56 protein-coding genes (2 of these 56 cut by a window edge) are annotated in these 57,671 nt (G+C 40.4%); 18 read left to right on the forward strand and 38 right to left on the reverse strand.

Going from position 1 to position 57,671, the window contains the following annotated elements; translation table 11 throughout:
- Window positions 1-594 carry the 5' portion of an N-acetyltransferase gene (locus tag N693_RS0107540; RefSeq protein ID WP_025784187.1) on the reverse strand. The gene continues 129 nt to the left of window position 1, outside the view, so 594 of the gene's 723 nt are visible here — the first part of the coding sequence; its start codon is at window positions 592-594; its stop codon lies off the left edge, out of view.
- 37 nt (window positions 595-631) lie between these two features.
- Window positions 632-1,249, reverse strand: coding sequence for an NUDIX hydrolase (locus N693_RS0107545; protein WP_025784188.1), 618 nt, complete (start codon window positions 1,247-1,249; stop codon window positions 632-634).
- A 393-nt stretch (window positions 1,250-1,642) separates the two neighbouring features.
- On the opposite strand from N693_RS0107545, the gene N693_RS0107550 reads away from it, so the two are divergent.
- Window positions 1,643-2,038, forward strand: coding sequence for a hypothetical protein (locus N693_RS0107550; protein ID WP_025784189.1), 396 nt, complete (start codon window positions 1,643-1,645; stop codon window positions 2,036-2,038).
- A 104-nt stretch (window positions 2,039-2,142) separates the two neighbouring features.
- Here N693_RS0107550 and N693_RS20450 read toward each other — a convergent pair whose 3' ends face one another.
- From N693_RS20450 to N693_RS0107595, 9 genes are all read right to left on the reverse strand, one after another.
- The gene (locus N693_RS20450; protein WP_025784190.1) at window positions 2,143-2,370 is read right to left on the reverse strand and encodes a hypothetical protein; all 228 of its coding nucleotides are present in this window, start codon (window positions 2,368-2,370) and stop codon (window positions 2,143-2,145) included.
- Between the two features lie 29 nt (window positions 2,371-2,399).
- Entirely contained in the window at window positions 2,400-2,909 is a 510-nt protein-coding gene (locus N693_RS0107560) for a hypothetical protein (protein WP_025784191.1), read from the reverse strand.
- A 117-nt stretch (window positions 2,910-3,026) separates the two neighbouring features.
- The gene (locus N693_RS0107565; RefSeq protein WP_025784192.1) at window positions 3,027-4,661 is read right to left on the reverse strand and encodes a hypothetical protein; all 1,635 of its coding nucleotides are present in this window, start codon (window positions 4,659-4,661) and stop codon (window positions 3,027-3,029) included.
- The gene (locus N693_RS0107570; protein ID WP_025784193.1) at window positions 4,654-5,448 is read right to left on the reverse strand and encodes an ABC transporter ATP-binding protein; all 795 of its coding nucleotides are present in this window, start codon (window positions 5,446-5,448) and stop codon (window positions 4,654-4,656) included. Before N693_RS0107570 ends, N693_RS0107565 begins: the two co-directional genes overlap by 8 nt.
- 395 nt (window positions 5,449-5,843) lie before the next feature.
- A complete protein-coding gene (locus N693_RS0107575; RefSeq protein ID WP_156028883.1) occupies window positions 5,844-6,353 on the reverse strand; it encodes a hypothetical protein in 510 nt (169 codons plus the stop codon).
- Between the two features lie 123 nt (window positions 6,354-6,476).
- Window positions 6,477-6,986 carry a methylated-DNA--[protein]-cysteine S-methyltransferase gene (locus N693_RS0107580; RefSeq protein WP_051508703.1) on the reverse strand — a complete coding sequence of 170 codons (510 nt, stop codon included), beginning with the start codon at window positions 6,984-6,986 and terminating at the stop codon, window positions 6,477-6,479.
- On the reverse strand, window positions 6,949-7,854 hold the full coding sequence (locus N693_RS0107585) for a DNA-3-methyladenine glycosylase (protein WP_025784196.1): 906 nt from the start codon (window positions 7,852-7,854) through the stop codon (window positions 6,949-6,951). Before N693_RS0107585 ends, N693_RS0107580 begins: the two co-directional genes overlap by 38 nt.
- A 12-nt stretch (window positions 7,855-7,866) precedes the next feature.
- A complete protein-coding gene (locus N693_RS0107590; protein WP_037592955.1) occupies window positions 7,867-8,394 on the reverse strand; it encodes a bifunctional transcriptional activator/DNA repair enzyme AdaA in 528 nt (175 codons plus the stop codon).
- A 53-nt stretch (window positions 8,395-8,447) separates the two neighbouring features.
- Window positions 8,448-9,218, reverse strand: coding sequence for an isocitrate lyase/phosphoenolpyruvate mutase family protein (locus N693_RS0107595; protein ID WP_025784198.1), 771 nt, complete (start codon window positions 9,216-9,218; stop codon window positions 8,448-8,450).
- A gap of 222 nt (window positions 9,219-9,440) precedes the next feature.
- Between N693_RS0107595 and N693_RS0107605 the strand changes: the two genes are divergently transcribed.
- The gene (locus tag N693_RS0107605) at window positions 9,441-9,770 is read left to right on the forward strand and encodes a DUF3889 domain-containing protein (RefSeq protein WP_025784199.1); all 330 of its coding nucleotides are present in this window, start codon (window positions 9,441-9,443) and stop codon (window positions 9,768-9,770) included.
- 50 nt (window positions 9,771-9,820) lie between these two features.
- Here N693_RS0107605 and N693_RS0107610 read toward each other — a convergent pair whose 3' ends face one another.
- The 3 genes from N693_RS0107610 to N693_RS0107620 all read right to left on the reverse strand — a co-directional run bounded on the left by N693_RS0107610 (window position 9,821) and on the right by N693_RS0107620 (window position 12,557).
- A complete protein-coding gene (locus N693_RS0107610; RefSeq protein WP_025784200.1) occupies window positions 9,821-10,459 on the reverse strand; it encodes an O-methyltransferase in 639 nt (212 codons plus the stop codon).
- The gene (locus N693_RS0107615) at window positions 10,446-10,772 is read right to left on the reverse strand and encodes a hypothetical protein (RefSeq protein WP_025784201.1); all 327 of its coding nucleotides are present in this window, start codon (window positions 10,770-10,772) and stop codon (window positions 10,446-10,448) included. Before N693_RS0107615 ends, N693_RS0107610 begins: the two co-directional genes overlap by 14 nt.
- Window positions 10,773-11,018: 246 nt before the next feature.
- A complete protein-coding gene (locus tag N693_RS0107620; protein WP_025784202.1) occupies window positions 11,019-12,557 on the reverse strand; it encodes a malate:quinone oxidoreductase in 1,539 nt (512 codons plus the stop codon).
- Window positions 12,558-13,095: 538 nt separating this feature from the next.
- Here N693_RS0107620 and N693_RS0107625 point away from each other — a divergent pair.
- The gene (locus tag N693_RS0107625) at window positions 13,096-16,095 is read left to right on the forward strand and encodes an efflux RND transporter permease subunit (protein WP_025784203.1); all 3,000 of its coding nucleotides are present in this window, start codon (window positions 13,096-13,098) and stop codon (window positions 16,093-16,095) included.
- A 95-nt stretch (window positions 16,096-16,190) separates the two neighbouring features.
- Here the strand turns inward: N693_RS0107625 and N693_RS0107630 are convergent, their stop codons facing one another.
- Window positions 16,191-17,930: an ABC transporter ATP-binding protein gene (locus N693_RS0107630; RefSeq protein WP_025784204.1), complete on the reverse strand. Its 1,740-nt coding sequence runs from the start codon at window positions 17,928-17,930 to the stop codon at window positions 16,191-16,193.
- Between the two features lie 124 nt (window positions 17,931-18,054).
- Here N693_RS0107630 and N693_RS0107635 point away from each other — a divergent pair, with 124 nt between their 5' ends.
- Genes N693_RS0107635 through N693_RS0107645 form a run of 3 tightly spaced genes read left to right on the forward strand, consistent with a single transcriptional unit; the run spans window position 18,055 to window position 22,825 of the window.
- Complete coding sequence (locus N693_RS0107635) at window positions 18,055-19,476, forward strand: ABC transporter permease subunit (RefSeq protein ID WP_025784205.1); 1,422 nt, start codon at window positions 18,055-18,057, stop codon at window positions 19,474-19,476.
- A gap of 13 nt (window positions 19,477-19,489) precedes the next feature.
- On the forward strand, window positions 19,490-20,986 hold the full coding sequence (locus N693_RS0107640) for an ABC transporter permease (protein ID WP_025784206.1): 1,497 nt from the start codon (window positions 19,490-19,492) through the stop codon (window positions 20,984-20,986).
- A 27-nt stretch (window positions 20,987-21,013) separates the two neighbouring features.
- Window positions 21,014-22,825 (forward strand): ABC transporter substrate-binding protein, encoded by a 1,812-nt coding sequence (locus tag N693_RS0107645; protein WP_025784207.1) that lies wholly within the window; start codon window positions 21,014-21,016, stop codon window positions 22,823-22,825.
- A gap of 111 nt (window positions 22,826-22,936) precedes the next feature.
- On the opposite strand, the gene N693_RS0107650 is transcribed toward N693_RS0107645, so the two are convergent.
- The 7 genes from N693_RS0107650 to N693_RS0107680 all read right to left on the reverse strand — a co-directional run bounded on the left by N693_RS0107650 (window position 22,937) and on the right by N693_RS0107680 (window position 30,653).
- A complete protein-coding gene (locus tag N693_RS0107650; RefSeq protein WP_025784208.1) occupies window positions 22,937-23,704 on the reverse strand; it encodes a 3-hydroxybutyrate dehydrogenase in 768 nt (255 codons plus the stop codon).
- A 17-nt stretch (window positions 23,705-23,721) separates the two neighbouring features.
- The gene (locus tag N693_RS0107655) at window positions 23,722-24,486 is read right to left on the reverse strand and encodes an SDR family NAD(P)-dependent oxidoreductase (protein ID WP_025784209.1); all 765 of its coding nucleotides are present in this window, start codon (window positions 24,484-24,486) and stop codon (window positions 23,722-23,724) included.
- The gene (locus N693_RS0107660) at window positions 24,483-25,433 is read right to left on the reverse strand and encodes a 3-hydroxyacyl-CoA dehydrogenase family protein (protein ID WP_025784210.1); all 951 of its coding nucleotides are present in this window, start codon (window positions 25,431-25,433) and stop codon (window positions 24,483-24,485) included. The genes N693_RS0107655 and N693_RS0107660 overlap by 4 nt, the downstream gene beginning before the upstream one ends.
- Before the next feature lie 78 nt (window positions 25,434-25,511).
- The gene (locus N693_RS0107665) at window positions 25,512-26,828 is read right to left on the reverse strand and encodes a GntP family permease (protein WP_025784211.1); all 1,317 of its coding nucleotides are present in this window, start codon (window positions 26,826-26,828) and stop codon (window positions 25,512-25,514) included.
- Between the two features lie 32 nt (window positions 26,829-26,860).
- Entirely contained in the window at window positions 26,861-28,138 is a 1,278-nt protein-coding gene (hisD, locus tag N693_RS0107670) for a histidinol dehydrogenase (RefSeq protein WP_025784212.1), read from the reverse strand.
- Between the two features lie 157 nt (window positions 28,139-28,295).
- Window positions 28,296-29,282 (reverse strand): LacI family DNA-binding transcriptional regulator, encoded by a 987-nt coding sequence (locus N693_RS0107675; protein WP_025784213.1) that lies wholly within the window; start codon window positions 29,280-29,282, stop codon window positions 28,296-28,298.
- A 177-nt stretch (window positions 29,283-29,459) separates the two neighbouring features.
- Entirely contained in the window at window positions 29,460-30,653 is a 1,194-nt protein-coding gene (locus N693_RS0107680; protein WP_025784214.1) for a DUF4317 domain-containing protein, read from the reverse strand.
- Window positions 30,654-30,916: 263 nt separating this feature from the next.
- Here N693_RS0107680 and N693_RS0107685 point away from each other — a divergent pair, with 263 nt between their 5' ends.
- Complete coding sequence (locus N693_RS0107685; protein ID WP_025784215.1) at window positions 30,917-31,339, forward strand: organic hydroperoxide resistance protein; 423 nt, start codon at window positions 30,917-30,919, stop codon at window positions 31,337-31,339.
- Window positions 31,340-31,425: 86 nt separating this feature from the next.
- Here the strand turns inward: N693_RS0107685 and N693_RS0107690 are convergent, their stop codons facing one another.
- Genes N693_RS0107690 through N693_RS0107700 form a run of 3 tightly spaced genes read right to left on the reverse strand, consistent with a single transcriptional unit; the run spans window position 31,426 to window position 33,183 of the window.
- Window positions 31,426-31,767 carry a hypothetical protein gene (locus N693_RS0107690; protein WP_025784216.1) on the reverse strand — a complete coding sequence of 114 codons (342 nt, stop codon included), beginning with the start codon at window positions 31,765-31,767 and terminating at the stop codon, window positions 31,426-31,428.
- 14 nt (window positions 31,768-31,781) lie between these two features.
- Window positions 31,782-32,684 carry an anti sigma factor C-terminal domain-containing protein gene (locus N693_RS0107695; RefSeq protein WP_025784217.1) on the reverse strand — a complete coding sequence of 301 codons (903 nt, stop codon included), beginning with the start codon at window positions 32,682-32,684 and terminating at the stop codon, window positions 31,782-31,784.
- On the reverse strand, window positions 32,671-33,183 hold the full coding sequence (locus tag N693_RS0107700) for an RNA polymerase sigma factor (protein WP_025784218.1): 513 nt from the start codon (window positions 33,181-33,183) through the stop codon (window positions 32,671-32,673). Before N693_RS0107700 ends, N693_RS0107695 begins: the two co-directional genes overlap by 14 nt.
- 200 nt (window positions 33,184-33,383) lie before the next feature.
- On the opposite strand from N693_RS0107700, the gene N693_RS0107705 reads away from it, so the two are divergent.
- Complete coding sequence (locus tag N693_RS0107705; RefSeq protein ID WP_025784219.1) at window positions 33,384-33,875, forward strand: hypothetical protein; 492 nt, start codon at window positions 33,384-33,386, stop codon at window positions 33,873-33,875.
- A gap of 72 nt (window positions 33,876-33,947) precedes the next feature.
- Here N693_RS0107705 and N693_RS0107710 read toward each other — a convergent pair whose 3' ends face one another.
- The 5 genes from N693_RS0107710 to N693_RS0107730 form a co-directional block, all read right to left on the reverse strand.
- Window positions 33,948-34,697, reverse strand: coding sequence for an alpha/beta family hydrolase (locus N693_RS0107710; RefSeq protein WP_025784220.1), 750 nt, complete (start codon window positions 34,695-34,697; stop codon window positions 33,948-33,950).
- Between the two features lie 30 nt (window positions 34,698-34,727).
- A complete protein-coding gene (locus tag N693_RS0107715; RefSeq protein WP_025784221.1) occupies window positions 34,728-35,345 on the reverse strand; it encodes a CoA pyrophosphatase in 618 nt (205 codons plus the stop codon).
- Window positions 35,346-35,539: 194 nt separating this feature from the next.
- Entirely contained in the window at window positions 35,540-37,234 is a 1,695-nt protein-coding gene (locus N693_RS0107720) for a methyl-accepting chemotaxis protein (RefSeq protein WP_025784222.1), read from the reverse strand.
- A 310-nt stretch (window positions 37,235-37,544) separates the two neighbouring features.
- Entirely contained in the window at window positions 37,545-38,321 is a 777-nt protein-coding gene (locus N693_RS0107725) for a TatD family hydrolase (RefSeq protein WP_025784223.1), read from the reverse strand.
- 52 nt (window positions 38,322-38,373) lie between these two features.
- Window positions 38,374-38,949: a TetR/AcrR family transcriptional regulator gene (locus N693_RS0107730; protein ID WP_025784224.1), complete on the reverse strand. Its 576-nt coding sequence runs from the start codon at window positions 38,947-38,949 to the stop codon at window positions 38,374-38,376.
- 145 nt (window positions 38,950-39,094) lie between these two features.
- Here N693_RS0107730 and N693_RS0107735 point away from each other — a divergent pair, with 145 nt between their 5' ends.
- Complete coding sequence (locus tag N693_RS0107735; protein WP_025784225.1) at window positions 39,095-39,853, forward strand: SDR family oxidoreductase; 759 nt, start codon at window positions 39,095-39,097, stop codon at window positions 39,851-39,853.
- Between the two features lie 260 nt (window positions 39,854-40,113).
- On the opposite strand, the gene N693_RS0107740 is transcribed toward N693_RS0107735, so the two are convergent.
- Window positions 40,114-41,190 (reverse strand): helix-turn-helix transcriptional regulator, encoded by a 1,077-nt coding sequence (locus tag N693_RS0107740; protein ID WP_025784226.1) that lies wholly within the window; start codon window positions 41,188-41,190, stop codon window positions 40,114-40,116.
- Between the two features lie 288 nt (window positions 41,191-41,478).
- Here N693_RS0107740 and N693_RS0107745 point away from each other — a divergent pair, with 288 nt between their 5' ends.
- Entirely contained in the window at window positions 41,479-42,663 is a 1,185-nt protein-coding gene (locus N693_RS0107745) for a YhgE/Pip domain-containing protein (RefSeq protein WP_025784227.1), read from the forward strand.
- Window positions 42,664-42,709: 46 nt separating this feature from the next.
- Window positions 42,710-43,249: a PadR family transcriptional regulator gene (locus N693_RS0107750; RefSeq protein WP_025784228.1), complete on the forward strand. Its 540-nt coding sequence runs from the start codon at window positions 42,710-42,712 to the stop codon at window positions 43,247-43,249.
- A gap of 145 nt (window positions 43,250-43,394) precedes the next feature.
- On the opposite strand, the gene N693_RS0107755 is transcribed toward N693_RS0107750, so the two are convergent.
- From N693_RS0107755 to N693_RS0107780, 6 genes are all read right to left on the reverse strand, one after another.
- Complete coding sequence (locus N693_RS0107755) at window positions 43,395-44,228, reverse strand: MetQ/NlpA family ABC transporter substrate-binding protein (protein ID WP_025784229.1); 834 nt, start codon at window positions 44,226-44,228, stop codon at window positions 43,395-43,397.
- Window positions 44,229-44,244: 16 nt separating this feature from the next.
- Entirely contained in the window at window positions 44,245-44,907 is a 663-nt protein-coding gene (locus tag N693_RS0107760) for a methionine ABC transporter permease (protein WP_025784230.1), read from the reverse strand.
- A complete protein-coding gene (locus tag N693_RS0107765; RefSeq protein ID WP_025784231.1) occupies window positions 44,900-45,646 on the reverse strand; it encodes a methionine ABC transporter ATP-binding protein in 747 nt (248 codons plus the stop codon). Before N693_RS0107765 ends, N693_RS0107760 begins: the two co-directional genes overlap by 8 nt.
- Window positions 45,647-45,790: 144 nt before the next feature.
- Entirely contained in the window at window positions 45,791-46,297 is a 507-nt protein-coding gene (locus tag N693_RS0107770; RefSeq protein ID WP_037592961.1) for a DUF1456 family protein, read from the reverse strand.
- Window positions 46,298-46,585: 288 nt separating this feature from the next.
- Window positions 46,586-47,338: an SDR family NAD(P)-dependent oxidoreductase gene (locus N693_RS0107775; protein WP_025784233.1), complete on the reverse strand. Its 753-nt coding sequence runs from the start codon at window positions 47,336-47,338 to the stop codon at window positions 46,586-46,588.
- A 48-nt stretch (window positions 47,339-47,386) separates the two neighbouring features.
- Window positions 47,387-48,664, reverse strand: coding sequence for an MFS transporter (locus N693_RS0107780; protein WP_025784234.1), 1,278 nt, complete (start codon window positions 48,662-48,664; stop codon window positions 47,387-47,389).
- A gap of 428 nt (window positions 48,665-49,092) precedes the next feature.
- On the opposite strand from N693_RS0107780, the gene N693_RS19640 reads away from it, so the two are divergent.
- Window positions 49,093-50,562: a LuxR C-terminal-related transcriptional regulator gene (locus N693_RS19640; protein ID WP_025784235.1), complete on the forward strand. Its 1,470-nt coding sequence runs from the start codon at window positions 49,093-49,095 to the stop codon at window positions 50,560-50,562.
- Window positions 50,563-50,916: 354 nt separating this feature from the next.
- On the opposite strand, the gene N693_RS0107790 is transcribed toward N693_RS19640, so the two are convergent.
- Window positions 50,917-52,059, reverse strand: coding sequence for an amidohydrolase (locus N693_RS0107790; protein WP_025784236.1), 1,143 nt, complete (start codon window positions 52,057-52,059; stop codon window positions 50,917-50,919).
- A 170-nt stretch (window positions 52,060-52,229) separates the two neighbouring features.
- Between N693_RS0107790 and N693_RS0107795 the strand changes: the two genes are divergently transcribed.
- The 6 genes in view from N693_RS0107795 to N693_RS0107820 are tightly spaced (at most 60 nt apart) and all read left to right on the forward strand, a layout consistent with a single transcriptional unit that may run on beyond the window.
- Window positions 52,230-53,801: an ABC transporter substrate-binding protein gene (locus N693_RS0107795; protein WP_025784237.1), complete on the forward strand. Its 1,572-nt coding sequence runs from the start codon at window positions 52,230-52,232 to the stop codon at window positions 53,799-53,801.
- A 60-nt stretch (window positions 53,802-53,861) separates the two neighbouring features.
- Window positions 53,862-54,806 carry an ABC transporter permease gene (locus tag N693_RS0107800; RefSeq protein ID WP_025784238.1) on the forward strand — a complete coding sequence of 315 codons (945 nt, stop codon included), beginning with the start codon at window positions 53,862-53,864 and terminating at the stop codon, window positions 54,804-54,806.
- A 20-nt stretch (window positions 54,807-54,826) separates the two neighbouring features.
- Window positions 54,827-55,663 carry an ABC transporter permease gene (locus N693_RS0107805; protein WP_025784239.1) on the forward strand — a complete coding sequence of 279 codons (837 nt, stop codon included), beginning with the start codon at window positions 54,827-54,829 and terminating at the stop codon, window positions 55,661-55,663.
- A 20-nt stretch (window positions 55,664-55,683) separates the two neighbouring features.
- The gene (locus tag N693_RS0107810; protein WP_025784240.1) at window positions 55,684-56,673 is read left to right on the forward strand and encodes an ABC transporter ATP-binding protein; all 990 of its coding nucleotides are present in this window, start codon (window positions 55,684-55,686) and stop codon (window positions 56,671-56,673) included.
- On the forward strand, window positions 56,660-57,640 hold the full coding sequence (locus N693_RS0107815; protein ID WP_025784241.1) for an ABC transporter ATP-binding protein: 981 nt from the start codon (window positions 56,660-56,662) through the stop codon (window positions 57,638-57,640). The genes N693_RS0107810 and N693_RS0107815 overlap by 14 nt, the downstream gene beginning before the upstream one ends.
- Window positions 57,637-57,671: the 5' portion of a DUF1028 domain-containing protein gene (locus N693_RS0107820; protein ID WP_025784242.1), read on the forward strand. 625 nt of this gene lie beyond the right edge of the window; the window shows 35 of its 660 coding nt (coding positions 1-35); its start codon is at window positions 57,637-57,639; the stop codon falls past the right edge of the window. The genes N693_RS0107815 and N693_RS0107820 overlap by 4 nt, the downstream gene beginning before the upstream one ends.

Consider the following 57,671-nt stretch of genomic DNA (forward strand, 5'->3'; position numbering starts at 1 on the left):
GAATTCTTTTAAAGCGTCAAGAGTATGTTGGTGACAGACTGTTCCCATCCCCTTGCCTCGCCATTCAGGTAAAATACCAAAGTAAAAGAGCCTACCTTCCTCTTTCGTTCCCTGTTCAATATGTGGGATGCTTATGCCAACTGGCTCGCCTTCTTTTTGGAAAATCATGCAATGAGATCTCCAATTCGGACCCAGTTCTAGTTCAAAAGACTCCATGATTTGTTCGATTGTAAACAGCTTGTTTTTATTGGCAGAGCCACTACGACATTGCTCATATAAGTTTGCAAACGTCTCATCACTTATTTCACTAGTGGCTAATACAATTGAAGAAATATCTGACCCTAGAATATCGATTGTGTTTAAATCAAGTGTATATTCAACGATTACGGATACCTTATGAAAGCCTTGTTTCAGCAACCATGTCTCATACGTCTCATCCATCAACAACGATAGGTAGTCCACTTCTTGGTAATTCCAGTCTTTCAAAAGCTCTTGGAAAGCTTCTTTATAGTCGTGTTCACTTACCTGAGCTTGTTTCACCTGGTCTACCAGCCAATACTCTTTTTCTTTCTTAATGGTGCTGAACAGTTTCATCTCTACCCCTTCTTTCTGCTAAACCTGTTTTCATGTCCTAGTCAATCCATGTTTCTTTATAAGGATTGCGATTGAAGTCAAAAAGGATATGTATCTGTTCTTCTGTATTGCGTTTCACAGAGAGTTCTGGGAGACTGTTTTCAGTGAAGAACCCGATTTCTGCTGTCTCAATTCCCGTGATTGGTTGTCCTCCAACAATCTCGCATTGGATGAAAACTTTATAATAATGAAACGCCTGGGGTATCGATGAGTAGCGGTTCATATCCATCAACGCCACTAATTTTTTCGGTTGAACTACGTACCCTGACTCTTCTTGTATTTCTTTCACCACATTTTCTGCAGCAGATAATCCGATTTCACAAAAACCACCTGGCAATGCCCATTTGTTGTCGTGTGTTTCTTTCACAAGTAAGATTTGATCGTCCTGAAACACTACGCCCCTAACGTCTATCTTCGGAGTCGGATATCCCTTTTCCTCCATAAAAAGCTCTTGAATTTTTTGCATTTCCGATTCTGAATGAGACGCCATAATTTCTGCACTAATTGCCCGCAATTCCTCATAGCGTTCCCGGTCGAATGCATCGCTTGAAAAAGTCAGTCCTGCCTGTGAAATCGATTGTATTCGTTGTGCCCATTCCAACCATTTGTAGCTCATCTCATTACCTCCTATTAGAGCTGTCTGTCTTAATACTTATCTTGGAATCAATGATAGATTACTCCGCCATTTCTTACCACTAATCGAATGTAAAGAGAGTAGACTGAAGCATTTCGTTGCTACTAGAGGGACCCCCTTCTATAATCTGACCCTTTTTATTTGTTCAAGAGTTAACCTTTCCATTAAATCAGTCCTTTGCTAAAGTTTAGCAATGCTGCAACAAACACAGAAATGATGGGGGGTCATGAATTATGAAAGCTGCGGTGTTCAAGTAAAGCATTACAAGCCAAGTTTCGATCTAATCGGAGTTTGGTTTTTAAATTGGAAACGATGGGAACCTTATGACCTCACTAACGTATAAGTAGAAACAATTTGTGAAAGAAGGTTTTCTATTTGAAGAAAATGCGCAGATGGGACCTCATGTATGTTGTACTAATTTTATTAACTGGACTTGGTATATATAGCGCAATGCATCACCCCATGGAGTATGAGCTCGTAGATTCTTCTAAACTACCCGATCACGTGCAGCGCGGTTTAAAGGAGTCTACAAAACATGACGCATTTAGTACATACCGACACGGGGACCATACGTACATCGTGTATCATTTGAATGATCCTAACGCTTACAGTACACTCGATCTCAAAGCACATAAACGGTTCAGTCAACCGATTATTACAGCCACCATCACCCATGCCGTTGATGATCCTCTCGTAGAGAATGTAAAAGTCATCAAATTAAAAGAGCTCAGTGAAAAGGAATTTGAATTTCAAGTAGTAGATAAACGCTGATTGCATAAAAAATGAATACTAAGCTGAGTCACACCTCACCATACATCATTCATCAACTAGCTCTTTTAAAACTTTTTTCTATGATTTAAGAAGTATTTCGTCACTTAATAATGATGAGTCCGTTTATAGTCAATGGAGTGGATTGCCCCTTCATCGAAACTTAGAACGGAAGCTCCTGGATAATCCGCAATCCCTTCAAGCAACGTTGACTTTCCGTATCTATTTTCTCCAACAAAGTATGTGATTGGATTCGTTAACTCAAGGTCTGCATAACCGGTATGGAGAAAGAATATCCGTTTTTCATGTAGAAGCGTAATCTTGTTTAAAAACACACAAGCACTCCCTCCCTTTGGTGATAGCCTTATAAAATACCTGGAACAAAAAACAAGGTTATGAGCAGGACTAGCACCGTGCAATTCGCAGAATAGACGATTAAATCTTCTGAAGGCCTCACCTTACCGTAGCGCCGAACAACCGATAGGACAAACAGATACAGTAGAGTTAAAAAGTATAGCAGGACTACGTCAATTTTCCATTGCTGATCTAGAGTAATGGATGCAAATACCGTGACTCCCAAAACTACAAATCCAATTAATGAAAGTACAAATACGCCTCCTAAGATAGCAGGAAGAACCCTCCAGATCTTATGCGTGAAAAACTGCGTATTCTTACGCTCTTGCCAATACAATACTGCCGCTGTACTCCATACCGTAACAATGATGCAGATAAATGTAGTCGCAATGGAAGGGTTCATCCAGCTGGGTAGACCTTCAAGCCACTCATGAATTGAAATTATGTAAAAATGCTTGCTTACCAATCCTGCAATCACCACACACAATAGTGCTACTTGATAACCTGTCCACTTTGACAAATGACTCACTCCTTTTCTCCTATTACGAAAGGAAAACGGAAAAGTTTCGGTACACGTAAGATTCTTCTTGGAATCCAGAATAGACCTACCCAGCTTAATTAGCCAGGTAGGTCTATTTTACATATGCGCTGTCTTTCGCTTAACCGGAAGCAGCGCATTCCAACCGACTAGACATCCAACTACAATCACGACTAAATAAATCGGAGTTCCATATGGAATCTTTGACATCAGGATATGGACCCCTACAAAAACTCCTATGAGCAGCATAAGGATAATCTGCTTGGCTGTTCCCGATTGAACGGACTCACCCATTGGAAGTGAAAACGGGAATGTACCCTTAGCCCCTATTGCATAACAGATGACTGCGTAAAGGATAGCTGAAAACAGTACGACAACGAGATCAGGAACAATACGCCAACCGAACAACACCGTGAATATAACTGCCTGCAGGAGATACACCGGTAAGAACAACTGAGCTAAACTGGCTTTTAAAGCCGCTCGATTAACACGGGATACGCTTGTTATCGGAGCGACCGCATAGATCCACGCTCCTTTGAACCTACTTGAATAACTCAGCATCACTGCAAGCGGACCGATGATGAGAAATCCAAAGTAAATCATGAAATACGTATTGGAGGTTATCATGTCTTCCCACGTTCCATCTGATAAAAAGATATATAAAAATAGGAACGGTGCGACAAAGCCAATACCTAACGATGGATACACTTTCAGTTTAAAATCGCGTTCACGCTTCATCAATTGCCACGAAAACCTGAAGCTAGCACGCTCTTCACTATTTTTGCAGAGCACCCACTCCCAGAATTTCATCATCACAGGGTGTTGTTGTTTACCGCCTCTTGCTTCTGACATTAGCTTCTGAAGGTCACGTTCAAACAGTGGCATTTTACGGATGTACATCCAAATCGCAATAATGGGAATGATTAAGGCAACTATTGAGAGCACAATAAGCGGTTTGCTTGTATTGCCCCCTAGCAACCATTCAAAAGGTGCTGCAAACCATAGTGGCGGAATCAGGAAATGCCACCAGCTAAACTCATACGAAATGGTTAGACCTACGAACTCAAACGAGCGAACCAAAACTTGATACCCTACAAAAACACCGACTGACAATAGGATCTGTACGTAATTGATCATATCTTTCAGTCGTTCACCATCGAAAACGCGTAGCATCACCATGTATGTGATCGCAGTAAGTGCAATGATGAGAAGCATTAGAAAAATCATCATCACAAGGAACAATAAGAAGAAAGAAATGCCTTTGGATATAAGGATTACGATTGAAGGAATACCGAGCAATGATATCGCGATCAGTGTCATGTAAATACTGATGTGGACAAGCTTAGCCGCATTCAGCGTTCGATCATCTACTGGTACAGCAGCGAGCAGAATACGATCCCTTACATCCAGTAGCACACTAGAAAAGTCCGCAATAAGAGACGTCATAATCATGAACATCGCAATTCCGAATACAATTCCCATCTGGAGCATCACACTGTCACCAAAGTACAGGAAAGGTATTGTTGCTAGCCCGTATAGCACATACAATCCAAGTGATTTTAGAAACTGGTTGCCTTCTTTCAGTTTCGTTTGTGAAAACACAACAGGAATGCGCCGTTCATCCATTGTCAGTTTCAGCCCGACTATTGTCCGCATTGAAGGGTAGTCAATCCCAAACGTTTGGAAGAGACCTTTAAACACGTCCATTACACGCAACGAACGGAAGTTATCCATCCACTTCACCACCCGTTACGAGTTCTACAAAACGCCTCGCCGTTTGCTGATGTTCATTAAAACCTGTCAGCTGATTAAATAACATTTCCAGAGATCCTGCTTCACCTTGACCTTTTAATTCATCAAATGATCCATCGGCTGCAATTTTTCCGTTGTATAAGAGCACAATTCGATTACTGATTTTCTCTACGACATCCATTATGTGTGAGGAGTAAAAAATCGTTTTTCCACTTGCCGCAAGCATCGCCAAAATATCTTTAACGACCATAACGCTATTGGCGTCGAGTCCACTCAAGGGTTCATCTAAAAATAAAATATCAGGATCATGGAGTAAACTTGAGATGATCAGCACTTTCTGCTTCATGCCTTTTGAGAAGGATGAAATCCGAGTGTGTAGGACATCTTCCAATCCCAGTTCAGTCATGAGCTGCCTGGCTTTGTGTTCCACAACTGTTCTCTGCATCCCATAGAGTTCTCCCACGAACGTCAAATATTCCATGGGTGTCAGCGTATCGTAGATCTCCGCATTCTCCGGCACGTAGCCTATCCTACGTTTAACGTCCTGGTCTTCGTTTCGTAAATCGTTTCCAAAAATCTCGACTGTCCCTTTGTAATCTTGAAGCAGGCCAAGCAAGATTTTCAGTGTCGTACTTTTCCCAGCACCGTTCGGCCCGATGTAACCGATGATTTGCCCTCTAAAGACATCCAGTGATATTCCGTCCAATACACGTTTCCCTGGGAATTCCATTGTAAGGTCTCGCAGTGAAATAATTGGTTCTGTTTGCATTTGGCATTTCCCCCAGCTCTCTTTGTTTGTTTAAGCGTAACAAGGTTCCAGGGAAATTCCAATTGTTTTTTGAATAATAGGGAATATAGAGATAATTTTAAGGGGAGTTTAGCGGGAATGGGTGGGTTGCTCGTGGAAACGGTCGAGTTCGCCCCCGAAATGAGCGGGTTGCTCACGGGAACGGGCGAGTTGCCCCCGAAACGAGCGGGTTGCTCACGGGAACGGGCGAGTTGCCCCCGAAACGAGCGGGTTGCTCGCGGGAACGGGCGAGTTGTCCCCCTAAACGAGCGGGTTGCTCGCCGAAACGGGCGGGTTCGCCCCCGAAACGAGCGCGTTGCTGGCCGAAACGGGCGGGTTCTCACGAATCGAGCGAGTCAGGCATTATATTCAATAAATCAGTTACAGTTACTATATGTGTTAGTTAGAACACTAGGACCAAGCTTATCTGTTTTGGTATTTGAGAGACGTACTTGTACTACCGCATTTTTCATGTCCGCGGTGATTAAGTCAAATCGGCCTGCCCAACTTGGACCATATTCCTCAGGGGTGGGATAAAGCTTGAACCGCCAGCTGATTTCTTCCGGTATATACGCAAATCCTTCATAGCTATCGTAATCGCCATAAGAGGAAGGTTCAGGAAGATGTACAGCAAGGATACTGATATTCGTTCGTGCAAAACTGGGTGGATTTAATTGCACTTTGTATACTAATGCTGCACCTTTTCCGTTCTTAAGTTTTTTATCAACTGGCTCCAAAACCAGACTGCATGGCTCTTTAATTCCATTCGATGACTTGTCTTTTTCTCCAATCAACGCTTGTACCTCTGATGTTTTTTCAAAAGTTACAACAAAAATAGCCATTAAACTGAACATCAGCATCAAAAACACCAAGTGGCCAGCTTTCATCTAATTACACCTACCTATTTTTTAGAGGTAGTATTTGCTTTTAACTGAATGATATGCGCGTGAAATCAAACCTGGCTACCACATGAATCTCATCAAACAGACACATCCCACAGCATGCTAAAATCATTGCTTATATTTTTGTTCATGGGCAAGCAGCCATTCTTTCCGCCACAAGCCACCTGCGTATCCAGTCAGCGTTCCGTTCGATCCGATAATTCGATGACAAGGAATGATAATGCTCAATTTGTTTTTTCCATTAGCCGTACCGACTGCACGCACTGCTTTCTCGTTGCCGATCGAACAGGCGATATCTCGATAAGACGCGGTTTGTGCGTAAGGAATCTCTGTTAGTGCTTGCCAGACGTTTCGTCTAAATTCGGTTCCCTCATTCGTATAAGGAACCGTAAATTCTTTACGCATTCCATTAAAATATTCATCCAGCTCGTTGTAGCAGTCTTTGACTACTTGAAAGGTTGAATCTGTTAGCATTGTCCTGACTACGTCGGAATCCGTAAATAAAATCGAAACAATCGCTTCCTCAGTTCCCACTATTTCAATCACACCAATTGGTGATTGATACTCCACTTTATTCGTGTCAGTCAGACAATGATTGCCATAGATAGAATGTTGCATATGCTTCATAACCTCCCCAATTCTTCGAAACTTCCTTGATTTCCTCTACAGTTGGCTTACGTTCAAGTTTCAGCTCGCGTTTTAGTGCATTTTGAAGACCGACATCAGCAATAGGAAACGCAGAGGCGTGATGTAAACATTTCATCATTACATAGTTTGCACTCCAAGCTCCTATCCCTCGCAGACTCAGTAACGTCTCTGTCATTTGCTGAACGTCTTTCTGTAGCAACATCTGTTTTGTTAATTGACCATTCGCTATAGTCTTTGCGATGTCAATAATATATTCAGCCTTTCTTCTTGTAAATTGAAGGTCAATTAGGTGCTGTACTTGTAAGTTTGAGATAACGTCTGGCGATGGGAATAGCCAGTATGTGGTACCCTCAAAAGTCAAACTTTCCCCAAAGCGTTCTACAAAACGCTTCTTCAACATATATGCAAATGTTAAATTGATTTGCTGACCGATAACAGCCCAGGTAAGTGCTTCAAACAAGTCTGGAATCCCTATGATTCTCAACCCGAAATAAGCCGGCACAACCTCATGTAATACTTTATCTTCTAACGACAACAAATAAAAATTACGTAAGTCACGATCCAGATCAAACCATTCCCTGATATAGGCTGCAACTGCTTCGTGAACATTCTTGTTGTGTACATTGCGTAGCAAATGTACTAATAGGACATGGGATTGGTAGCTGATTTTACACAACACAAGTTCCTGATCGATGTTGATCAGTTTATATAAAAAGCCATCTCTAACTTGGTGCATCACCTCTTGCTCAGACCTCGTTAAAAACACTAAACATTGTTCGAAATTGAATTCGTTGGGCAGTGAAATTTTTATAATTGACTGTTGTATAGTCTGATCCATAGTAATCGCTCCTTACAGTTCTTGCCGACGGTACTCACTTGGGGAACAATTAGTAACCTTGCGAAATGACTTATAGAAACTCGACGGACTCTGAAAACCGACATCATAACAAATGTCTAGAGTTTTTAGATTTGAATGAATCAGCAGATGAGCTGCTTTATCCACTCTAATTTTTTCCAAATAGGTGCGTGGTGTCTCGGAGGTTTCTTGTTGGAATAATCGTTCGAGATGAAAAGGGCTGATTCCTACATGATTTGCAATATGTTGTAAAGTCAGCTTTTGTTTATAATGATTGACTAAAAAAGCAGTTACGTTTTTAACAATCTCTGTGTGAGGAGAATGCTCAACTTCCGGTTTGCATCTTTTACATGCTCGGAATCCGGCTGCTTCAACTTCCTTGATGTCGTGGTAGAACGCTACATTTATTTTTTTTGGCTTTCTTGATTTACAGAAGGGCCTGCAGTAAATTTTAGTTGTCTTTACAGCTGTATAAAATAGCCCGTCGTATGTTTGATCACACGCTATTATTTTTTCCCACATTTCTTCAAAAGAAAGATTACTCTGTGTCACTTTTGAATCCCCCACTTCTTGCGTTAGTGCTTATATAACAATTCTGTATCCATATCTGTTAATAACTGCGTTGCATTGTTTTCGATATATGCAATGACTTGGTCTGAGAACGCATTCCCGAAACTGAACCGCTTCACACCTACTTCTTTTAGTTTCTCACAATTCGTTAACCCGGGTACAGATAATACATTCAAAGGTGCTTTTACGGTACTTGAGACTTCTTTGATTTCATCTTTATTTACTAAACCAGGTACAAATATTCCACTAGCTCCACTTTCTACGTACGCGGTTGCCCGTTCAATCGTCTCTGATAAGGCAAAATCCCTTTGTAAATAAGTATCCGTTCGCGCATTAATAAAAAAGTTTTTGAAACCGTTTTGATCGAGTACAGTCCTCATTTTAGTTAGGAGTCGACAGTGATCTTTAATTTCTCTTAAGCCGTTTTTTGTTTTCAATGAATCCTCTATATTAATGCCTGCTACCCCTACATTTGCAGTCTGTAATACATGCTGAATAATGGTATCCTCCGCTTCGCTATATCCTGCTTCAATATCTGCAGAAACGGGGACATTAATATTTTCTGTAATCGCTTGGATAATCGCTAAATGTTTTTCAAAGGGAATGCGTTCTCCATCTGGAAATCCCAACGTATTTGCAATCCCCCAACTTGTAGTCCCAATTGCTTTAAATCCTGACTTCTCTAGAAGTAATGCCGATAGAAGATCCCAAGCGTTTCCTAAGAACAAGAGATCGGACGATGTATGAAGTTCGTTGAATTCTTGAATTTTGTTCATGTGTTTTCCCCCTAGTTGTGATGAAACTTATATTACTAGGTGTATTCAATCAATTCGTCTTCATTCTTGCTCTTATGGTCTACAGACATAAAAAGGAGGTGGTGTTCGCAACTTGTGGCTAACAACTATTCAACCTGGTTTGTTTGTGGGGGATCTTCATTATTCCAAAAGTATAAAACAAACAAAAAAACGCACCCTACCAAAAAGGAGTGATGCGTTTTGATGATTAAAATTGCGATTGCTATCGGACTTTTCATCGTCTCTTATTCACCTCATGCACCAATTGCTAAGGTGGTACAAGAAGATGCTCCAGCCTACGCGAAGTGGTCGAGACTAGCCATTAAGCAAACCCAATCAGAGTATCCGAAAGCCAGTATCATTGACTACTTGTATATGGGAAGCGCCGCGAATAATGGCTTCACTGTCGCCACGTTCCGTCTCTGGCTACGCGAAGGACAACGGGAATACGGCGTCGTCGTTCGAGTTACGTATGTAACAGAAACTGAAAAACTGGAAAGTGTAAAGTTTCACGAGATCGTACCACCTGGATGAAGTAAAAAGTAATAAATTTCTCTTTTCAGTTTCCGTAATTTGAAGCAGGCTTACCCATTGACTCTCGCAACAGTCATCCCGTCACCTATTGGAATTAGGAGCGATTCCAGCTGAGGGTGATTAGCTACTGTTTCATTGAAATGCTTCATGAATTCCGTATAGCGTTTTGGTTTTTCGTCTGGATCCACGATACGACCTCCTGCAAGTACGTTATCCATTACAACCAGCGCACCTGGTTCGGCTAATTGAAGGCAGCTGTTCAAGTAGTTTTCGTAGTTTTCTTTGTCCGCGTCTATGAAGAAGAAGTCAAAGCGTTTTTGTTCGTTAATAAGTTCTTCTATCGTGTGTAGGGCTGGACCCGTCCGGTAAGAAACTTGATGACCAAAACCTGCTTTGGATAAATTCTCATTTGCGAGGTTTGCGTACCTTTCTTCTAATTCAAGTGACATTAAAGAACCCTCATCACCGAATCCCCTAGCAAGGCAGATGCCACTATAGCCGCCTAATGCCCCTATTTCCAGAACTTTTTTTGCTCCAGAAATAGACACAAGCATTGTCAAAAGCTTACCGGACGAAGGGGAAACTGAAATAGACGGCATTCCGTTTTCTTGTATAGAAGTAATTACATTTTCAAGCAACGGATCCTCCTTAGTAAATACGGAGTCAATGTAGTGATTAATCAACTTCACTTAAATTCCTCCCTCTTGTATCTTCTTTAGCATCGGCCATTGTTTCGTCCTCTTGAATTTCAAACAGTTGAGTGAATTCGTCCGTCATCATGTCAATCGCCTTCAGTTCTCCGATAAGTATTTGCTGGATTGATTGGAACTCTGGCTGATCCAATTGCTGCTTAATCGTCGCTCGTTTCCTTTTCAGCATTTCAGCAAACGCAATTGCTTTTCCGCGACGAAATGTCTTAGCACCGCCATGATGTCCTCCTCTATGACGTCCCCCTCGTTGTCTTCCCTCTTTATGAAAATCAGCAGATGATTCTTCTTTCACAACACTCACTCCTTCCCATTCGATAAATAAATTATATCACCAATTGTATACAAACGTATACAAAAACACGAATAACCCTGAGATAGATCCATTTCAATTCTTCTTTCTGTACATCTTACTTCCCCCCGTCTACAGTCTGTCAGCAATTGAATACACTGGATGCAGTATCTCTAAAAATGAAAAAAACTCTTGCAGGGAGGCTTCTAGAAGAAACCCTGCAAGAGTTTTTTATTGGATCACTTATGATTATTCATCAATAATAGTTTGTTCTTCTGTCTCTACAATTTCTACAACTGGAAGTTCATTATTTAGCTTCAATGACTTCGCAGTTGATGCTTTCACATCACGAAGCATTTCTGGATGTTCTACCAAGGCCGTACCGTATGAAGGAATCATCTCTTTGAATTTCGCTTCCCATTCATTTTTACGCTCTGGGAAACACGTGTTTAGGAGATTGATCATGACGTGAACAGCTGTTGATGCTCCTGGTGACGCCCCTAGCAATGCAGCGATCGAGCCATCGGCTGCGTTGACCAATTCAGTTCCGAATTGTAGTGTTCCTTTTCCGCCCGCCTCTGTCTCTTTGATGACTTGTACGCGCTGACCCGCTACAACAACATCCCACTCATCGACCTTAGCATTCGGGATGAATGCACGTAACTCTTCAACTTGCTGTTCCTTCGAAAGCATAAGCTGTTGAACAAGATACTTCGTCAGCGACATCTCTTTCATACCTGCAGATAACATATTGACGACGTTGTTCGGCTTGACAGACGAAAGTAAGTCCATCATAGAACCTGTTTTCAAAAACTTCGGTGAGAAGCCCGCAAACGGTCCGAACAGCAAAGATTTTTGGTTGTCAATATAACGCGTGTCCAAGTGAGGGACAGACATCGGCGGTGCACCGACTGAAGCTTTCCCATATACTTTCGCGTAATGCTTTTCTGCAACTTCAGGGTTGTTACATACTAAAAACAGACCGCTAACCGGGAAGCCGCCGATTCCTTTCCCTTCAGGAATACCTGACTTCTGCAGCAAGTGAAGGCTTCCACCGCCACCACCGATGAAAACAAACTTCGCCGTGTGACGTTCGATTTCCCCGCTTACCAAATTGCGAACTTTCAGCTCCCAACGTCCATCGCTCTTCTGCTTCAATCCCTCTACACTACGTTGGTATTGAAGAACGACATTTTCACGTTGTAGATGATCGAATAACATGTTTGTAAGCGCACCGAAATTGACATCAGTTCCAGCATCGATTTTCGAAACCGCTATTGGCTCCGTAGATGTCCGGTCTTCCATCATAAGAGGTACCCATTCTTTTAACGTTTCCCGATCTTCTGTATATTCCATATCTTGAAACAGTGGGTTTTGCTTCATCGTTTCATAGCGTTTCTTTAAAAACGTTACATTGTCCTTACCTTGCACATAACTCATGTGTGGGAGTGGACGGATGAAGTCTTCGGGATTTTGAATTCTTCCGTTCTCTACTAAAAATGACCAGAACTGCTTAGATACTTGAAACTGTTCGTTGATTTTAATCGCTTTGCTAATATCAATGGAACCGTCTGCCTTTTCCGTCGTATAGTTCAGTTCACATAATGCTGCGTGACCTGTACCGGCATTATTCCATTCATTCGAACTCTCTTCCCCTGCACGGTTAAGCTTTTCAAACACGGTGATATTCCACTCTGGAGCTACCTCTTTCAGCATCGCTCCGAGCGTGGCACTCATAATGCCGGCGCCTATTAAAATAACGTCTGTATTCGTATCTCTGTTGCTCATTTGACCCATCCTTACACACTGAATTTGCAAAAAAAATGAAGGCTTTCATACCGGCACCTTTTTTGTCTAGTTGTTCCCTGATTAAATCTATACGATTGGATTGATTAATAAACGTGATATACCCTACCAATTATAGACTAATTCAAAGAGATACAAAAGAGAGATGTTTGGAATATCCACTGAATTCCCTATACGCAGAAATTCAAATACAAAATCCGCATTATATATAGAAGAAGACATTAAGTACTCGTCATCTACTTACTCGGAGTGTAATAGAGGACTGATTGTAGTTTATTTATTATGAATAAAAACTGTACGCCCTTTATTTTCTAAGGTGACGTGCAGTTTTTTGAGTTTGCTCAAACCAGCTTATACATGAAGTGTCATGATTGAAGACACTAAAGAATAGTCTTGTGAATGAGATGAGTCAACCTTCGTCTACATCTAAAGGCTGAGACAGATTCAGACTTATAGACGTCTGAACTTTCCGAATTCAATGCTATGGTGTATATAGTAAAAATCTAAAGGAGGTTTGGCGTTGCATATTTTAGAATATATCGTTAGAAAGAAAGTATTGGTAGGTCTGTTATCTGTTTTGGTTATCGCTCTTGGAGGACTCGCTGTTTTTCAATTGGATAAGGAAATAATGCCCTCTATCGGAATGGATGGTGCTTATGTCAACGTCGACGCTGGTGAACTATCCGCGGTTGACGTTGAGCGGACGATTACCACTCCACTTGAACAAAAGATCCAGGCAATTGAAGGCGTACAAGAAATTCAATCCAAAACCCAACGAGGCGATAGCACTTTACAGATCACATTTGAACGCGGACAGGGAGAAGAATTATCCAAAGAAGTCCATCAAGTCGTGACCGAACTAAAAGCGGCTCATCCGGAGATTAAAGAAATCTCTTCAAGTCAGTATGGTGTGAACCAAGGCTATGAGTTCTATATGGACGTGACCGGTGGAGATGTGGACGTAATGTCTCATTTCGCAAAAGAGGTCTTAAAGCCGCGACTTGATGGCTTGAGTGAAGTCGCTGATGTGAATTTGTCAGGAATGCCCGAGTCTGAAGTAGCCATTCAGTTTAAGCGCGATGAACTAGTAAAACACAAGTTGGATATTTCTCAAGTAACTAGCATGATCTCTCAAGCGAATTCTGATGCGACACTCGGAGAATTGACAGATGGGAAAGATCCAGTAACTGTTAGATGGAATACAAAGTTGGATAGCCTGGCGTCCATTGAACAACTCGAAATTCCGACATCCACCGGAACAATCCTTTTGGATGACATTGCAACGGTTTCCTTAGTACCTCTTGAAAATTCATCATTCGTTTGGAAAAATGGCACGCGAGATTTAGTGTTCGTGCAAATTAGTCGCGCTGCTAATGTAAACCAAATCGACATGGCAAAAGCAGTTCGTGCGGAAGTAGAAAAGATCCGAGAAGAGGGTCTTATTGAAGGCTTCACCTTGAACGAAATGGTTGCTCAGGCAGACTTTGTTCAGGAGTCGATTACAGGTGTTTCGGTCAATATTTTAATAGGAAGTATTGTTGCAATTGCTATTCTACTGGTTTTTCTGCGCAACATTCGTGCAACACTCATTATCGGGGTATCCATCCCCACTTCGGTTCTTCTCACTTTTTTAACCGTCCACCTATTAGGTTATAGTCTTAATATGTTGACCCTTATTGGGTTAGGATTAGGAATTGGAATGATGGTGGATTCATCTATTGTGATCCTGGAATCGATTTACCGGCAGAGAGAGCTCGGACTCGGAAATATGGAATCTGTTCTTACTGGAACGAAAGAAGTCGCTGGCGCGGTTTTTGCTTCCATGTTGACGACAATCGTGGTGTTCTTGCCTATCGGATTCATTGGTGGAGATCTTGGTCGGCTCATGATTATTTTATCAATCGTCGTTGCCGTTACCTTAATCAGTTCCGTCATTGTCGCTTTTACAGTTATACCTACCTTATCCGAAAAGTTCTTACGGTTCAAAAAGAGGGATACGGCCTCTAAGGAAGGTTTCACTACGAAAAGGTACAATGCAACCATTTCATGGATCGTTCGAAAAAAGAAACACAGTATTCTCGTCATTGCTTTGTTTTTTGCACTCTTCGTCGGCTCTCTCTTCTTAGTACCTAAAATTCCGATGACCGTGATGCCAGACATTTTCAACAGATATACAGAAATCGTGATCGGACTGGAATCGGGTATTGATGCGCAAGAAAAAGAAGAAGTGATTGCTGCTGTGAATGAACGCCTGGAAGGCATTCAGGATATTGAATCTAGTTATCTCTTGGACACAGATGGCTTACTCGTTGGAATCATTAATATGACGAAAGGCGATAACATTCACAAAGGACAAAAAGAAGTTAATGAAGAAATTTTGAAAAGCATACGTGAATTGGTGCCTTCCACACCAATTAATAGTGTTCAAAGTGCTATGGATGGTTTGGCGGGTTCCCCCGTTCAAGTGATTATTAAAGGAGAAGACTTTGACACCTTACAAACCCTATCCAATGAGTTTAAACAAAAGCTTGATGCTGTTGAAGGAATTGTAGGAATTACGGATCCCCTACAGCATGCTTCACCTGAGCAAATCATTGTATTGAAGGAAAAAGAAATCCGGGATGCAGGGTTGTCCACGCTTCAAGTGAAACAATTCCTTGAAGAGACCTTTGTTAATAGGCCAATCGGACAAATCACTATTGAGGAGCAAACAGTTCCATTAATCGCAAGTTGGGACTCAAAAACTACTACTTCAGATGCTTTGCTCCATTTAACGATTCCGACGACAAAAGGCGAAAAGAAATTGTCCACCTTCATAGATTTAAAAACGGTCCAGACACCAAACGAAATTATGCATAAAGATGGTGAGCGTTATATTACGGTATCTGCAGATATTGAAGGACGGGATTTAGGAGCCATCAATCGTGATATTCAAAAGGCTTTGAAGGATTTCAAAGTGCCTAATGGATATGCAGTTGGAATCGCAGGCGATATCGAGCAGCAACAAGATCTGATGATGGAAATGATAGTTGTATTGGCTATTGCGTTATTTCTGGTGTACTTTGTCATGGCCGTGCAATTCAATCACTTAGGGCATCCCTTCATCGTCATGTCTATCATCCCAATGGCAATTATCGGAGTCATTTTCGGGTTGGTTGTCACACAAAGAGAACTGAATCTCTTGTCGGGTATGGGTGTCATCATGCTCATTGGTATCGTTTTAAACAATGCGATTTTACTCATTGACCGGACCAACCAGCTACGTGCAGAGGGTCAATCCGTTGAAGAAGCACTCGTTGCAGCTGGGAAACAACGGATCCGTCCTATCCTTATGACCACGTTAACAACAGTTGGTGGAATGTTGCCTCTTGCACTCGCATCTGGTGTATCAGGGAACTACCAAGCACCTCTTGCAACAGTACTCATTTCGGGATTACTATTTGCGACCGTTATTACATTGTTGCTGATTCCTTCGGTGTATCGAGTGTTTACTGTTAGCAAAACGAAAACAGAAATTTAATGAAATTAAAAGCCTCATTCAGCCTAATACTTAGGCTGAATGAGGCTTTGTCATGTAATGCATCACTTAACTGGTCTTTCAATTGTTTTTAGGTGTCACTCTATTCCTTGAGCAACCCAATGCCCCTCCATTACTTCTACCAATTTTGTATTTTCCACATTGAACTTCCTATCTGCTTCATCCTTTTTGTTGAGTTGTCGGTGTTTGTTTGCTCCCACTTTAGGGTCTGGAATCGGAATAGCGGCTAACAAGGACTTTGTATATGGATGCAACGGGTTATTATATAACTCTTCGCTATCTGCCAACTCGACAATTTTCCCTGCATACATAACCGCTACCCGATCACTGATGTGCTTCACCATTGACAAGTCATGAGCTATGAATAAATAAGTGAGTCCAAGCTTATGTTGCAAATCCTCCAGAAGTTTAACAATCTGTGTTTGGATGGATACATCAAGTGCAGATAATGGTTCATCACAGACGATGAAATCCGGCTCCACAGCTAAAGCTCGTGCAATTCCAATTCGTTGACGCTGACCACCAGAGAATTCATGGGGATAACGCATCGCATGCTCAGGTTCCAAACCAACCATCATTAGCAACTCTTCAACTCTTTTCTTGCGCTCAGCTTTGTTCTTACTCATCCGATGAATATCTAGTGCTTGCCCGATAATATCAAGTACTTTGAAGCGTGGATTCAAAGAGGAATATGGGTCTTGGAAAATCATTTGCATATGTTTTCTCATACTCTTCATCTCTTTTGAAGTAAAACGGTTTATGGCCATCCCTTGGTATAACACTTCTCCATCCGTCGGGTCGTCCAATCGTAAAATTGCACGACCCGTTGTAGACTTCCCAGATCCTGATTCGCCCACAAGGCCAAGGGTTTCACCAGGCCGAATGTGAAAACTAATATCGTCAACCGCCTTAGTCAATCCCTTTTTTCCACTATCGAAGTGTTGCTTAAGAGACGTCACTTGAACAAGAGGAATCGTCTTGTCAATTCCTTCTGGTAATTGAGATACACGTTTCTCCTTTTTCTTTTCATCAAGTCGCGGTAGTGCATTTAATAACTTTTTAGTGTATGGATGATTTGGACTTTCAAACACCTCAATTGTGGTTCCGGTCTCCACAATTTCGCCTTTCTTCATAACTACGACATGATCACACATTTCCGCAACTACTCCCAAATCGTGAGTGATCAATATAATAGAAGTGCCAAAACGTTGTTGAATATTTTTCATGAGATCGAGAATTTGTGCTTGAATGGTTACATCTAGTGCAGTCGTAGGCTCATCTGCAATTAGTAATGCGGGCTTACAAGCAAGTGCAATTGCGATCATAACCCGTTGACGCATCCCTCCAGAAAACTCATGGGGATATTGGTTATACCGAACTTCACTATCTTTAATACCAACCAAATTTAAAAGTTCAATCGTTTCCATTTTTGCTTCTCTCTTGGAAACGTTCATATGTTTCATAATACTTTCGCATATTTGTTTCCCTATTCTTTTAGTCGGATTTAAAGAAGTCATAGGATCTTGAAAGATCATCCCAATCCCATTTCCCCTAATACTCTCCATTTCCTTCTCTGTCTTCAAGTTCAGATTTTCTCCTTGAAATTCAATAACCCCCTCTTTCATATACGAAGGTGGGGACGGCAATAAACGCATGATAGAACGAGCGGTTACGCTTTTTCCACTGCCTGATTCTCCTACAATTCCAAGGGTTTCTCCTTTATTAACCTCAAAACTCACACCACGAACAGCGTGGAAATCTTCATCCCTCATCGTAAAGGAAACGTGTAGATCTTTTACTTTTAATATGGGTTCCACAGGAAATCCTCCCCTTTTGTCATCATCGGTGAATCTCAAGAATAGAATTGACAACCAATAACTACTTGATTATAGTCTAGTATACCGATCGGAATTAAACAATATAAAAAGGTGGTGGATTAATTTGGCGTACACTATTACTTCACTTCTTCAAAAGTCATACAAAGAAGCCCAAGGAAAAACAGTTGTTCAGGTTCTGTTAGTTCTGGCGGGACTTCCCGTTCATCTAGTCATATATTTTATTTACTTGATTAGAAAAAAAGACCACACCCACGATACTGTGTTGAATGACATAAGAGTGGAACTGTCAGACAAACAATTATCTGATCAATGGCATTCTTATTATGTAGATCAGCTAATTCGAAAGCGAACCTTCTTTCAGGAGAATATTAGCGATAAAGAAATACACCATTTAGCTGAAAAGCTAGTAGAGGAAAGGAAGAAAGAAGAAATTACACGGCGTACTGATGATCATCTCAATCAAAATGGAATACAGAGAACTACGTATTCGGTTTACTTTCAATCCCTCTTAGAACGCCGCCATTTTTTACTTTGCACCTTACTTCCCGGCGCTCTTATGTACGCAATCCTATTGCTGATCAGCAATCCTTTTCTAACCTATATCGCAGAAAGGCTTATCCAAAGTGTACTTGTCATTATAGGAGTTGCGGTTTTGGTATTTACTATTCTCTATATCTCACCATTCGATCCAGCCTCCAACATTCTTGGGGAATCGGCGACACAGAAGCAGACCGCAGCGTTCAACCAATTACACGGACTCGACCTACCCTATTGGCAACAACTATGGAATGCGTTAAAAGGTATCGCCACCTTCGATCTAGGATCTTCATTTGCAGGTAATGAAGATGTCGCAACGAGCATCGCCAACAAATTCCCGGTTACGTTAACGATTGCACTGTTCTCGGTCATTATGGCAGTTGTCATAGCAATCCCAGTCGGCATCCTTTCTGCAACTCGACCGAATTCGTTTCTGGATTACTCGTTCATGTTCATTGCATTAATCGGCTTGTCCATTCCGAACTTTTGGCAAGGACTAATCTTCATTCTAAATTTCTCGATTAAGCTCAATTGGTTGCCAGCTACGTATAGTCCTAGTAATCACCTATCCATGATTATGCCTGTCGTCGTTCTTGGAACTGCCCTTACAGCTTCTATTGCGAGAATGATGCGCTCATCGTTACTTGAAATTATTCACGAAGACTACATCATCACAGCACGTGCAAAAGGACTTTCTAAGAGTCAGATGTTATGGAAACACGCTGTCGGAAACGCCATGATCCCTGTCATCACTGTCATCGGGTTATTGTTTGGAGGCATGCTTGGAGGTGCTGCTGTAACGGAAAAGGTCTTCAATATTAGAGGAATTGGAAGTTACATCGTTGATAAGCAATTCATCCCCGATATCCCCGCCATCATGGGTGGAGTTGTCTATATTGCAATTACAATATCGTTAGTCAATTTACTAATTGATATTTTGTACGCATTCTTAGATCCACGAATTCGCTCTAAGATAAACCAATCGTAAAGTAGGTGAAAACATGAAAGATTCCTCAAACAATCGACATGCGTTAGTGATTTCAAAAGATTATCCTCAAGCTAATTTCACATGGATTCTCTCGTTAGCACTCGCTGCAATCTTCTTGTGGAACAGTCTTGCAACCAAATCAGGAGAGATGAATCTGTTTGTATTTGCCCTGTTTTGCGCCTACACGTTGACGTCCATATTTCAGCTATTCATCACTAGAAAGATGAAAAAGGATCTGCTCAATACGGGGGAAATTCACAAAACAACAAGACGTTTAGGTTATGTCCAATTAGCAAGTTTACTGACGGGTAATATTTTTGCAGCTGCTTTCGCTTTTAACTTAATTAATAAAAGAAAGACTCCTGAATACACGTTTGCGGTGTATATGCTGCTGACTCAACTAGCTGTCATTGCTATAAGCTCCGTGAATCTATTTAAACCTTATGTCAGCGATACGTTTCTTATCGCTATGGGGAGCCTTCTTCTTATTGCTCTGTTTCACCTAGTAGCGCTCATACTGACAGTCCATTACGTGAAAGAGTATTCAGCCCCACGTTGGATGTCTATCCTTGCTGTTGTTTTAATGGCAACAGCCGTTACAGGAAACTTATTTGCTACACTTCTAGGTTGGAGCCTATTCATGAAGTCTAGGCGCTTCGATTCTTCTCGACTGTTGAAATGGAATGTGATGTGGGAGAAAATCACTCGGAATTCTACTGCAGTCCTAGGCATGTTTTTCATTCTACTCATGCTTACCATTTCTATCACGAGCCGATTCACGTTCGACTATGCACTTGCTGTAGAAAATAATTACAGTGCTATTTTACAAGCTCCAAGTCTTGTATATCCATTTGGAACGGATAACTTTGGACGCGATGTTTTTTCAAGAATTGTGTTCGGGGCCAGGATTTCCTTGCTCGTGGGCTTTGCATCTACGATTCTTCCCGGCCTAATTGGAGGATTCCTTGGTGCAATTGCGGGATATTACAGTAATCGCATCGACAACTGGATTATGCGCTTGCTTGATATCCTATATTCGATTCCTGGAATTTTACTAGCAATCGCCATTATTGCTGCATTTGGAGCCAATACAGTCAATCTAATCATTGCGCTAAGCGTTGGTGGCATTCCAACACATGCACGTACGATGCGAGCGAATGTCCTTATGGTTTCAAACTACGATTTCGTCGATTCTGCAAAGGCATTAGGCGCATCAGACTTTTCAATACTGTTTAAACAAGTTGTACCTAATTCACTTGCTCCTATGATTGTAAAATCCACTTTAACAATTGGTGGTGCAGTCATCGCGACAAGTAGTCTAAGTTACTTAGGACTTGGAGTTGAGCCTCATATTCCAGAATGGGGAAATATTTTGAAAGTCGGTAGTACGTATCTTGAGTCGAATTCGTATCTCGCAATTTTCCCTGGACTTGCAATTATATTGCTCGTTCTCTCATTCAATTTCTTGGGTGATGGATTGCGGGATGCGCTAGATCCTAAGCTCGACTAACAACTAAAAACTTGGAGGGATTTATCCATGAAAAAGAAATTATTAACACTAGCATTACTGCTTGTCCTCGTGCTTGCAGGCTGTGTAAAAACTAAATCCGAGGTCGAAAGTGAAGGTAAAGAAGAGGATGGCAAAGGTGGCTTGAATGAGAAAGTGCAGATTGAAGTCCTTGGAATGGGATCAGGCGAAGAAGACTTAAATATTGTGCGTGACCAGCTCATCAAAAATGGTTTTGACGTCAAACTGAACATTCAACCGGATTATGGATCCTTTTCAGCACAAAAAGATGCTGGAAACTTCGACCTTGCACTTTCAAGCTGGACGACAGTTACTGGTAACCCTGACTATGCCGTACGTGCGTTATTCAAATCTGATGGCGCGAATAGTCTGGTTAAAGACTCTAAAGTGGATGAATTGATCGATAAAGCAAGCACAGAAACTGCTGACGAATATATTAAAACTTACAAACAACTTGAACAGCAACTCGTTACAGAAAAAGCATTCATCGCACCCCTTTATAACTCTTTTAAAGCACAAGGCGTAAACAAAGAAGTGTTGAATCCAGATACAGTTAGACTTGCAAAATCCCGTGCGATTCCATGGGAAACTATTGACTTTAAAGATGAGGCAAAACGCACAACTGAACCTCTGGTGACGCAACAAGCAATAGGCGATTTGACTTCGCTGGATCCAATTAAAGGGAACGATGGTTCTATTAATACACTCAACACAAATATGTACGTACGACTTGTCAACTTAACAGATGAAGATGAGGTCGTATCAGATGGTTCACTCTCTTATAACTATGCGATGGCTGAAGGAAATTCAGACTACTATTTCCTTCTTCGCGATGACATTAACTTTGCTTCCATTTCCAATGAGAAAGCGATTGACACGGGAGAACGTGTCGGCGCAGAAGATGTTGTGTTCTCTCTGGAACGTGCAAAAGACAAAGACTCTGTGCCTGATCACCGAACGTATAGCTTACACGAGCGTATAAAAAGCGCTGAAATTGTTACCGATTTAACAGAATTGAAGAATGCAAAACAATCCGGTAGTGAAAAAACCATTCTAGAGACACTGGAAAAAGGGCTTGATACGAAACTTTCCGGAGTCGTTGAAAGTAAAACAAAAGCTGACAATAGTAAAGGAAACTATCAAGTGGTTAAAGTAACAACAACTGAACCGTTCCCCCAAGTCTTAAATTACTTGGCTCACCAATCTGCAGGGATTGTTTCAGAAAAACAAGTGAAGAGTATCAACACATATGATGTTGCATCCTTCAACTTAGATAAGGATATTGCATATGGAGATCAGCGCACAGTAACTGAAGGTGCAACTTATAACAACCATCTGTATGCAAGTGGACCTTATATACTTGTGAAGAAAAATGATTACCAAGCAGACTTCGTTAAAAATCCAGGGTATCGTACGGGAAGTGAATTTGAACCTAAGATTTCAAACATAACTGTACGCTTCATCGATGACTCTGATAGTGCTCTGTCGGCATTACGTAACGGTGAAATTCATCTCTTTAATGGAGTTCCGGAAACGAAGTACGACCTTGTTGAAGCAGACGATAACTTGCTACTACAAAAGAGCGACAGCAACGCCGTTACTTACTTGCAGTTCAACACGGCCGGCCGAAAAGTTTCAGAAAGTGAAAACTTACGTAAAGCGGTACTCTTCTCCATCAATCAAGATGAGTTTTTGAACTATTATCAAGGGAACAAGAAAAAAGCTTATTCGACTGTTAGCCCACTCGTAGACACAGGAAACGAGCTTGTAGCTGATTCTGATAAGGTAAAAGAGTTCTTGGAAGCCTATCAAAAAGAATAATTGAAAACCGCACTCCAACCTGAATTTCCAAGTCGGAGTGCGGTTTTTACTTTCACATATACTTTAAGGATTCTCTTTCGTTTACATGCATTCGAAATGAGTTGCACCCGATCACTGAGCTGTATATCCACCATCTAAAACAATCGCCTGTCCAGTAATCCCTTTTGCTGATTCACTCGACATGTACAATGCCAAATCTGTGATTTCTTTGACGTCAATCAATCTTTTCTGTGGCACAAGTGGATATAAAACTTCTTCCAATACTTGCTCCACTTCTATGTTCCGTGTTTTTGCCAGATCATTGAATTGACCTCGGACTAGTTTCGTATCTGCATATCCCGGACAAATTGCATTAACGGTAACACCATCTGTTGCGGATTCCAAAGCAGCTACTTTTGTTAAGCCAATCACGCCATGTTTCGCAGAGTTGTAGGCAGCTTTCCCTGCAAAACCAATCACTCCGTTAATCGATGCCATGTTAATGATGCGCCCAAATTTCTGTTTTTTCATATATGGCATTGCGTGTTTAATAGCGATAAATGGTGCCGTTAGCATAATTTTAACTAGTAGTTCAAACTTTTCGGTTGGGAATTCTTCAATGAACGACACGTGTTGCATACCTGCGTTATTCACTAAGATATCAATTTTGCCATAGGTTTTCACAGTAAATTCAATAGCAGCTTGTATGTCCTCTTCTTTCGTGACGTCACAAACGATTCCAGAAACATCTCCACTTAACTGAGCAACTGCTTCATCAATCGCTTCTTGACTAAGATCTGAAAGAACCACCTTTGCTCCTGCTTCTGAAAAGGCTTTTGCAATATCAAAGCCGATTCCTCGAGCGGCTCCTGTAATGAACAAAACGTTGCCTTCTACCATTACTTCATCCCCTTAAGTTAAATTGCCGTCCATCCGCCATCTACTTTAATGGTTTCTCCTGTTACAAAGCTAGCCATATCGGAAGCTAGATAGAGTACAGCTCCTGATATATCCTTCGGCTTTGCCAATCCATTTAACAAAATCCGCTTTTCTACATCTTGTTTAAAGGCTTCATCTGTAAACATTTTTGCGGTCAACTCCGTTTCAATGAACGTTGGGGCAACTGCATTTACCGTTATGCCGTGTTCTGCCCATTCAACAGCCAACGCCTTCGTCAATTGAATGAGACCGCCCTTACTTGCACAATACGCCGCACGCTTATAATACCCAACAAACGCCATTTGCGAAGCAATGTTAATAATCTTACCACTTTTTTGAGGAAGCATATGACGAGCCGCTTCCTGACTGCTAAAGAAGACCGACTTCAAGTTTAAATCGAGTACCGTATCCCAATCCGATTCTGTCACGTCCATTGCTGGCTTCGCAATATTTACTCCTGCATTGTTCACTAACACATCAATCGTTCCGAAGGTAGTTACTACGGTTTCAATCAAATGCTTGATCACTGAAAGCGCACTCAAATCTCCTGAGATCCCGATGCATTTTGGGTTAAATGCTCGAAGCTCGCTTACAGTTTCATTGAGTGCTTTTTCATCACGGCCTGTAATAATTACATTGGCATTCAACTCTGCAAATGTGAGTGCAATATCTTTTCCTATTCCCTTACTACCACCTGTAACGACAACGGTCTTCCCTTTAAGTTCAGAGAAATAAGAACTCATTCGCTCTCCTCCTCTCGGTTATTCCGATCATTTTTCAAGAAATGGATGAGTGTACGTTCACGCTCTTCATTGACCTCTTTAGATGTCTTCTCGTCCCATTCATAAAAACCTCGTCCGTTTTTATCACCTAAGTGTTTCTCACTTACAAGCTGAGTGAGTGTTTCACCAGATTGTTGAGCTGTACTTAGCTCGCTGAATAAGTAATTTGAAATCGCTGAAAATACATCCAGTCCACCCATGTCTGCCGTCATCAATGGACCTGTTATCGGCAAACGGCGCCCTATGCTATATGTAACTGCAGCGTCAATGTCTTCTTTCGTTGCAGCTCCAATGTCCAATAAATACTGGGCTTCCCGGAACAATGCATATTGAAGACGATTGCCTATGAATCCCGTGATCTCTTTCTTTAGAAGAATCGGTTTCTTATTCATCTGTTCAAGTAGTTGCATCACTTCCTCAATGGTTCGTTCGTCTGTATGCTCACCCTTTACCACTTCTACGAGAGGTATTAAGTGCGCTGGGTTCCAAAAGTGTGTGACAATAAAGCGGTTCGGATGCTTCATCTCTTTTGCAAGCTCACTCGGTTTAAATCCAGATGTATTGCTAGCTAAAATACATCTGTCACTCACTAATCCTTCTAGCTTTTTATACAATACCCGTTTCAGTTCGATTTGTTCAGGAATCACCTCAAAGATGAAATCCGAAGTAGAAACCATCTCTTCTAAAGACGTCGATAACTCGATATTCCTGCGAATCTTTTCTATTTCATTCAAATCGATCAGTTCGTTTTCCATCATCACAGTTAACTTATTTTGTAATCCTGTTTTAGCTGTTTCAAGATCAGCTTCATTCATCCCAATAAGTTTTACCGGAAATCCTTCCCATGCCGCAGCTAACGCGATTGAATGCCCCATTGTCCCACAACCTATTATTGAAATCTTCTCCATCTAAATCACCCCTTATTTTTGTCTAGCTAACGAGAGATACCCAACAAACCATTAGCCGGTTTGTTGGGTATTGAACTCTTACAAGCCTATCGAGAATAAGATGACTGCCAAAGCAGCACCAATGAGTGGTACGACAACAGACAAGGCTCCAAATGCCGGATACGCGTCTTTATGCGTTTCACCTGCAATGGAACGGATCGTTGTTACAACGTATCCTCCTTGTGGCAGTGAATCCAATGACCCTGAAGATATGGCAACCGTACGGTGTAATGCTTCTGGATCTACTCCTAAATCCATATAATGTGGTGCCAGAAGCGGCAAGGCAATCGCCTGTCCACCTGATGACGAACCCGTTAGTCCAGCGATAACGGCAACTGCCAGTGCGCCCCCAATAAGCGGGCTCCCCGGGATGTCTGTCATTACACCAACCGCTGCTTCAAAAGCAGGTGTCGCTTTCACCACTCCTCCAAAACCGACGACTGCGGCTGTGTTGGCAATTGCAATGACTGCTCCCATTGCACCTTCACCAACTGCATGTCCGAAGTTTTGAAAGTACTTTTTATTGATTAAATACGTCGCTAAAATACCACCACTCAAAGAGATGATTAAAGCAGACGTTCCGAGCGATTTGTGTAAGACTAATGTAATTCCAAGGACAACGACTAAAGGAATCATACTCAGTAATGGATTCGGAAGTTCTGTTCGTGTATCGGCTTCCTGATCCGTGTCTCTAGCAACAAATCTTTCACCTTTAGCGACCGCTTTTGAAATCATTCGTTTCAACCACCAATACCCAAACAAGAACATGAAGATTGCCACTAAAAAGCTAACTTCCCAACCAGCATATGGAGTTGTGCCTAGGAATTCGATCGGTATCCAGTTTTGTATTTCAGGTGATCCTGCAGATGTCATTGTAAACGTCGTGGATCCAAATGCTAATGCAGCTGGTATGAATCGTCTTGGTAGATTGGCTTGTCTGAATAGACTCAATGCCATCGGATAGACAGAGAATGCGACAACGAACAAGCTGACACCACCATATGTTAAAACAGCACAGGCGATTACTACCGCTAAAGCTGCCCGTTTCATACCAATTTTGCTGACAATCCATTGTGAAATACTATCAGCGGCACCACTGTCTTCCATGACTTTACCGAATATCGCTCCCGTCAAGAACATCAAGTACCAGGATGCGATGAACCCCGTAAATCCGCCCATATAGTTCGTTAAGAAATTTACTGCTCCCTCTTCCGCTAACTGCGGGAAGAGAGGAATGCCATTTAACACTGCGATAAACAGTGCAGTTATTGGTGCTGCAATGAGGAGATTCATCCCCTTCATTGTCAAAAAGATTAATATTGCTAGTCCCCCAAAAAGACCAATGAATCCTAACATAGTAAAACCCCCAATTTCCCCAAGTGTACGATTTAGTTTTTACCGTACCGTTCTACTCTAAGGAGTGCTTGTTTCGCATGTCCTTCAAAGTTTTCCAGTTTACAAAGACGTGCTGCATATTCTCCGATATAAGCACTAGCTTCTGGCTTCACTTTTTGATACGTCACAGTTTTAATGAATTTCCCTACCCACAGTCCACCTGTATAACGTGCTGCCCCTTTTGTCGGTAGCGTGTGGTTCGTGCCGATTACTTTGTCTCCGTAAGCAACGTTCGTTTCAGGTCCTAAGAACAAGCAACCATAGTTCGTCATGTTTTCTAGGAAGTAATCGGGATTCTCCGTTAAAATCTCTACGTGTTCAAACGCAAGACGATCAGCTTCAACACGTGCTTCTTCAATGGAATCTACGACCAATACTTGGCCATAATCTTCCCATGAAACACTGGCAACATCTGCAGTCGACAATGTTTCCAACTGACGTGCGATTTCTTCAATCGTTTCGTAAGCGAGCTTTTCAGAAGTCGTGATCAATGCTCCTGGAGAAGTTGGTCCGTGTTCACCTTGACCAAGAAGATCGGTTGCGATCATTTCTGCGTCCGCTGTATGGTCCGCAACCACTAACGTTTCTGTAGGACCTGCAAATAGGTCAATTCCAACACGTCCGTATAATTGACGCTTCGCCTCTGCGACGAATGCATTACCCGGTCCAACGATCATGTCTACGGATTCGATAGATTCTGTTCCAATTGCCATTGCCGCCATTGCTTGAATGCCACCGAGCAAGTAGATTTCATCTGCCCCAGCTAGATGCATAGCAGCGATTGTTGCGTTTGGAATCTCTCCGTTGATGGGTGGTGTACATGCAATTACTCGTTTCACTCCAGCTACTTTTGCAGTCAAAACACTCATGTGTGCAGAAGCTACCATCGGATAACGGCCACCAGGAATATAACATCCAACACTATTTACAGGAATATTTTTATGGCCCAAAATAACGCCTGGAATGTTTTCAACTTCTACATCATTCAAAGAATCCAGTTGTGCTTGTGCAAACGCCTGAATGTTTTTTTGAGCAAACTTAATGTCTTCAATGACACTAGAAGGCACTTGTTCAACGATTTCCTGAATTTGAGCATCACTTAAACGGAATGATTCAGGAGTCCATTTATCGAACTTCGCCGATAGCTCTCGTACCGCTTGATCACCACGAATCTCTACATCCTTTAACGCACCTGCAACAATTTCAGACACCTTAGTATCATTTGCAACTACTTCTTCTTGTGACTTACCCGCTTTAATAACTTTCATCATAATAACGCCTCCTATTTTTAAACCGCTTACATTCCGATTTATAAAAAAATTAGTTGCATACCTATTCTCATTACACGGAGAGTTCTTACATTTGCATACGTATGCAAAAAACTCTATGAGAAAAGACTATTCCTATTATTCATTTTAGTCAACACTTTTATGTAGTTTTTCTTTCAACGAATTTTCCATTCACCTCTATAATTTGTGCTAAACCGGTATAGGACATGATTTCTGACAATAAATAATTGACAGTTTCCTCTATCATTTCTTCAATCGGCTGTTCCCAAGTCGTCAGTTCATATGCAGGCCAAGAAGCCATATCGATATTATCAAATCCAACAACTTTTGTATCTTGTGGAATACGAATATCATTTCTACGAAGCGCATCAATTACACCTAGTGCCATAATGTCATTAGCCACAAAAAATGCTGACGGCAATCGCTTTTCTTCCAGAATAGTCATAGCTGTCTGATGGCCACCCTCATATGTGTAATCCGAGTTATATTTCCGATATGCGATTTTCTGTTGATCGAGAACCTCACAAAAACCTTTTTCACGCTCAATGCTCGTAGATGTGTGTTCATTTCCGGTAATCAATACCAGCTCTGATGCACCTTTTGAAAGTAAGTACTGCGCAATCGATCGACTCGCACTTAAATTGTTGCAGCATACTGAATGGAACTCTCCTGTGCCCTGCTTTCTATTAAAGAAGACGAGTGGAATATGATTTTTCTTAAACTCTTCCCCTACCGAAAACGACATGGTTGCATCAGTGACTACCACACCCGCCACATTATAGTTCAATAACGTTTCGACATCCTCTTTTTGGATTTCATCATTGTTCGTATAGACAAACAAAATACTGTATCCATGTTGCTTAAATATTGAACTGAACCGTTTCAACACTTGAGCATAGAATGGGTTTTGAACGCCTTTCATGACAAGACCTATAATATTCGACTGATTCGTTATGAGGCTTCTCGCGTATACGTTAGGACGATATCCAAGTTCTTCCGCAGCCTCTAGAACCCGCTTCTTCGTCTTTTCTGATACAGAAGCTCCTTCAAAATATACCCTCGAAACTGAGGACTGGGAGACTCCCGCCAGTTTAGCTACATCCTTTGCAGTTACCGTTTCTCTCATTACGATCATCCTTTTGAGTTCGATTTTGCATCACTACCGATACCTTTACTTTATAGTACTAGTTTTTTGTATTCAATAGTCCAAAAACAAAAAAGCTGATTGCATTTAAGCAAACAGCCTTTTTGTATCTTCCATTACGAATCTACTGTGCTCCTTCGTTTGTTGTAAGATGCTAACTTACGATTCAAACAGCTCTTCTTCCATCAACGTAAATCCTTCAATCATCGTATCTTCTTCCACTTCGATTAAGAGGCAGCGTTTGCCGTTGTAGTTGACTTGTTTCACATATTTTAAATCTTGGGGGCTAATTGATATATTTGCGACTTTCGTGCTGATTTTTATAGATTTTGATGTGTAACTTGGAACGACATGGCTCGCTTTCAACTCATAGGATTCATCTTCAACGACAGATTGGAATGCCTGTTGTACTTTCTCAGTATCGACGTCTTCTGCCCCACTCAACTTCAATACCCTTTCCAGCTCTTTTGTATTCAATGTTGGCACGTAATCTTCATCTTCACCTTCGTCTTCCACGGTAGTCATGCGGTTGAGTTCGTCATAGACGTTGGCAAGCATTTGGGTATTCACTTCATCTCCCACAACATGCTTAACGATTTCTTCAAACACTGCTTTGTCATCTTCAGCCGTCATGATTTCCTCGCCATCTAATACATTTTCGATAAATTGATAATCGGGTTTGTTTGCTTTACCCGCAGCATACAAAATGTGATTGACATCCGCTGCGTTGTCAGTGAAACAAGGGAACAAAAATCCACCGATAGGCGAAGCCAGTTTGACTACAGGGTCAGTCATCTCACTGGACTTAAACTCTCGACCGATAAAGTCGAACACAAGTGAGCTCTTCGGCAGTTCAGTATGGTTCATGCTACTAAGAATGAAAGGTGTTGTATACGCCTCGTCCCCTTCAGCCATTTCCAACTCTTCCAAGTTCTTTTTCGTAGGCTTATAATACTTCCCGCGAATGAACGTAATGACCAGGTCTTTTTCATACTGAGTATCCTTCACCATTTTCTGTGCGATCAACTGCATGTTTTCTTTCCAATCATCAGCTTCTTTTGTATGGAGTCCCGCATACAAAAGCTGTTGGGTATTGTCTGTCTGCCCTTCTTTCACTTCCGCAAATCGAACCTCGAATAGTTTCATGGCGAGTTTTCCACCTAACACCTTTTTAAAGTTCGCTAAAAATAACTCTTGTTGTTCCCGTTCCATTAGCCCGAATGCTTGGCTCTCCTCGTGATAGATTTCATCACTTTCCTGGCGAACGTAAACATTATAAATGTCTGTAATCATGAGTAAATCCGTATCTACTTTAAATTGCTTTCGAATATCAGCAATGTCTTTTTTATTCATATCCAGTCCCTGCTTTCTATCTTTAAGTTTGATTGTTTTGGATCTGACTTAGCTCACATCCAACTTAGAGTATTCAAATTTCAGCACTCACTTTTAACTCTCTTACATTATAGCAATAGTTGTGTACATGAAAGAAATCTTGAGGGGTGTAGAAGACCCGTATTAGGCATAAACAATACCTATCTGTTTCCTTTGCTTAAAATTATGAGCTTAGGGTAAACACTATCTATCGTAGTAAATAGAAAATAAGGAGAAGTGATATCATGTCAGAAACACTATTCACAGCAACTGCAACTGCAAACGGTGGACGTGAAGGACACGTTCAATCCTCCGATAATGTCGTAAGCTTTGATACGGCAATGCCTGGAACTCCTAGAGCTAAAAAAATTGAGAACTCAACAAACCCTGAGCAATTGTTTGCTGCGGGCTATGCAGCATGTTTTGACAGCGCACTGCAATTAGTCGCTGGCAAAGAAAAAGTGAAATTCGACTCTGAAGTCACTGCAAATGTCAGCCTTCAGAAAGACGAAACGGACCAAGGCTTCAAGTTGGCAGTGAAACTTCAAGTTAAAGGTACAGGCATTGAGAAAGACCAGTTGCAAGAGTTCGTCGAAAAAGCTCACCAGGTCTGCCCATACTCAAAAGCGACGCGAGACAACATAGAAGTGACTCTGGAAGCCCTATAAAAATTCATTAGCGCAAGAAATCCCCCGAAATGTAGTGTACGCTCATTTCGGGGGATTTTTTAATTCTATTCGAGACGATAAGCTTATCATTTACGAATACTGAAAACCAATGCAATTAGAATACTGACACTGAAAATAACGATTGGAACTGTGAGTGTCCAGATATTCGCTAATGTGATAAATGCAATGCAAACGCCAATTGCTCCAAATAATGCCGTTAAATAACTAGTTTCCCTCTTATTCTTCATAGCTCGATACAGGATGATGACAGGAATGTTAGATACAATAAGCAACAACAAACCAAGCAATGCATCTATTGAAATGATTGAAGTTGCTCCAAATAATAAGAAGGATATGATATTCACAGCACTTATATTAACTGCAAGCGCTGCAATGATGAAGATGATTTTTCGAACTATGTTGGACATGTCCTGTTCCTCCTCTAGTTGTGTACACTTGCTCCGATTGATATATTTTTTACGAAGGCGAGTTGTTTTAATTGTTGTAAATCATTTGCTGATCCTGTAACAACAGCACCAATGACTTCTGGAGATTCACGATCAATTGCTTCTTTAACTTGCATCAGTTTCTCTTTATCTGTTCCTCGATTTTTGGAAATCGAAAGCTTCAAATCCTCTTGAAAGTGTTCTACAGGGTTTTCGAAACGGGCTCCACTTTGATCTACTGTAGAAATACCGACAACCTCATCCTCAGTGAAAATGGGTTGCTCTTTTTGCATCGCCTTCACTCCATTTTCGTCAAACACATCAAGCCATAGCCAAGAGGGTGTAAGTGACTCAGGGAATTGACTTTCAAGTTCTTCGGGAGTGAAGGATCTACTAAATGACAGCGCCACTTCATACAACGTATCCTCTTGAAGGGATGTTAAGTCTTTGTTGTATTCCTTATACACCACATTTGGATGCATGAACGTCGTCACCTTCTGCCCATTCGTTCGAAATACTCCATGATCACTGGAAACGAACGCATCTACCGTATTATTTTTGTGCTGAACGGTTTTCAGTTCGACAGGGATACCATCTACTAACTTGTATACTGGAGCAGTCGCACTCGATCCTAGTAACTTGGGGTGTTCTTGCCATTGACCGACATACATATTTGCTCCGAACACCGTGTAATAAGTTTCCACTTTTGCTGTATCTTGAGTCAATAGATAGGGGGTGATCCACCACTTGATGATGACTAGCAAAACAACTGTTGAAAGTACTAGCATTAGATTGATGACCACGTTCTGTTGAATGTTCTTCCGTTTTGCTTGTTTAAACAGATTGGTTGAATCATCATGATTAAAGATTGCATCGAGATCGTTCTCAGAATTTTTCATCGTGTTCACTCCATTTTTTCTTGAATGCAATGCGTGCCCTGTATAAAGAGGTTTTGACCGTATCAACTTTCATATCGAGCAGTGATGCGATTTGTTCATAGGACATTTCAAATTCATATTTAAACAACAGTAAATTACTAAAAGCAGGGGTTAATTCACCCAACACATGCTGAATGACTACTCTGCTTTCTTTACCGAGTAAAATGGACTCGCCATCTTCTGTCGAAAGCAATTGCTCAATTCCATCTGGCTCGATGTACATCGTAATTTCCCTATTCTTCTTTTTGCATAACGTAAAGTATTCGTTTCTTGCAACACGGAATAGCCAAGAAATCGGATTCTCCATCGTAGTGTGGATATTATTGACGATGGCTTTCGTAAATGTGTTCTGCGCAATATCCTCGGCATCTTGGAGAGAGGAACCGAGCTTCATCAAGTAGTTTTGGATAAACAAATATTTATCTTTGTATAGCATCGATAATAGGTCTTCTTCTGTCATGGGTCCGCTAAGCTCCTCTCTCCTATATAACAATCGAATTCGCAAAAGGTATACAGCCATTTCAAAATTTTTTCTAAAAAAGAGCAAGCCACAACCGGCTTACTCTTTTACAGTACTATTCGTATCCTTGGATTCACTAAGTTGGAAAGCGAGCATACTCTATGTAGACGTAACTCAAACATATAGTGGGGGGAATTGAAATGATAAATTATCAAGCCTTTGCGGGAATCGTGACTGCCATTAATGACTTTTCTATCGGGCAGTATAACGAGGTGGGCTGTTATAAGCTAATGTCCGTTGATAATGGTTATGGAAACGTAGTGAATTTTGTAGTGGCTCCGACCACTTACTTTGTCGATCAGGAAGTCGTATCCGTTGGGGATCAAGTGACAGGATTTTACGATGGTAATGCACCTGCGCCTCTTATCTTTCCACCCCAATTCAATGCGTTAATTGTAAGCAAAAATGTACGAGGACAATTTGTGAAAGTCGATCATTTTGATGACCAGTTAGTGAGCAGTGATCACACATTACAGCTGAACATGAATCCAGCTACTAAAGTTATCCTGCAGAATGGGCAGCCTTTCACCGGAAACCTGGCCAACCGAGATTTACTTGTCGTGTATGGTGCAACAACTCGGAGTATCCCTGCACAGACGACACCTTATCAAATCGTTGTGTTATGTTCGTGATTTTAGAACTTCCCGTATGTGGATTGATTTTCCACATGCGGGATTTTTACTTTCAGGTAAGCAAGGTTCTCTTCACCCGCTCAGTTCGTCCAAAAATTCCACAATGTATTTTACAGTATCCTGAATCTGCTGGTTCCCTGACAACGAAGAGTCTCCATCGCCTTTTTGATGACCATATTCTCCAAAACCACCATGATTTCCGCCTTTTAGTTCGATGAATTTAGCATCATTGGGCATGATTTCTTTCGCATTTTTCACTTTCTCCAGATCCGCCACCTCATCGTTGCTTCCCCAAAGGGACAACACCTTTAAAGGCGACTTGCTCAAATCGGTTTTACTTTGAGGATAAGACGCAAGTAGCACAAGCCCTTCTACACTCTCGTGATCCAGCGCATAATCAGCCGCCATTACACCGCCAAGTGAGTGACCGCCAATGACCCATCTTTTAATCTCTGGATGGTCGCTAATAATCTGATCCGCTCGATTTGGAGAAAGGATAGCTAAATTAAATGGCAAATCGGCAATGATGACGGGATATCCTTTTGCCGCAATTTCCTTTGCCATTGTTGCATAGGCAGGCGATTCCACCTTGGCACCCTGATAAAAAACAAATCCAATCTCCTTTGCTTCTGAAACAGGTTCAAACAGAATGTCTCCGCTGTCCTCCACCGTCACTTGATCATTAGATTGTACGCTATTCTTTGCAGATGGAATTGCTTCATAGGAAGAGCTGACGAAGAAAAAAAATCCCGCCACGGCAAGTACGAGTAACGTTGCAATTACTATAAGGATTTTTCCCGCCCATGACTTCTTTTCTCTCATTTTCAAGACTCCTTTATATGAGATAACACGTTATTTGATTAGATCGATAAAGTGTTTTAATATCCGTGCAGTAAGCCCCCATACTATATAATCATCATACTCATAGAACCACTCTTCTTGTGAACTCTTTCCCCATTGGTACTGTTCACCATTGTAGATTTTATCGAACGGGAAGTCCGGCAAGGGCGCTGGTTGAACGGGGACTTTGTGTAGAACAGGTTTGTGCTCAAGTAACCACTTCAATGGGATCGCAAAGACTTCCTCGACTTCGTCCTTATTAAAAGAATGGATAATTTCATGGTAGTCACAGACCGCAACAAAGGGATAGACGACAAAAGAAGGAGATGCAATATATGGACTCAACTTTCCAATGACGTTGACGGTGTCTGGATCTATACCTAATTCTTCATGCGTTTCTCGCAATGCAGCATCCATCGGTGAAGCATCTGCTAAGTCAATTCGACCTCCAGGAAAACTACTGTCCCCTGGCTGTTTACGCATTGTCAGAGACCGCCTTTCAAAAATCACATGCCACTCGTTTGATTCTAGAACAAGCGGCACCAATACCGCGGCACGAAATGCAGTATCTTCTCCAATAAATAATGACGTATTGTCATCTAGTTGTTGCTTCAAATTCTCCAAGAACATAAAGTATCTGCACCTCCATGCTTTCTCATAACATTATCGTATCATTGGCAAGTGAATAATTAAAGAATCTCAAGAAAAGCCATCTCATACTGTTTTTTTAATTTACACCATGTAAGAAAATTAGGGAAAAACAATCTTGCACCACAAAAAAACCACGAGATCATCAAAGAGAAATGGTCTCGTGTTCCGCATTATTATAGTTTAAATTGATGTGCCAATCTATTCAGCTCTTCCGAAAGTTGAGCGAGTTCAGCTGAACTACTGGCCACTTCTTCCATAGAGCTTGCAGTTTGCTGAACAGAAGCTGAGGTTTGTTCTACACCCGCCGCCGCTTCTTCAGATACTGCAGCGATATCGTCAACTGTATTATTGATTTCTTTAGTATTTTCAACAATGTCATTCAAATTTTTTCCAACTGTTTTTATATTTTCATCCATTTTCAAAACAGCTTTACTAATTTTATGGAATGTCCCTTTTGTCAATTGAAGCTGTTCGGTTCCTTGCTCTACCTCTTCATAACCTTCTGCAAGTGCATTCGAAACGCTTTTCGTCTCACCTTGGATTCGTTCCACAATGCCTGAAATATCGGTTACAGAATGAGAAACTTGCTCTGCCAACTTACGCACCTCATCAGCAACTACTGCAAATCCGCGCCCATGCTCTCCTGCTCTGGCTGCTTCAATTGCTGCATTTAGTGCCAGTAGATTTGTTTGTGCTGCAATATCATTGATTACCGTAACTAATTTAGAAATCTCCTGGGATTGACTATCCAACCCTTCGACTTTTTGAACCGACTCCTGAACAAGCTCATTAATTTTCTCCATATGTTTTGTAGAAAACTCCATCATCTCAACACCTTCTTGAGTCATGCCAATTACTTCTTGAGAGTACTTCTGGACGTCAGTCCCATTCTCATTAGTTTCGAAAATCTTGGTAGCAAAGGAGTCCATGATAGACACTAGGTTGCTAGCACTATTCGCTTGTGTTTCAGCCCCTGTTGCCAGCTCCTGCATTGTCATTGCAGTCTGAGTAGAGCCAGCTTTTACTTCACTAGCAGACTGAGTCAACTCTTCACTATGGGATAACACCGTGTTCGAAACACCATTGATTTGGCTGAGGATTGTATTCATTTTTGCTTGCATTTCATTTGTCGCAGTCACAAGGTGACCGATTTCATCTCGTGCGTTAGTCTCTAGATGCTCCTGGCTAATATCTCCGCCAGCAATTAGCTTCATTCTTTCTGCAACGTAATTTATAGGATTGGAGATCACTCTCGCTGTAACAACGGCAATTATAATGGAGATAATTGTGATTAACGAAGCGAATATGGAACCAACTTGTGCAGCTCTTTTTTCTGCCCCTTGTATTTCTTTACCCATTTGTTCCATCTTTTCATGATTTTTTTCAGCTAACTCTTCATACCCTAGACGAATCTCAGTACTCTCTGCACTTAACTTGGAAGCATTTTGAATAGCTAATTCTTTGTTCCCTTCGTCGTATACATTAAAAACATTCGCGTCAACCTGTTTACGCCAATTGACTGTTCGCTTTATCAATGCATCGAACTCACTGTTTACTTCTATACTCCGAATAATACTTTCACTTTCAAGACCCATTTCAGTATACTTCTGAAAATCATCTTTAAAGGATGGGTTTCCTGAAAGTAAGTATCCTCTCACCGCTGATATCCTGACAGAGATAGAAGAAGACATTTGATCATAAGCAGATAATAGCTGTAATTCTTCAGTAATGACTCGATCCATAGCGGCACTCGTTTTTTTATTCGTTAGATACGTATAGCCACTGTATACGGACGTTAAAACTATTGCGATAGCAAATCCAAACAGAATTTTCTTTCTAAGACTATTTAACTGCATAAACTTCCTCATACTGTACACCTCTTATATAATTTTCAGGATATACTAGTTACTACTGGGTAAATATAGTAAATAATAACCACTCCTTAAAATTAAATATATACATACTAATGAACTATGTAAAGTGAATAGCTTACGACTACAATGTTTTTTATTGTTATTGAAAAATCCCATCATATCTTGTATTCAGGTAATTTATATTGTAAATAGTCATTTTATTATCCATATTTTACTATCTAAAAAGAGACGCACCATTTTGAGGTTACGTCCCTTCAATCACTTGCTATAGGGTCTATCAAGCACAGCATAAAAAGGTATCCCTTCACAGCCGATAAAATTTTTTTGTTGTCTCATATATTTGTCGATAGACTTCTCCTACTCTCAATTCCTTAATATCTGCGATTGTGTCTATACTATGATGCATCATGGATGGATGAGTCATCTCCTCTGCAAATCGGCCTTTAAATGGCCAAGGTCCATCTGTTTCCACCATTAACTGCGATAGTGGGGTTTGTTTGACTATATGTTGAATTTCTTGTTCATACGTAACATCCGGCGTAACCGATAGAACATACCCATTCCGAAGAACACGCTCTAGAACTGCGTCATCCCCTTTAAACCAATGGAAATGCGCATGTGTGATGTGATAGCTTTCCAACATGTCGCATACAAGCTCCGCGTCTTCGTAAATAGCATGTAACACAATGGGGAGATCACAGTCTACCGCCTTTTGCATAAAACGATCGAGCAAACTTACATAAGGCGCTACATCTATCCCTAGCTCATCCTGACGCAAATAATAAGGAAGGCCGACTTCTCCTATTGCAATAAGACAGTCATGATTATCATCAATGAGCTGCATAATTCCTTCAAGCTCCCTTTCACTCGGCAGCGACTGTTCTGGGTGATATCCAATAGCAGGTTTAACCCGACTGTCCATTCGAGCAAACTGCAATTGTGTAAGTGAAGAAGCTAAGTTGTTTGAAACAGCAATTAATGATTCCACGGACGTTTCTTCCAATTCTTTTAGAATTTGGACTCGTTCACTATCCGTATACATATCTAAGTGGATGTGTGCGTCGATTACGCTTCGGCACATGAATTGTCACCTACTTTTTGTAATTTTTCATTTGAAGATAGATTGAAAACAATTACGCCCCTGTCGAATTACTGGATTGTATATTCACGATTTGCACGAGTTGACGGTTTAAATAATCCACGCTATAGCTAAAATCCTTATGATACCAATCAATGATGATTCCAATGATAGCATTCGCTTGATAAGAGCAATGTAGCTCGTGGTCAATATCCTCATGCAATATAGCCTCTTGATCCTTAAGCAATAATTGTTTGATCTCCTCAAACAATAAATAATAGTACAGTAATGGGACTTTCTTTGAAAACACAATACGGTAGAAGCGCTTATACTTTTCAATATGATGGAAAATACGTATTGTATCAGGATTTAATTCTTTAGTGTTCAATACAGTCACATGGCGATAAGGTTCCTGATAGGATCTCGCCAAATCGGCAGTGATTTCTTTAAAGTACTCTTCAAATAGTTCCTCGACTTGAGCATAGTGCAAATAGAAAGTTCCTCGGTTCACTTTTGCCTTTCTACAAATTTCTGTTATAGAAATTGCATCCAAGCTCTTTTCATCTAGCACTTCCAGCAAAGCGTTATGCAATGCCTCTTTTGTTTTTATCACGCGCAAATCTGTCCGCATCCCTTTTCACCTCTAAATGAACAGCTATTGATAGTTCTGTTCCTTAATGAACAACTATTAACTATTTGATTATTGTAAGAACTCACTTTCAATACTATAATTTTATTGAACAGGTGTACAGTAAAATCAGAGGAGGCGGGTTCGAATGAGATTAGAAGAAAAAGTAGCTATCGTCACAGGAGCAGCATCCGGCATGGGAAAAGCGATTGCTGTAGGGTACGCAAAGGAAGGCGCGAAAGTCGTGGTATCCGACATCAACATGGAGGGTGCTCAAGCTGTGGTAGATGAAATTAAAGCTATAGGTGCAGAGGCGATTGCAGTTCAAACAAATGTGGTATTAGAGGAGGACGTGCAACGGCTATTCGATGAAACAAAAAAAGCATTCGGTAAATTAGACATCCTTGTAAACAACGCCGGTATCATGGATGGCATGGAGCCTATTGGGGAAGTTTCAGAAGAACAATGGGAACGAGTTTTCTCAGTGAATACAACGGCCGTAATGAGATCTATGCGCATTGCAGTAAATCTATTCATGGAACAAGGACACGGTTCTATCGTCAACAATATCTCTGCAGGCGGGCTTTACGGTGGTCGCGCGGGAGCTGCGTACACAGCATCGAAGCACGCCGTCGTTGGTCTAACAAAAAATACGGCATTCATGTACGCAGACAAAAACATACGCTGCAACGGGATTGCCCCCGGAGCCGTCGCGACGAATATTAGTACTTCCATGAAAAATATAAGCGAGTTTGGTGCACGTCGCCAATCACTGGGGATGTCCCTGAACCCGCGGGTAGGACAGCCTGATGAAGTTGCAGAAATTGCCATCCTCTTAGGATCGGATGCTGCAAGTTTTGTGAATGGACAGGTAATTGGTGTAGACGGTGGCTGGACTTCCTATTAAGGAATTGGGTTTGTGTAGGCGTGTCTTTAGGACTTGAGAATAGTCTTGAATGAGATTAGTTGGATCAGACACTTTTAAAGACCAAAAGACCCGTGCTTTGCGGTCTTTTGGTTTACACGTGATACGGATTATTTTATTTGGAGTAAGTGCGAGTTAAACAGATATACATATTTTATTTTGTGCGATTTGACGGTTTAAATAATCCACGGTACAACTGCACTCCTTATGCGCTTCTTCTAAACAAGCTCAGTAATATTCCTTTACCGTGCTTTATTTATCAGCTCTATATACTGAGTGTCCCCATACCCGATCATCGGGAAAACCTCAAATAACCGCTTGAGCAATTCGGATTGAGACAACTGTTTGTTTCTAGCAATGTATTTAGTCACGGGATTGTTTTCAGTCTGCATTTCTAGATACAACTTAATTGCCTGGTACATCACAGGCAGAACTTCATGTTTCGGCTTCTTGTGATCCACTAGTACGTCTTCATAGACTGAATAATAGTTGCCCAAAGCAAGTTCAGTTTGAGTTACTTTAAATTCGTCCTCTCTAAAACTATTTAAATACACCGTACCTTTATAATCTGACTGCTCAAGATAAGCAAGAACGGTTAGAAGATTCATCTGGCAAAACATATCTTCACCAAACCACAAAACTATATAGTTATAGTTTTTCTGATTAAGATTTTTTAATGGCTGCATCACTTTAGAGGTGTAACTTTCAATAGAGACATGATGTCCTAAAGCACGTGTTTCAATGAATGTAGAATCGAAAATTGGAATAGTCGTTTCATGGACACACATCGCTTCATTAAATGGGGCATAATCTGAATTGCCCATTAATTTTTTACTTTTGAATTCCTCATACATGACTTCACCATTTAAGATATTCAATACATCTTGATCAAATAATTCACTCTTTTCACTTTGCAAGTGTACTACTTCTTTTTCTCTGCGAGTATTCATACTATCTCCGTCCTTTCTTGGATGAATCATTAGCTTGGCAATCGATTGGACTGGCATTTCATGGCGTTGAAAATCTCTTGGGCTCACGCCAAAAACTGATTTAAAAGCTCTGCTATAAGCTTCTTGGGAAGAATAGTTATAGTCAATCGCAATATCGATGATTTTGCGATTCATTACTAAATCCTCTGTAGACAAATATAATCTTCGCAGCAAAATGTAGCGCCTTATACTGATACCGGTTGTCTGATGAAACTTAAAAGAGCAGTAGTATGGAGAATACCCCATATGATTTGCTAACTCGTCCAAAGAAAACTCCCCTTGCAATTTGCCCTCTATCCAATCAATCATGTGCTGGATACACTCATTCAATTTCATCACTCCTGATTAACAGTATACGCTGTAGCTAGTTTATTCATATGATAGTTGTTGTGCTAATGGAAAACCGGCCTATTTAGAAAAGCCCACCAATCTTTGTTGCCGGTTTGCTCTTTCTTTTAGAATATGTACGTCTCACTTACTTCAAAATCCAACTCTCCTTCAAATCAAATCAGTTGACTTCCTAGGAAAAAAGAATAAAATGATGAGATACTTTAAACAAAGTACTTTTCTTGAAGTCCATTGTTCGAAGTGTATATTGAATTGGAGAGAGGAAAAAAAATGAAATTCACACAATTTCTAAAAACAAGGGGTTCTATTGCCGCCATCATTATGGGGGTATTCTATGCGATTGCCATGCTAGGGATTTTCTTACCAGGTTATACGGCAATCCCAGGAAATATTGATGAGTTACCAATTGCGATTGTCAATGATGATGTAGGTGAATATGGTGCAAAGATTGCTGATCAACTACAAGAAAACTTACCTTTTAAAGAAATAGAAACGGATATAAAAAATAAGCAAGCTTTAAAAGAATTGGAGAAAAATGATCTAGCCTTAGTCGTTCATATTCCCGAATCATTCTCTTCGGATATGCAAAATGGTGACACATCATCTAGTATCGACTTTACAATTAACGACGCAGGAGCAACAGTTATTTCATCCTCAATGAAGTCAGTTGTTGCAGAAATCAATAATCAGTTAAGTCAGCAATTCTCTCAACAAACGGCTCAAAGCGTATTAATGAACTTTAATGTACCCGAAAAGCAAGCCTCTGAATTAGCCGAAAAAATTGAAACAGCTTATGTTGGTAACGTAGTGACCGTCAACAAGATTCCAGATGGCATGCATAATAATATGCTCCCTATGTTCCTAACAATGGCGAGCTATATCGGTGCTATGATTGGATCCATGCAATTAGTAGAAGCTTTTAAAGAAAGCCGTGGAAAAGCTAGCAAGACGCGACTATTCATCTACTTACAATTGACTGCTCTTTTAATAGCAGTGTTATCTTCACTAGCGGCTACAGGAATCACCTATTTAGTGAACCAACCTGATGGAAGCTTGTTCTTGAGTATCGTTGGTCATCAGACCCTCATCTATATGGCAAGTTTCAATTTCACAGCGATTCTTATTTTCTTACTTGGATCTGCTGGTATGATTCTCAATATCCCATTAATCTTCGTACAGACTTTAGCAAATGGGGCAGTAATCTCACGTGATATGATGTACAAGCCTTATGAATGGGCTAGTCATTTTACACCTATGTATTATTCCGTACAGGGCTACTTAGCAGATCTATATGGAAGCATTAGTCCAAGTCCATTCCTTTGGTCACTAGCTGCGGTTGGTTTAGGTGCAATGGTCATAAATATCATAATCGTTGCGACCGTTCACAAATCCAAACCAACTAACAAGTCCGCAACAAGGACTGAAATCGAAGAAATTACAAAAGTGTTGTCTTAATCATGTTATAATAAGAATAATTATTCTTATTAAAGGGGCATTGCGAGTGAGCATTCAAGTGTTTATATTAAGCAAACTAATGATGGAAAAAACCTATCCTTATAAGCTGAAAAAACAAATGTCTGAACCCATTCCATTGGACGAATTAGGTGGAATCACAGAGAGTAAACTGTACTATCACTTCGATGCTCTGGCAAAACGTGGTTTGATTGAACCCGTTGAAATCATAAAAGAAGAACATCGTCCAGATAAACAAGTATTTGCGATTACGGCTAAAGGCCGTGAAGAGCTCCCCAAAAAGATTTATAAATTATTTGAATCTGCGAGTGACATTAATGACATTGTCATTGGCCTGGCTAACATCAAATACGTGGATTCTGAAAAAGTAGTAATCCTTTTAAAAGAGAGATTGGCCGATTATAAAGCCCATTGGGATCGTATCATGAATTTTGAAAACAATACTCGTAGAGACAAAAAAAGTGAAAATCTCAATGAGTTGCTTCTTGGATACTTTACAACTAAATCTGATCACACCATTTATTGGATTGAAGAAGCTATTAAACAAATTGAACAGGGTAATCTATAAAAGGACCTTCCAGAAAGTCAGTGAGAACTGATTTCTGCGAAAGTCCTTTTTGTTTGTTCAGATGCAAAAAGTTGTGAGAAGATCTGAATTGGAAAAGGCTTTAAGAGTCAGGGATCCCCTCTCTTAAAGCCTTTTTATGTTTTAATCAGAATGCTGGAATTGCCGTTTCGTCGTAGTTGTCTTCCAAAAACTTACGGACCTCGTCTGATGTCATCGCTTTGGATAGCTTTTGAATCGGTTCCGAATCCGCATTGTCTTCACGGGCAATTAGCGTGATTGCGAAGTCATTTTCGACACCTTCAGTTAGGAGCGCGTCGCTTTTCGGCGTCAGGTTCAGCGGTGCTGCATAAGCAGGTGTCATGATAACTGCATCTGCGTCATCATACATTCTCGCAAGCATCAGCAAATCCACTTCCTTAAACTCATAGTTCTTCGGATTCTCCAGGATATCTGCTTTTGTATAATAAGGTCCATTTTTTTCTTTTAGCGAAATGATGTCTTGCTGAGCTAATAACGCCAATGAGCGATCAATATTTGAAATATCGTTCGCGATTGCAATGCTCGCACCCTTTGGCAGTTTGTCCATGGAGTCGTATTCTTTTGAGTAGACGCCATAATTGGCAAAATAGATCGGCGTTATCGGAACTAGATTTGCATCATTATTGCGATTGAATTCTTCCATGTACGGTACGTGTTGGAAGAAGTTTGCGTCTACTTCTTTTGCAGCAAGAGCACTGTTAGGTTGAACGTTATCTCCCAAAACGACGATTTCAAGGTCCACGCCTTCTTCTGCAAGGGTTGGTTTCACCAATTCCAAGATCTCCGTCATTGGTGGAATTAATGACGCGACTTTCAATGTAACAACTTCATCTTCTTTTGCTGGAGCCTTTTCAGGTTCTTTTGCAGAATCCGATTTACTACAGCCTGTTGCTACTACAAGAATCATACTCAACGTTAAAAATAAAAGAAGTTTTTTCATTGTTTTCTCCTGTTCTTTATCTTTTGTCGATCCATCTAGATACAGTCGTTCCCGTAAATTGAATAAGCTGTACTAAAATGATCATGATCACAATCATATAGAGCATTAAATCCGTCTTAAACTGTTGATAGCCATAACGAATCGCAAAATCACCGATTCCTCCGCCTCCGACCACTCCCATGATGGTTGAATAAGAGATGAAGCTAATGATGGAAGTCGTTAATCCAAGGACGAGTCCGGAACGTGCTTCCACGTAAAGAAATTTAAAGATGAGTTCTTTCAAAGAAGCTCCCATAGAAATCGCCGCTTCCATCACTCCTTTTGGTACATCCAATAACGCTTGTTCCACTAAACGAGAGTAATGGGCAATCGCGATAATTGAAAGTGGCACTGTTGCAGCTGCGGTACCGATTGCTGTTCCGATTAGAAATCTTGTAAAAGGGATTAAGAAGACGACTAACAATAGAAACGGAAAAGAACGGACCACATTCACAAATAAGTTGACGACTGAAAAAACAACCTGATTTTCAAACGGTTTTCCCCTACGGCAAAGGTATAACAACGTTCCTACCGGGAGCCCAATTAAAATAGCAGCAAAGATCGAAACCCCCACCATGATGAACGTTTCTCCTATCGCCTTCCAAATTTCAGCTTGATATTGAACGAGTACTTCAGGCATCTCGATCACCGTCTTTCATGAGCTGTTCTACAAAGTGATTCGCAGAGCTTTCCGTCGCCTGAATACCTTTAGGTGTAATGGACAACGTATCATGGACGGTTCCTTCCGTGAGCACAGTTACACGGTTGCAGATGCTTTTAATGACCTCCATCTCATGACTCACAAGGACAATGGTAACCCCAAATCTTTGATTAATATCCGCTAAGACTGTGAGGATTTCAGCAGTTGTATGGGGGTCAAGAGATGAAGTGGGTTCATCACATAACAGCACGTGCGGATGATTCGCAAGCGCTCTTGCAATCGCAACTCGCTGCTTTTGACCGCCACTTAGCTGCGCTGGATACTTGGACTGGAAGCTTTCAAGTCCAACAAATTGAAGACATTCTATAGCCCGTTTTCGACGTTCAGTTTTCGGATACTTAGCAAGTTCCAGCGCGACCACTACATTTTCGTACACGGTTTTATTGGCCACTAAGTTGAAGTGTTGAAAGATCATCCCGATGGATTTACGAGCCTTCCGAAGTTGCTTCGATTTGAGAGAAGTCATCTTTTGGCCGTTCACTTCCACTACGCCCACGTCTGGTGTTTCCAACAAGTTCATAAGACGAAGCAATGTTGACTTCCCAGCACCACTTACTCCGATGATGCCATGGATATCACTTTGTGCAATGGTCAGGGAAATGCTTTGAATGACGGGTATGTTTGAAAAGTTCTTACTGACATTATGTAGTGATATCAAAATACTCCCCTCTCTCTTTGTTGAAAGGCGCTTCAACCTCCATGATTATAGCGTATCATGTATATACTGTCATATTATCTGCAAGACAACTAAAAAAAGCAGGCTCCGTTAATAATTCGGAGCCTGCCTGGATGTTCGTATTTTTTATGCTCGATATATTTGAGCTAATCCTTTTAGGAAGTTTCTTGCGTACCGATCACCGCACTCTTTATAATTGCGGTGACCTTCTTTCCTTAGAACAGCGCTCAATTCACTTTTTGACAGCGTGACACCTACGTCATTTAAGATATCAATCATCTCTTCGTTCGTTAGGGAAAGTGCAATTTTCATCTTCTTGAGTAAAATATTATTTACGTTTCTATTATCGTCCGTCATTAAAAAACGGTTTTTGATAGTCTCTGGTGTTTCCTCTTGTGGACCTCTTTTCAATGTTATACATCCGTTTAAGAAAGACTCTAGCGTTTTGTTATCGATCATTTTGACATACTCTTCTGGTGTTTCACCATCTGTATTGATTTTTGACTTTGATAACATGTTCTGGACCTCTGTCTTTGTTGTTTCAACTCCGCCCAGTTTGAAAATCTCAACCATTTCTGCGTCTTTTATGTCCAACGCGTACCTTAATCGCGTTAATATATCGTTATTATTCATGATATTCACCCAAACCCTTCTAATTTGCTTAGTATGTATCAGTATAATGCTTTTTATTATTTATTGCCTACACTTACTATCCCACTTTCCAATTTAACTTGGCATTCCAACTAATCGAAGAGAGCTTGAACTCCTCATTCAGTTAGTAAGTTTATAAATTCCCCTAATCTATTTGTAGTATGGCCAAAGAGAACATTCTCCAACAGCTCAAAACAAAGAAGCAAGCACTAATTAGAGTGCTTGCTTCTTTGTCCATATAAGATTTCCTCTTCAACAAAACGACTTCAATTATCTTGCAGTAGCTCCACCGTCAATAACGAACTCTGTACCCGTTGTGAAAGAAGATTCATCAGATGCTAGGAATACAACTGTATGTGCAACTTCTTCGGTAGTACCCATTCTTCCAAGAGGATATGCGTTATTCAGTTCCTCTGTTGTACGTCCAGTTGCTTCTGAAGCATAGTCTGTCATTGCAGTTTCAATGAATCCTGGGTGTATAGAGTTTACACGGATACCTTTGCCAGCATATTCAATAGCAGCATCCTTTGTCATGATACGAACAGCGCCTTTACTTGCCCCGTAAAGAGTATGTCCAGGAGCTCCAAATAAACCAGCAATTGATGAAGCATTAATGATAGATCCACTCTTTTGTTCTGCCATCACAGGGATCACATGCTTCATGCCAAGGAAAACTCCTGTTACATTTATAGACATTAAACGATTCCAGTCATCTAATTCTATTTCAGTAAGAGGTTTGATGATATAGATTCCTGCATTATTAAATAGTACATCGATTTTATTGAAGTGACTTTTTGCTTCACTAACAACCTTTTTCCAATCATCTTCGTTGCTTACGTTATGTTGTACGAAAATAGCTTCAGCACCTATTGCTTGGATCTCTTGAGCAGTGTTCATAGCCGCCTCTTTATTTATATCAGTTACGACTACCTTTGCCCCTTCTTTCGCAAATTTTAATGCGGTCTCCTTACCAATTCCAGTTCCTCCACCAGTAATAATTGCAACTTTGTTTTGTAATCTCATAGTAAACTCTTCCTCTCTTTGATTAGATGTCTTTATCAAAAAATATTATTAAGCCAGCTTTTTCACATCTGGTTTAACAAACAACATGAATAATATTGAACATAATAGGATGGTACCTGACACTACTAAAATGGAATTATTATATCCTTGGGTAATATTATCTTTTGATAAGCCAATAAGAAATCCAGTAGCTACTGGAGCTATCATTCCACCTACATTTTGAAATGACATTAAAATACTTGCCATGAGTCCACTTCGCTCCGGTACTAGTCTCATCATTATTTGTGGGCTAATTGCAAAGTTTGCCCCCGTTAAACCATATGCCGCCCCAAATGCAATGACATTCCAAACAGGATTTTGTATAAACACTACAGATACAAGCAACAGACTACCAATACCGGCTGATACACCAATCACCAATACACGGGATAAACGCCAATTTTGTGTTTTTGCTAGCACCTTATCAGAAATCATCGACACTAGAAAAATTATTATAGCGGAACTTACTCCCACTATTGAAACAGCTATCCCCATCTGATTTGAAGTCAAACCTGCTACTTTAGTTAAATAGTTTGGCATCCAAATTGCCGTCCATACAACAAATATAAAAGATGAGAAGGCGAGAAATAATGTGAAAAGAGAAGTGGGTGAAAATATTGCCTTTACTACTTCTTTACCGCTTTTCTTTTGAATACTATTCTCAACCACTTTTGTTGTTGCTGCCTTTTGCTCTACACTAGAAGGGCTTTCTTTTGTAGTAAACATAAATAGGAGAAACCAAATTATACTTACTCCTCCAAATACGGCAAAAGCAACTTTCCATCCAAATGTTGTAAGTCCAATAATAATAGGTGCTAAAACTAATCCTCCTGCTGTTGCCCCTAAGGTAAATATTGAGCTTGCGACTCCACGCTTTTCAGCTGGGAACCACTTATTGATATGACTCAGTGCAACTGGACCAAATGGACCTTGAAAGATTCCTAATAGGACTCTATATAGAATCAGTGCACTAAATCCATTAATCGCTACAGCCCCAAATTGGATGATGCCCCACGCTAGCATAAGAACGGAAAGTACTTTTTTCGTTCCAAACCGATCAGAAAGTGCAGCACCGATAATCCCTGAAATAGGAAATATCCAATAATAAGCACTTCCCACTAATCCCCATTGGTTAGAATTCAAACCAAGATCTTTCATAATTAGTTCAGCTGAAAGGCCGACAATATTTTTTTCAGAGAAATTAATTAAGTTTCCGAAAAACAAAAAGATAATAATTCCCCAAAGAACCCAGCTATATTTCCTACTCAAATCTAATGACTTGTCCATGTAGATTTCCATCTCCCTAAAACTTTATTCGCAACGTTAACCTTATTTTGGAAATAATGGCGACAAATCTTTCAATTAGAGTATGGATTCACTCCGATTTCTTCTACAAAGGACATTTGATACAAGGTTATTAATATTTCGATTGTATCCACTAGCTTGTTTTCCTCATGCCAAAGCGTGTTACGTTATAATAGAAATAGTAATGGTATCCTCATTTTTAATTTAAAGAACCACTTGGCCCAACGTCTTTAAGAGATGAAATTTTACTCAAGAGTGATTCCGCGAAATGAAAGTAGCCACAAATTGTTAACATTTATTATTTTACCGTGGCACTACTAGCTAGAACTATCCTATAAATGCGGGGTTAATCCTTTTTTTACTCCCTCAATTTATAGGTAACTTACTCGTTAAAGGAGATATTTATATAAATGCAACCTGAATTGTTTCCCTATAGTGATATATCGTTTGAGGAATTTATTATCTTTCTAAAAAAAAATAAAACCAGTCTTCAAATGGATATTAATATGCAAATAAGATTAGAATCCAATCTCTCCAAAGAAGAACAATCTATTATTGAGTTTCTAGAAAGTTCATTTTTGAAAACTTTAACTGAACCAAATGAAAATAAATCTCAAACCGATTTAGACACCCTTTTAACTACTTGGATACAAACGTATTCAATGATTTTGGATTATCATTACTTACACCTATTCCACCTTATGTTGGAAAAGGCTTTTGTTAATATATTAAAAAATTCAACTGACGTAAAAGCTTATTCTTATATGTTTTATTTATCTACTATTGCTACAAAAACTTCTAACCTTTTTTCTAATTGGAAAAATACCAATAAAATTACAGATGATTTTCTTTCTCATTCTTCCCAAAGCTTACTACTTTCATATTTGGAATTATTTCCGATTCAACAAGTTTTTCTTGTACAACATCAAAAAAATACTAATCCCTCCATATTTGGATGGGGTAGAACAGAACAAGAAACGATACAAAGAATTGCTTTTTATCCTCTTGTAGATATTAATAGTGCTCATTTAAACGAGTTATCTGGTCATTCACTATCATTCAAAGTTGGTGAATCTAGCATATTTCTATACCCGATAACAACATTAGAGAAGGAACAAGAAGAAACAATCAAAAATTACCTCTCTCGTTTTAATGTTTTCGCCAGTAATAATGCTCAATATGAAAAAACATTACTCAATAAATTTAAAGTTCTAGACGAATTAAATAAAGTTCTTATTAGCTACTCCGGAAGCAATGACTTCATAAAAATAGTTAAGGGATGCGAAGAACTGCTTAACTATAGTAGATGTGTTTTCTATGCGTATATCCCTTGGTCAAATGAGTTTAAAGGGGTTATTGGTGAAGAATTAGCAAAGGTTCAAAAAACGCAAGGATACGTATATCCGAATCAGTTGTTTCATACCATGCTCATTACAAAAAAGCCGATATTTATTAAAAACCCTGTACACACTGTAAAAAACGAGACTATTGAGCTATTCAATTTATCCTCACTAATTGTTGCTCCAATATGTCATTCCGAAGAAGTTCTCGGTTGGGTGACTTTAGATCAAGAGGGAAAAGAGTTTGATTGTACGCAAGAAGATCTGCAACTTATAGAGGAAGTTTGCAACAGGATAGGATTATTTCTAAAGAATTTCGAGCATAATGTTTCACCAAGTAATAATATTGAATTAACTGACCGTGAGTTAAGTGTACTAACCCTACTAGCAGATGGATACGACAATAAGAAAATGGGGGAGTTCCTGCATCTAAGTGAACATACAATTAGGGACTACATAAGTAGTCTTATGTTAAAGTTAAATGCAAAAAATCGTACCCAAGTTGTGTCATCTGGATTCCGTCTAGGATTGATAACCTAATTTCTAAGCATTACAATTTCTCAGGTTTATAATAAGTAAAATACAGGTAACTCCTTAGAAGAGTAGTAGCACTCTACTAATATCACCTAACTCGTAAAGACAGTAACACCGCATACAAGAAAAAGGGCAGTCACTCAATAGTGACTTGCCCTTTTTTAAAAATTGTTCAGTTTAGTGTTGGCACTCCATATCATTTTTTACACACTCGAATGGAAAATCTGCATTTGCAATTTGGAGTGCACAAGTGAGAAACGCATTTGAATTCAGATAGAATTCGTCACGAATTTTTATATTTTCGACTTTTTTATATAACAGGCGTGTAAAGTATGCTGTATCTATACATCGTCTTCAAACTCACGACATTCGTTGATAAACAGGTTTTCCATCAATGAATGTCGTTTCGATTGTGGAGCGAAGGTCAAATGGATCTCCATTCCAAATCACGAAGTCTGCATCTTTTCCACTTTCGATGGATCCGACACGGTCATCTATGCCAAGGTGTTTTGCCGCATTTAGTGTAATTGCCTCGAGTGCTCTTTCTTCTGGAAGACCATTTTTCACTGCTAAAATAGCGCTTGTCATGAGATGTTCGATACTGACGACAGGGTGGTCTGTCGTTAAAGAAATCGGGATTCCTGCATCATTCAATTTCGTAACAGTCACCCAACCTTGCTCAGCAAGTTCTATTTTCGGACGTGTTGTCATTGTTGGGCCGACAGACACGCGAACTGGTCGTTGTGCAATAAAGTCTGAAATTAAGTGACCTTCCGTACAGTGTTCGATTGTAACATCGAGATCGAATTCTTTTTGAATGCGTAGAACGGTTACGATATCGTCCGCTCGGTGTGCATGTACTCGAAGTGGCATTTCTCGCCGTAATACCTTCGTGATATTTTCTAGTCCTAAATTAAGTCCACACTTTCCCTCTTCACGTTGTCGACTATACTCTTGTGCTTCTATAAGCTTCTCGCGTAAACGTGCAGCGATGCCCATTCTTGTTTTGGGCATTCTATTGTTTCCACCATGAATTGTTTTTGGGTTTTCCCCAGTTGCAGCTTTCAAACCCGAGGGGTTTCTTACAATCATATCATCTACTATAGTGCCGTACGTTTTAACGACAACCATTTCACCACCAATCACATTCGCACTTCCTGGCATGATCTGAACAGTCGTTACACCCGAACGACGTGCATCTTCAAATCCTTTATCTCTCATATTAATTCCGTCAATCGCATTTACTTGCGGCGTCGACTCTGAACTTGTTTCGTTAAAGTCATGTCCTGCGTGTCCAACACCTTCTTGATTTATACCAAGGTGTGTATGAACGTCAATAAGCCCAGGTGTGATAATTTTCCCTTTAACATCAATGATACGGTCATAGTGTATCAAATTATGATCCGTACTAATATCTCCGAATTTACCATCGATTACTTGGAAATGCCCCTCGACGAATTGTCCGACACCCGTATATATCTTTGCGTTCTTAATTAGTAGCATTAAAATCCCTCCTATTTTCCTTCTTCATTGTATAATTGAAAATTCAAAATTAAATTGGAGTTTCTCCCAAAATGCAAACGCTTACTTTTGGTAGAAGTTCCATATAAATTTATTTTAAATTAACATATAATTTAATTAGTTAGAATAGTTGACAAAAGGGGTGTTGTGTAATGAAGAAGTTACTAGGCTTTCTAGGTTTATTACTAGTCCTAGTTATAGTCGGTTGTTCCAATGATAAGAGCACTGGATCAAAAAATGTTGCAGAAGCAGAGAATCCAACCAAAGTAAGTGGTGAACCAGTAAATGGAGGCGAATTATCTATTGTAGATTTAAATGATGCGCAAGGATTGGATCCTCATAATGAAACAAATGCTCAGTCCATGCATTATATCGAGAATATGTACAATACACTCTTTAAGTACACCGAAGGAACGTATGGTGAGATTGAAGGTGATCTTGTAGAAGATTACAAGATATCCGAAGATGGGAAAGTGTATACGCTTACGTTGCATGATGGGGTGAAATTTCACAATGGGGACAAGTTAACTTCAGAGGACGTAAAATATTCTATTGAGAGAATTAGAGAAATGCTAGTAAGAGCGCCACAATTTGAAGCTGTAGAATCCATTGAAACGCCAGATGAACTTACGGTTACTGTGAAGTTGGATAAACCCGTTGCACCGTTCCTGACATTTTTGGCTTATCCGATGAACGCCATTGTAAATAAAGCAATTGTTGAAGAAAATGGCGGCAGCCTGGATACAGCAGATGCTGGAAGTGGGCCTTTTCAATTAGTCCACTGGAAGAAAGACCAAGAGATGGTTCTTCAAAAGTTTGAGGACTATTTTAAACCGGGACTCCCCTATTTGGATAAAGTAACTTGGAAAGCAATACCCGATGAAACATCCAGAACGACAGCTATTCGTAACAATGAAATAGATATAATATTACAGCTTTCTCCTAAAGATACTCAATTGCTTTCAAAAGCTGATGGAATAACGGTTGAACCTGTGACAGGAACTTACTGGGAGTATATCGGTCTAAATGTTACAGCTGGACCACTAAAAGAAAAAGGTGTCAGGCAAGCAATCGCTATGGGAATTGACCGGGAAGCGATGAATGCAACCGTGAAGTTTGGTCAAGCTACTGCGTTAACTGGAGGACCAATTCCACCGGGTCACTGGGCTTACGGTGAGCTAGATACTTATCCTAAACAAGACTTAAAAAAAGCAAAAGCGTTGTTGAAAGAAGCGGGATATGAAGACGGTTTTGACATTACACTAAAAGTTGGACAAAACAAAGCACAAGTCGATGCAGCCCAAGTTGTTAAACAACAATTGTTACCATTAGGTATTAATGTGGAAATCCTGCAACAAGAAGATAGCATTTTCTTTGATGCACTAGGTAAGAAAGATTTTGAAATGTCCATCGTTGGTTGGGTGGGCTTTGTAGATCCCGATGAGTTCTTGTACAACATTTTCCATACGGACGAAGTATGGAATCAGCAAGCGTACTCGAATACAGAAGTAGATCAATTACTTGAAAAAGGAAGAGTGACTGGGGATCAAAATGAACGCCTTGAAATTTATAAGGAAGCACAATCTATAATTGTAGACGATGCACCAATGGTCTTTTTATATGCCAACCAACAGGCATCAGCGGTACGTGATGGTGTAAATGGATTTGACGTGAACCCAACTGTCACAACAAAGTCTTTGGAAAATACATGGATTGACCGATAAAAAATTACAAAGAGGATGATTTCATTTTATCCTCTTTTTTTATATCTAGGAGGTGATTTTTTGTTTGCATACATTTTTCGCCGGTTGCTCATTGCGATTCCTGTGTTATTCGGCATTTCCATTATTGCATTTTTCATGGTGAGGTTAGTTCCAGGTGATACAGTTACAGCGATGTTAGGAACAAATTACAATGAAGCGCAGGCGGAACTATTAAGACAAAAATATGGCTTAGATAAATCAGTAGTCATTCAATATGGACTGTGGATTTTAAGCGTCTTTAAAGGAGATCTTGGTATTTCTTCCTTTACCAATGAGCCTGTCATGGAAATTATAGTAGGTAGACTCCCTGTTACGCTAGAACTTACGATTATCAGTATCGTGTTTGCATTGATTATCGCAATTCCTTTGGGCACGGTAGCCGCTTTAAAAAGAAATACACCAGTCGATTACAGCGCAAGTTTCTTTGGGATGTTCGGAATTTCATTACCAAACTTTTGGCTAGGAACGTTGCTAATTCTTTTGTTCTCCCTTCACTTAAGCTGGTTGCCTTCTAGTGGATTTGTTCCGATTTCGGATGGATTATGGATGAATATCCAGACGATGTTAATGCCAGGAATTGCTTTAGGTACAGCAGTTGGTGCAGTTACGCTGAGGATGACAAGGTCGTCTATGCTGGAAGTGTTAGGTGAAGAATACATGAAAATGGCAAAGGCCAAAGGTGTGAACAACTTTCGCTTAATCTGGAAGCATGGGTTACGCAATGCACTTGTACCAGTTGTAACCGTATTGGGAATTCAAGCGGGCTATCTCCTAGGTGGTTCAATCATTATTGAACAAATCTTTTCATTGCCCGGGATTGGACAGCTTGCACTACAGGCCATTTCGAATAGAGATTATAGTCTTTTACAAGGCTCCATATTGTTTATAGCAAGTGCATTTGTATTGATAAATTTGGCGGTGGATATTATCTATGCCATTATAAATCCTAAAATTAGGTACAGTTAGTTACAAGTGAGGGATTAGTTATGAAAGAGACGTGGAAAAGGTTTAGACAAAATCGGTTCGCATTTGTTGGCTTCTTGTTCATTTTTCTCGTCCTGGTTGTTGCGCTATTTGCTAAGTGGATTGTCCCTTATGATCCGTTCGCGATGGATTCTACAAGCTCTCTAGCTTCACCAAATGCACAGCATTGGTTCGGCACAGATCAATTTGGACGTGATATTTTTAGTAGAATTTTGTATGGTGCTCAAATTTCATTGAAAGTAGGCATCATTGCGGTCGGGTTTTCATTATTCTTCGGTACAATCATTGGGATTGTTGCCGGCTATTTCGGAGGGAAAATTGATCAGGTACTTTCCCGTATAACGGATGTGCTATTTGCTTTTCCAGATATTCTACTAGCACTTGTTATCATGGCAATATTAGGACCGAGCTTGACGAACTTGATGATTGCAATCGGGATCGTTTACACACCGATTTTTGCTCGAATTGCGCGAGGAGCTGTTTTGAATATTAGAGATTCCTTGTATATTGAAGCAGCTAAGTCGATGGGCGTCAGTTCTTTTCATATTATGAGACGTCACGTTCTTCCAAATTCTATTGCGCCGTTAATCGTACAGGTGACGCTTTCCTTCGCATTTGCCATATTGGCTGAGGCGGCTCTAAGTTTTCTTGGACTGGGTGTCTCGCCGGATACGCCCTCCTGGGGAATTATGTTGAGTGAAGCGAAAGACTGGATGGAGATTTCATGGTGGACCGCCATTTTCCCTGGTATCGCTATTACCTTAGCGGTGCTAAGTTTTAATATTATGGGAGACGGACTGCGTGATGCGCTTGATCCGAGGCTGAAAAACGAAAGATAAGAAGGAGGTGTCATACCACTATGAATGAGCCGTTACTTGAAGTGAAATCGTTGAAAACATCTTTTCGTACGGATATGGGAACTGTAAAAGCTGTAGATGACATCTCTTTCACCATACATCGTGGTCAAATTCTCGGTATTGTAGGGGAATCTGGATCTGGAAAAAGCATCACTTCACAATCTATTTTAAGGTTAGTGGGACATAAGAAGAGCGAAAGCGTAACCGGAGAAATCTATTTTGAAGGGCAAGATTTGCTGAGTCTGAAGGAACGGCAAATGCAACGGATTAGGGGAAAAGACATTAGTTTAATCGCACAAGACCCCATGACCTCTCTCAATCCCGTGTACACTGTGGGCAATCAAATAGCTGAAGTTCCATTAATTCATGAACAAATGTCGAAGACAAGTGCTTGGAAAAAAGCGATTGAGATGATTACAAGAGTCGGTATCCCTTCGTCAGAATTGAGAGCCAAGCAATACCCTCATCAATTCAGTGGAGGAATGAGACAGCGGGGCGTCATTGCAATGGCATTGGCTGGAAACCCAAAACTCTTAATAGCGGACGAACCCACAACAGCATTAGACGTAACAATACAATCACAAATATTAGAACTTATTCGAGATTTACGGGACGAAACGGGTGCAGGTGTCATGCTAATTACGCATGATTTAGGTGTTGTTGCGGAAATCTGTGATCATGTAGCCGTTATGTATGCGGGAAAAATTGTTGAGAAGGCCAGTGTAGCAGAGCTATTCTCAAATCCAAAACACCCATATACAAAAGGATTACTCGCATCACTCCCCAAACTGGGGAATAAAGAGCGGTTAAAACCTATCCTTGGTCAACCACCAAACTTACACAATTTGTCTAGTGGCTGTGCATTCGCAGATCGTTGCCCGTTCGTAATGGAAAAATGTCGAGAAGTTCAACCACTATTACAGGCTGACAAAAAAGGACATCAAGCGGCATGTTACCTATATGAAGAGGAGGTAAGACATGCAAACGACTAAACAAGAACTTGTGCGAGTGGAAAATTTATCGAAACAATTTTCGATGGGAAGCTCCTTTTTGAGTAAAAAGAAGCAATCCATTCGTGCTGTAGAGGATCTTTCGTTTTCAATTTATAAAGGAGAAACACTTGGTATTGTAGGTGAATCTGGATGTGGGAAATCGACGACTGGTCGACTACTTTTAAGGCTGTTGGAAGCAACGTCTGGTTCAGTGCACTTCGAAGGAGAAGATATAACGAGTTTCTCCAAAGAACAGCTACGTGCAAAACGTAAAGACTTTCAAATGATTTTTCAAGATCCATACGCTTCATTGAATCCAAGAATGACAGTGGAAGATCTAATCAGTGAACCCTTGGTTACATATAAGGTACCGAATAGAAAAGAAAGAGTTTTAGAACTGATTGATGCGGTGGGGATTTCAAAAGATTATTTAAATCGGTATCCCCACGAGTTTTCAGGCGGGCAGCGGCAACGTATCGGCATTGCACGTTCTCTAGCGCTGAATCCGAAGTTTATCATTGCAGATGAACCTGTTGCCGCCTTGGATGTTTCGATTCAAGCACAAATTATTAACTTGATGAAAGATTTGCAAGATGAGTATGATTTAACCTACTTGTTTATCGCCCACGATTTAAGTGTTGTGGAGTATATTAGCGACCGAATTGCTGTTATGTATTTGGGAAATATTGTTGAGTTAACAGTAAGTGAGAAGCTGTATATGAGGCCATTACATCCATACACACAAGCACTCATATCTGCAATACCAGTTCCAGATCCCTCATTAAAAAGGGAAAGTGTCAAATTGAGTGGAGAACTACCAAGTCCCATGAATCCTCCAACAGGGTGTAAATTTCACACACGTTGCCCTCTTGCAAAAGACATCTGTAAGCAAGTTGTCCCACAATTGAAAGAAGTTGAACCAGAACATTTCGTAGCATGTCACGTAGTAGAGGAGAATTTAGTATGACGTATTCAATTATCGCAAGATGTCCTGAAAC

The organism is Sporosarcina sp. D27 (assembly GCF_000586555.1).
In the GTDB taxonomy this organism is placed as follows: domain Bacteria; phylum Bacillota; class Bacilli; order Bacillales_A; family Planococcaceae; genus Sporosarcina.

What these genes read in the sequence shown, in the direction of transcription:
- N693_RS0107545 (WP_025784188.1), bottom strand. Translation starts at nt 1,249, where the DNA reads ATGAGCTACAAATGGTTGGAATGGGCACAACGAATACAATCGATTTCA.
- N693_RS0107565 (WP_025784192.1), bottom strand. Translation starts at nt 4,661, where the DNA reads ATGGATAACTTCCGTTCGTTGCGTGTAATGGACGTGTTTAAAGGTCTC.
- N693_RS0107570 (WP_025784193.1), bottom strand. Translation starts at nt 5,448, where the DNA reads ATGCAAACAGAACCAATTATTTCACTGCGAGACCTTACAATGGAATTC.
- N693_RS0107575 (WP_156028883.1), bottom strand. Translation starts at nt 6,353, where the DNA reads ATGAAAGCTGGCCACTTGGTGTTTTTGATGCTGATGTTCAGTTTAATG.
- N693_RS0107580 (WP_051508703.1), bottom strand. Translation starts at nt 6,986, where the DNA reads ATGCAACATTCTATCTATGGCAATCATTGTCTGACTGACACGAATAAA.
- N693_RS0107585 (WP_025784196.1), bottom strand. Translation starts at nt 7,854, where the DNA reads ATGGATCAGACTATACAACAGTCAATTATAAAAATTTCACTGCCCAAC.
- N693_RS0107590 (WP_037592955.1), bottom strand. Translation starts at nt 8,394, where the DNA reads ATGTGGGAAAAAATAATAGCGTGTGATCAAACATACGACGGGCTATTT.
- N693_RS0107595 (WP_025784198.1), bottom strand. Translation starts at nt 9,218, where the DNA reads ATGAACAAAATTCAAGAATTCAACGAACTTCATACATCGTCCGATCTC.
- N693_RS0107605 (WP_025784199.1), top strand. Translation starts at nt 9,441, where the DNA reads ATGATTAAAATTGCGATTGCTATCGGACTTTTCATCGTCTCTTATTCA.
- N693_RS0107620 (WP_025784202.1), bottom strand. Translation starts at nt 12,557, where the DNA reads ATGAGCAACAGAGATACGAATACAGACGTTATTTTAATAGGCGCCGGC.
- N693_RS0107640 (WP_025784206.1), top strand. Translation starts at nt 19,490, where the DNA reads ATGAAAGATTCCTCAAACAATCGACATGCGTTAGTGATTTCAAAAGAT.
- N693_RS0107645 (WP_025784207.1), top strand. Translation starts at nt 21,014, where the DNA reads ATGAAAAAGAAATTATTAACACTAGCATTACTGCTTGTCCTCGTGCTT.
- N693_RS0107650 (WP_025784208.1), bottom strand. Translation starts at nt 23,704, where the DNA reads ATGGTAGAAGGCAACGTTTTGTTCATTACAGGAGCCGCTCGAGGAATC.
- N693_RS0107655 (WP_025784209.1), bottom strand. Translation starts at nt 24,486, where the DNA reads ATGAGTTCTTATTTCTCTGAACTTAAAGGGAAGACCGTTGTCGTTACA.
- N693_RS0107660 (WP_025784210.1), bottom strand. Translation starts at nt 25,433, where the DNA reads ATGGAGAAGATTTCAATAATAGGTTGTGGGACAATGGGGCATTCAATC.
- N693_RS0107665 (WP_025784211.1), bottom strand. Translation starts at nt 26,828, where the DNA reads ATGTTAGGATTCATTGGTCTTTTTGGGGGACTAGCAATATTAATCTTT.
- hisD (WP_025784212.1), bottom strand. Translation starts at nt 28,138, where the DNA reads ATGATGAAAGTTATTAAAGCGGGTAAGTCACAAGAAGAAGTAGTTGCA.
- N693_RS0107675 (WP_025784213.1), bottom strand. Translation starts at nt 29,282, where the DNA reads ATGAGAGAAACGGTAACTGCAAAGGATGTAGCTAAACTGGCGGGAGTC.
- N693_RS0107680 (WP_025784214.1), bottom strand. Translation starts at nt 30,653, where the DNA reads ATGAATAAAAAAGACATTGCTGATATTCGAAAGCAATTTAAAGTAGAT.
- N693_RS0107685 (WP_025784215.1), top strand. Translation starts at nt 30,917, where the DNA reads ATGTCAGAAACACTATTCACAGCAACTGCAACTGCAAACGGTGGACGT.
- N693_RS0107690 (WP_025784216.1), bottom strand. Translation starts at nt 31,767, where the DNA reads ATGTCCAACATAGTTCGAAAAATCATCTTCATCATTGCAGCGCTTGCA.
- N693_RS0107695 (WP_025784217.1), bottom strand. Translation starts at nt 32,684, where the DNA reads ATGAAAAATTCTGAGAACGATCTCGATGCAATCTTTAATCATGATGAT.
- N693_RS0107700 (WP_025784218.1), bottom strand. Translation starts at nt 33,183, where the DNA reads ATGACAGAAGAAGACCTATTATCGATGCTATACAAAGATAAATATTTG.
- N693_RS0107705 (WP_025784219.1), top strand. Translation starts at nt 33,384, where the DNA reads ATGATAAATTATCAAGCCTTTGCGGGAATCGTGACTGCCATTAATGAC.
- N693_RS0107710 (WP_025784220.1), bottom strand. Translation starts at nt 34,697, where the DNA reads ATGAGAGAAAAGAAGTCATGGGCGGGAAAAATCCTTATAGTAATTGCA.
- N693_RS0107715 (WP_025784221.1), bottom strand. Translation starts at nt 35,345, where the DNA reads ATGTTCTTGGAGAATTTGAAGCAACAACTAGATGACAATACGTCATTA.
- N693_RS0107720 (WP_025784222.1), bottom strand. Translation starts at nt 37,234, where the DNA reads ATGAGGAAGTTTATGCAGTTAAATAGTCTTAGAAAGAAAATTCTGTTT.
- N693_RS0107725 (WP_025784223.1), bottom strand. Translation starts at nt 38,321, where the DNA reads ATGTGCCGAAGCGTAATCGACGCACACATCCACTTAGATATGTATACG.
- N693_RS0107730 (WP_025784224.1), bottom strand. Translation starts at nt 38,949, where the DNA reads ATGCGGACAGATTTGCGCGTGATAAAAACAAAAGAGGCATTGCATAAC.
- N693_RS0107735 (WP_025784225.1), top strand. Translation starts at nt 39,095, where the DNA reads ATGAGATTAGAAGAAAAAGTAGCTATCGTCACAGGAGCAGCATCCGGC.
- N693_RS0107745 (WP_025784227.1), top strand. Translation starts at nt 41,479, where the DNA reads ATGAAATTCACACAATTTCTAAAAACAAGGGGTTCTATTGCCGCCATC.
- N693_RS0107755 (WP_025784229.1), bottom strand. Translation starts at nt 44,228, where the DNA reads ATGAAAAAACTTCTTTTATTTTTAACGTTGAGTATGATTCTTGTAGTA.
- N693_RS0107760 (WP_025784230.1), bottom strand. Translation starts at nt 44,907, where the DNA reads ATGCCTGAAGTACTCGTTCAATATCAAGCTGAAATTTGGAAGGCGATA.
- N693_RS0107770 (WP_037592961.1), bottom strand. Translation starts at nt 46,297, where the DNA reads ATGAATAATAACGATATATTAACGCGATTAAGGTACGCGTTGGACATA.
- N693_RS0107775 (WP_025784233.1), bottom strand. Translation starts at nt 47,338, where the DNA reads ATGAGATTACAAAACAAAGTTGCAATTATTACTGGTGGAGGAACTGGA.
- N693_RS0107780 (WP_025784234.1), bottom strand. Translation starts at nt 48,664, where the DNA reads ATGGACAAGTCATTAGATTTGAGTAGGAAATATAGCTGGGTTCTTTGG.
- N693_RS19640 (WP_025784235.1), top strand. Translation starts at nt 49,093, where the DNA reads ATGCAACCTGAATTGTTTCCCTATAGTGATATATCGTTTGAGGAATTT.
- N693_RS0107790 (WP_025784236.1), bottom strand. Translation starts at nt 52,059, where the DNA reads ATGCTACTAATTAAGAACGCAAAGATATATACGGGTGTCGGACAATTC.
- N693_RS0107795 (WP_025784237.1), top strand. Translation starts at nt 52,230, where the DNA reads ATGAAGAAGTTACTAGGCTTTCTAGGTTTATTACTAGTCCTAGTTATA.
- N693_RS0107805 (WP_025784239.1), top strand. Translation starts at nt 54,827, where the DNA reads ATGAAAGAGACGTGGAAAAGGTTTAGACAAAATCGGTTCGCATTTGTT.
- N693_RS0107810 (WP_025784240.1), top strand. Translation starts at nt 55,684, where the DNA reads ATGAATGAGCCGTTACTTGAAGTGAAATCGTTGAAAACATCTTTTCGT.
- N693_RS0107815 (WP_025784241.1), top strand. Translation starts at nt 56,660, where the DNA reads ATGCAAACGACTAAACAAGAACTTGTGCGAGTGGAAAATTTATCGAAA.